Below are 54,769 nucleotides of genomic sequence, written 5' to 3' on the forward strand. Positions count from 1 at the left end.
ATCTTCTGGATCACGTCGTTGTGGGCCTGCGGCCAGTACCAGCTGCGGCGCAGTTGCCAGCCGTCGATGATGTCGCCCACCAGGAACAGGCGCTCGCACTCCACCTGGCGCAGAAAATCCAGCAGCGCCTCGGCCTGGCAGCCCGGTGTGCCCAGATGCAGGTCGGAGATCCAGACCGTGCGGTAATGCAGCGGCCCCTGCTCCTCGGGGGTGTGGTTCAAAGAGTCCATGGCAGCACGCATCAGAAGGGGATCGGGCTTCATGGACCACCAGCATGCGGCCCCGCCATGTCCGCGCCATGGCAGGCGCGTGAAGATTGGGTGACGGCCCGGGCCGGGATAATGCCGCCATGCATCTGATGATTTCCCATGCCAGCGCGCTTGGCGAGGCCTGCGCCCAGGCCCGCCAGACCCTGGCGCTGCCGCGCCTGGCCGCCCTGCTCGCGCTGCTGGCGCCCGAGGCCGGCCATGGCGGCGACGAATACAGCCTCCACACGCCCGAGGAGCAGACCCTGGCCGCGCTGTGGGGCTGGGACGCCCCGGCCCTGCCCTCGACCCTGCCCCTCGCCGCCGCCCGGGCCCAGGCCGACGGCATCGAGGTCGGCGACGCGGCCTGGGCCCTGCTGAGCCCGCTGCACCTGTCGGTCGGTAGCGACCAGATCACCGCGCTGGACCCGCGGGCCCTGCGGCTGGACGAGGCCGAGTCGCGCGCCTTCTTCGCCGCGCTGGCCTGGCTGTTCCCGGCCGAGGAAGGCTGGCGCAGCGCCTGGGGGGCGCCGACGCGCTGGTATGTCGCCCACGACAGCCTGGACGGCCTGGCCGGCGCCAGCCTGGAGCGCGTGATCAACCGCAATGTCGATCCCTGGATGCCCGAGGCGCGCCGCCTGCGCACCCTGCAGAACGAGCTGCAGATGGCGCTGCACGGCCATGCGCTGAACGAGGCGCGCGAGGCGCGCGGCGCGCTGGCGCTGAACTCGGTCTGGATCAGCGGCGCCGGCCGCGCCCGGCCGCGCGCCGCCGTGCCCGGCCTGCGCATCGACACGCGCCTGCGCGAGCCGCTGCTGGGCGAGGACTGGGCCGCCTGGAGCGAGGCCTGGGCCGCGCTCGATGCCGGCCCGCTGGCCGAGCTGCTGGGGCAGGCCCAGGCCGGCGCGGCGGTGACCCTGACCCTGTGCGGCGAGCGGCGCGCGCAAAGCTACCGCCCGCGCAAGGTCGGCGGATTCGGACGGCTGTGGCGCAAGCTCGCCGCGCCCAGGGCCGATGTGGCCAAGGCGCTGGAGGCGCTATGAGCGGCCCGCAAATCCTCACCCGCGACGTGCCGCCGCGCGCCAGCTGGGCGCTGGAACAGGCGGGCATCCCGCCGCTGCTGGCCCGCCTGTTCGCCGCGCGCGGCGTGCGCACGGCCGAGGAGCTGGACGACGGCCTGGCCCGGCTGATCCCGCCCGAGGGCATGAAGGGCATGGGCGCGGCCGCCGCGCTGCTGGCCGATGCGCTGCAGGCCGGCGAGCGCATCTGCATCGTCGCCGACTACGACTGCGACGGCGCCACCGCCTGCAGCGTCGCGCTGCGCGGCCTGCGCCTGCTGGGCGCAAGACCCGGCACCGTCGACTATGTCGTGCCCGACCGCGCCATCCATGGCTACGGCCTGACGCCCGCCATCGTCGAGCTGGCAATGGCTCAGGGTCGGCCGCAGCCGCAGCTGCTGATGACGGTCGACAACGGCATCGCCAGCCTGGCCGGCGTGGCCCATGCCAAGGCGCTGGGCCTGAAGGTGCTGGTGACCGACCATCATCTGCCGGCCTTGGTCGACGGCGCCATCGTCGTGCCCGCGGCCGACGCCCTGGTCAACCCCAACCAACCCGGCTGCGAGTTCGAGAGCAAGCACCTGGCCGGCGTCGGCGTGGCCTTCTACACCCTGCTGGCCCTGCGCGGCGAGCTGCGCCGGCGCGGCGTGTTCGACGCAGCGAGCCAACCCAGGCTCGACGCGCTGCTGGACCTGGTCGCGCTGGGCACGGTGGCCGACGTCGTCAAACTGGACGCCAACAACCGCCGCCTGGTGGCCCAGGGCCTGCGCCGCATGCGCGCCGGCCGCATGCAGCCGGGCATCGCGGCGCTGTTCGCGGCCGCCGGCCGCGATGCCGCGCGCGCCAGCAGCTTCGATCTGGGCTTCGCGCTGGGCCCGCGCATCAATGCGGCCGGGCGCCTGTCGGACATGACCCTGGGCATCGAATGCCTGACGACCGAGGACCCGGCGCGCGCGCTCGAGCTGGCGCGCCAGCTCGACGCGATCAACCGCGAGCGCCGCGAGATCGAGGCCGGCATGCGCGAGCAGGCCGAGCTGAAGCTCGACGAGCTGATGCCCAGCGGGGAAGCCCCGCCCGCCCTGAGCATCTACGAGCCCGAGTTCCACGAGGGCGTGGTGGGCATCGTCGCCTCGCGCCTGAAGGACCGGCTGCACCGCCCGACCTTCGTGTTCGCGCTGGGCGCCGATGGCCAGCTCAAGGGCTCGGGCCGCTCGATCCCCGGCTTCCATCTGCGCGATGCGCTGGACCTGGTGTCCAAGCGCCATCCCGAGCTGCTGAAGAAATTCGGCGGCCATGCGATGGCGGCCGGCTGCACGCTGGCCGACGGCGTCCCCGAAACCGTGTTCCAGGCCTTCGATGCGGCGCTGCGGCAGGTCGCCGCCGAATGGCTGGACGCCGCGGCCCTGACCCGCACCCTGCGCACCGACGGTCCGCTGCCGGCCGAAGCCTTCACGCCGGCGGTGGTGCAGCAGCTGGAGGCCCAGGTCTGGGGCCAGGCCTTCGAGGCCCCGCTGTTTTGCGATCAGGTGCAGATCGTCTCGCAGCGCATCGTCGGCGAGCGGCATCTGAAGCTGCGCCTGCGGCATGGCGGCGCGTCCGGCGCGCTGCGCGACGCGATCTGGTTCGGCCATGTCGAGCCGGTGCCGGACAACGGGCTGCTGGCCTACCGGCTGAGCCTGGACGAATACCAGGGGCAGCAGCGGGTGCAGATGATCGTCGAGGCGATGAGCTAGCGCTCACTGGGGCCGCGGGAAACGGCTGAGCTGCTCGTGGATGAGTCGGAACCGGCCGTCTTCCCGCAGCCGCACGCGCGTCCCCCGGCCCCGGATCGTGAACTCGCGCCCACCCTGCGAACCTTCCCGGTGCTAGGTGTAGCTGGCCGTCGCGCTGGCCCGGTCGCTGCCGAGCACCACGATGTCGGACAGGTGGAAGCGCGTCTTCTTCTTCACGCCGGGCTCGCCGCGCCAGGTCTTCTCGAGCACCGCGCCGGCATCGATCCCGCAAAGAACGGGTTTGTCCCGCATAGACGGCTCATCACCCCGAAGCAGGATTGAGATTGCGCCGGCAAGCGGCCATAGTGCCCTCCCATGCAGGACAAAGACATGCGCCGCCGAGCGGCTCACGCCCCCAAGCCTCGCCGCCCGAACGGCCCGCGGCAAGACCTGGCCCCCGCGCCCGCTCATCCGCAGGAGCTGGAGGACGGCATCCCCGGTCTGGATGTGCAGGACTCGACCTGGGACGAATGGCAGGAGGTCGCGGCCGGCAAGCTCGAGCGCTGAGGATGAGCAAGCCGTTCATGAATAGGGTCGCGGACCCGCGGCGATGCGGTGCCGGCCGATGCCTGCTGGCGGCCTTGCTTGTCCTTGCCATCGCGCCGGCCGGCCGGGCCCAGCCACCCAAGCTCGAGCGGCTCGAGAGCTATCGCGGCCTCTGCGAGGCCTCCGCCGGCGTGGCGCTGGATGCCGAGCATTTCGCCGTGGCCGACGACGAGCGCAATGCGCTGCTGATCTACCGCCGGGGCCGGCCGGAGCCGATCGGCGCGCCGCTCGATCTGTCGGCCTTCCTGTCCACGCCTGCCGACAAGGCCTCCGATCTGGAAGGCGCCGCGCGCCTCGACGACATCGTCTACTGGATCTCGTCGCACAGCCGCACGTCCTCGGGCAAGGAGCAGCCGCGCCGGCAGCGCTTCTTTGCCACGCGCATCGTCGCCGGGGCGCCGCCGCGCCTGCAGCCGGTCGGCCGGCCCTATGCCAGGCTGCTCGATGAGATGACGGATGCCGAAGAACTGAAGGCGCTCAAGCTCGGCCGGGCCGCCAGGCTGGCGCCCGAGGCGCACGGCGGCCTGAACATCGAGGGCCTGGCCGCCGCGGCCGACGGCGCCGGCCTGCTGATCGGTCTGCGCAGCCCCGTGCCGGACGGGCGCGCGCTGCTGATCCCCCTGAAGAACCCCGCCGCGCTGGTCGGCAGGGGCAAGCGCCCGCGGTTCGCCGAACCCATCCGGCTGGATCTCGGCGGCCGCGGCATCCGCAGCATCGAGCGCATCGGCGCGGCAAGCTATCTGATCGTCGCGGGCCCGCCGGGCGACGCGGGCAGCTTCGCGCTCTATGAATGGGATGGCCGGCCCTCGACCCCGCCCGCGCTGCGGCCCGAGCCGGCCCTGGCCGGGCTGAGCCCCGAAGCCCTGTTCGCGGGCCCCGGGCCGGACGAGCTGCGGCTGCTGAGCGACGACGGCGCCCTGCCGATGCCCGAAGGCCGTTGCGACCGGTTGGACCGGCCGCGGCAGCGGTTCAGAAGCCTGCTGATCCCGCCGCGGCCCCGCTAAAGCGCCGCTGGGCCACCGCCGGCCCGCCCTCAGCGCTGCTGCACCAGGCTGCCCCGCCCCTGCTCGAAGCGGACCGTCGCCAGCGCGCCGTTGATCAGCGTGAACTGCGGCGGCCGGTGGCCGATGTCCAGGTCGATCAGCACCGGGCAGCCGAGCTCACCCAGCGCCGAGCGCAGCGCGTCCCGATGGTCCAGGCCATGCGGATCGCTCGCCTCCGGTCCGGCGTTGCGGCCGATCAGCAGGCCTGCCAGGCCGTCGAACCAGCGCTGGCGGCGCAGGCTCCGGAGCGCGCGCGCCACGGTCGGCGGGTTCATCTCGCAGTTCTCCAGATAGAGCAGGCAGCCGTCCGCAGCGCTGGCGCGGATGAAATCCGGCACGGCGCCGTAGCGCGTGCCGGCCAGCCAGGCGATGGTGTCCAGGCAGCCGCCGATGAGCCGGCCGCGCAGCTCCAGTGGCGCCTCGCCGCCGTCCAGCCGGCGCCAGCGCACCGGCTCGCTCAGGCGATAGGCCGCATCGACGCGCTCGGCCCAGTCCTCGCCGGCGACCTGATAGCGCGCAGCCGCCTGCTGGACGAAGGGCGTGGCGAGATCCGCGGCCAGCAGGTCCAGCAGGCCGTCCTGGCCGGGTCGCAGCTCCATCAGATTGCTGCCATGCGCGCTGGCCCAGCCGCTGAGCAGGGCCAGCGGCAGTTGCAGGGTGCTGAGGTCCGAGAAACCGGTGAACCATTTGGGCGGCAGCGCGCGCAAGGCCTCGAAATCGATCCGCTCCAGCAGCTCGGTGGCCAGTTCGCCGCCCCAGGGCGGCATCACGGCCGCCACCTCGGGGTCGGTGAGAAAGCGCATCAGCTCGGCCGCGCGCTCGGACGCCGGCGCGCTGGCGCTCTTTATCTCGGCGCGCAGGCATTGGCCCTCGACGACGCGAAAGCCCCGGGCGCGCAGATGCGCCAGCACCAGGTCCAGCCGCGCATGCAGCCGGGCCGGCACGCCCGACGAGGGTGCGGTGACGGCGATCAGATCGCCGCGCCGCAGCGGCTTGGGAAAGCGGGTGAGCGGTGACATCGGCCCAGTGTAGACAAGGCCCCGCACCAGGGCCAGCAGCGCGTGCAGCGGGTGGTGGAGGCCGCCGCCTGAACGGCGCCGCGGTGCGGGCCAGCCGCGATTGACGCCGGCCCCGGGCTGCGGGTCTACTCGCCCGACCAGGGACGGGAACATGGGCGGAGCATGAGCGAAGCAGGCGGTCGCGACGCGACGAGTACGGCAAGGGCGCGGTTCGGGGTGGGGCTGCTCGGCGATCTCGCCGCCGGCACGGTCTGCGCGCTGGCGGGCCTGAGCTACCTGATGGGCTACGCGGCCCTGGTCTTCAGCGGCCCGCTGACGCCGCTGCTGACCGAGGGCCTCGCCATGCTGCTGCTGGGCGGCGGCGTGGTCGGCGTGGTGGTGTCACTGCGCAGCACGCTGCCCACCGTGATCGCCGGGCCCGACCCCAACAGCGCCGCCATCCTGGCGGTGGCGGTGGCGGGCATCGCCGCCGAGCTAGCCGGCGCGCCGCGCGAGCGGCTGCTGGCCACGGTGCTGATGGCCCTGACCCTGTCCAGCCTGGTGGCCGGCCTGCTCGCCTACACCCTGGGCCGGCTACGCCAGGGTGCGCTGATCCAGCTGATGCCGCATTCGGTGGTGGCCGGTTTCCTGGCGGGCACCGGCCTGCTGGTCAGCATCGGCGCCCTGCTCATGCTGAGCGGCCAGAGCTCCGCCGGCGCGGGCTGGCGGGCGCTGCGTGAAGGCCCCTGGCTGGTGCCGGCCACCGCGCTGGCCATGGCCGCGGCCCTGTTGGCCCTGCCGTGGCTGCGCCGCCACGCGCTGGGCCTGCCGGCCAGCATCGTGCTGGCCAGTGCGCTGTTCTTCGCGCTGGCGGCTTGGCAGGGGCTGAGCCCGGCCGAGCTGCGCCAGCGCGGCCTGCTGTTCGCGCCGCCGCACCTGTCGCTGCATCCGCCCCTGATCCTGTTGGGCAGCGGCCTGGTGGATTGGCCGGCGATCACCGCCCATGCGGCGGAGCTGCTGGCGGCGCCGCTGATCGGCATGCTCACCATCCTGCTGAACAGCGTCGGCCTGGAGCTGGCCTCGCAGCGGCGCATCGACGCCGACAGCGAGCTGCGCGCGGCCGGCGGCGCCAATCTCCTCAGCGGTCTGCTGGGCGGCTTCGTCGGCTACCCCTCCATCAGCCGCAGCCTGCTGAACCAGCGCGCGGGCGCCCACGGCCGCCGCGCCGGCGTCTGGGCGGCCATCTGCAGCCTGCTGATCGTGCTGGCCCTGCCGGACCTGCTGAGCTATCTGCCCAAGCCGGTGCTGGCCGGCCTGCTGCTCTACCTGGGCCTGTCGATGCTGCTGGACTGGGCCTGGGCGACGCGCCGCCAGTTGCCACGCCACGAGTACCTGCTGGTGCTGGCCATCCTCGCGGTGATCGCCTGGCAGGGCTTCGCCCTGGGCGTGCTGCTGGGCCTGCTGGGTGCCTGCGCGCTGTTCGCCTGGAGCTACGGACGCAGCGGCTGCATCGCCGCCAGCTTCAGCCTGCAAGGGCGGCGCTCGCGGGTGCGCCGCAGCCTGGCCGAGGAACAGGCGCTGACCCGGCATGGCGAGGCCCTGTTCGGCCTGAGCCTGCAGGGCTACCTCTACTTCGGCACCGCCAAGGCCATCGTCGCGCGCGTCGAGGCCGCGCTGGCCGCGGCGCCGCGCCAGGGCGTGCTGATCGACATGGCGGCGGTGCAGGGCGTCGACGCCTCGGCGCTGCAGAGCTTCCGCCGCCTGCGCCAATGCTGCGAGGCCGGCCATGCGTCCCTCGCGTTCGCCGGCCTGGGCGATGCCCTGCGCCGCCGCCTGCAGGCGGCCGGCGTGCTGGACGGCGCGGCGACGCAGGACTTCCCCGATCTCGACCACGCGCTGGAATGGAGCGAGGAGCGCCTGTTGCGCGGCCTCGGCCATGCCGGCGGCGAGCTGCCGCTGCGCCGGCTGCTGGCGCCGCATTTCGGCGCGGCCGACCTGGAGCGGCTGCTGGCCAGGCTGCAGCCCTGGCCGCTGATGGCCGGCGAGGCCGTCTACCGCCAGGGCGAGCGCGCCGATTCGATGCTGTTCATCGAGCAGGGGCGGCTGGGCGTCAGCCTGGCGCGCCCGGACGGCGCGCCGGTGCGCCTGGGCAGCTACGGGCCCGGCACCCTGGTCGGCGAACTGGCCCTGTTCACCGACGAGCCGCGCTCGGCCGACGTGGTGGCCGAGGCGCCGACGCGGGCGCTGCGGCTCAGCCGCGCCGACCTGCTGGCGCTGGAGCGCGAGGCTCCGGTGGCCGCGCTGGCGCTGCGCACCCTGGTGATCCGCAGCCTGTCCACGCGCCTGGTGGCCGCCAGCCATGAGCTGACGGTGCTGGCCGCGCGGCCCGGCTGATGCCCCTGCGACAGCGGGCCCGGGGCGGCCCTTCTAAAATGACGGTGTGAACAACCTCAGCCCCCTGATCAACGCCGATCTGCACTGCCACTCCAAGGTCTCGGACGGCACGCTGGAGCCCGAGACCCTGGCCGCGCGCGCCAAGGCCAACGGGGTCGAGCTGTGGGCGCTGACCGACCATGACGAGATCGGCGGCCAGCAGCGCGCGCTGGACGCCGCGCTGGCCCTGGGCCTGCCCTATCTGACCGGCACCGAGATCTCGGTCAGCTTTGCCGGCCGCGTGGTGCACATCGTCGGCCTGGGCTTCGACCACCGCAACGACGCCCTGGGGGCCGGCCTGAAGGCCACGCGCGGCGGCCGCGAGGAACGGGCCCGCGAGATGGCCGCCGGCCTGGCCCGGGTGGGCATCAAGGACGCCTACGAGGGCGCGCTGCGCTATGTGGGCAATCCCGAGCTGATCTCGCGCACCCATTTCGCGCGTTTCCTGGTCGATGCCGGCCATTGTGCCGACGTGCCCGAGGTGTTTCGCCGCTTCCTGACCGAGGGCAAGCCGGGCTATGTCGAGCACCGCTGGGCCAAGCTCGGCGATGCGGTGCGCTGGATCACCGCGGCCGGGGGCGAGGCGGTGATCGCCCATCCGGGCCGCTACCCCTTCACGCCCACCGAGGAATATGCGCTCTTCACCGAGTTCATCGCCCATGGCGGACGCGGCGTCGAGGTCGTGACCGGCAGCCACACCGCGGCCGACGCGGTGAAGTACACCGAGACCGCGCTGGAGTTCGGCCTGCTGGCCTCGCGCGGCTCCGACTTCCACAGCCCCGAGGAAAGCCACACCGACCTGGGCCGCCTGAGCGCCGACCTGTCGGGCCGCCTGACGCCGATCTGGCAGGCGCTGGAGCAGCGCGTCCACCGGCCCGCGGCCGCTTCGTGAGGCAGCACCGCCCCCTGCTGGGCATCGCATTGATCGTGCTGATGGCCACCTGCTTCGCGTCGATGGACAGCACGATCCGCTACCTGGGCGGCTTCCTGCCGGTGCTGCTGATCCTCTGGCTGCGCTACAGCTTCCAGGCCGTGGCGATGCTGGGCTGGCTGGCGATCGCGGCGCTGCGCGGCAAGCCCGATGTGTTCCGCGCCGCCCATCCCAGGTTCCAGGCGGTGCGCGGCATGCTGCTGCTGTTCACCAGCGCGATGAGCTTCTATGGCGTGCAGCACATGCCGGTGGCCGAGTTCACCGCGATCAATATGCTGACGCCGGTGGTCGTCACCCTGCTGGCCGCGATGGTGCTGCAGGAGCCGGTGTCGCGCCTGCGCTGGACCCTGGTGATCGGCGGCTTTGCCGGCGCGCTGATCGTGATCCGCCCCGGCAGCGGCCTGTTCGGCTGGGCCGTGCTGTTCCCGCTGGCCGGCGCGCTGAGCTATGCCAGCTTCCAGGTGCTGACCGCCAAGCTGGCGGCGCTGGAGAGCCCCTACACCACGCATTTCTACACCGGCCTGACCGGCATGCTGGTGCTGAGCCCGCTGATCGCGCTGCTGCCGTCGGATCTGGCGGCCGGCCTGCGCGCGGCCTCGGCCGGGCAGCTGGGCCTGCTGGCCCTGGTGGGGCTGCTGGGCACGGTCGGCCACCTGCTGCTGATCCTGGCGCTGGGCCTGGCGCCCACCGGCACCCTGATGCCCTTCGTCTATGTGCAGATCGCGGTGGCCGCGGCGATCGGCTGGCTGGCCTTCGACCATGCGCCGGACGGCTATGCCTGGCTGGGCATGGGCGTGCTCTCGGCCTGCGGCGCGGCCTCGGCCTGGCTCAATGTCAGGCGTTCGCAACGCCCGCCGCCCTCGGCGGTGGCGCTGGACACCATTGCCGACTAAGAATCGCGCCATGGCCCAGTTCTTCGAAGTGCATCCCGACAACCCGCAGGTCCGCTTTCTCAAGCAGGCCGCGCAAATCCTCGACCAGGGCGGCATCGCGGCGATCCCGACCGACTCCAGCTATGCGCTGGTCTGCCATCTGGACGACAAGGCCGCGGCCGAGAACCTGCGGCGCATCCGCGGGGTCGACGACAAGCATCACCTGACCCTGCTGTGCCGCGACCTCAGCGAGCTGGCCAGCTACGCGCGGGTCGACAACAAGCAGTACCGGCTGCTGAAGGCGGTCACGCCCGGCTCCTTCACCTTCATCCTGGAGGCCACCAAGGAAGTGCCGCGGCGCGTCTCGCATCCCTCGCGGCGCACCATCGGCCTGCGCGTGCCCGACCACAAGGTGACGCAGGAGCTGCTGGCCATCTTCGGCCAGCCCCTGCTGGCGACCACGCTGATTCCGCCCGGCGAGCACGAGCCGCTGAACGATGCCCAGGAGATCTCGGCGCGCTACGACAAGCTGCTGCAGCTGATCATCGACGCCGGCGCCTGCCCGATGCAGCCGACCACCGTGGTCGACATGACGGGCGACGAGCCGGTGCTGGTGCGCCGCGGCTGCGGCGACCCGGCCTGCCTGGGGCTGGACTAGGTGTGACGTTCCAGAAGCTTGTTCACCCGTCGGGAAAGCGCGCCGCCCAGAGCGAGCGCAGCCGCGGCTCGGCGTCGACGCGGCGCACCGCCGGCGCCAGACGCGGCGCCGCGGCATAGAAGCGCTCGCGCCAGGGGCCGAAACGCGAGACCACGGCGACATAGAGGTCCAGCATGCTCAGCCGCTCGCCCAGCAGATAGGGTCCCGGGCTCAGCTGCGCATCGAGTTGCGACCAGCAGAAGGCGATGCGCTCATGCACCGCATCGACCACCGCGTCGCGCAGCTCGGGCGGCGCGCCGATGCGGCCCACGTCCGGCTTGATCCAGTGCAGCGCATAGATCGCCGACGACACATACAGCATCCAGCGCAGGAACTGCGGGCGCAGCGCGGCGTCGTCCGGCGCCGGCGCCAGCCCCGCGGCCGGGTGCGAGTCGGCCAGCCAGATCAGGATGGCCGCGCTCTCGGTCATCACGCGGCCGTCGGGCATCAGCAGCGTCGGGATCTGGCGCAGCGCATTGAGCGGTGCCACCCGTTCGCGCGCCGCCGGCTCGGCCCAGGTGGCGCCGTCGATCAGCGCGTAGGGCAGGTCCAGCAGGGTCAGTGCGGCCTCCACGGCCACGGCGCCGGACCCGGCGGCACCATAGAGCCGCCAGGGCTTGGCGGACAGATCAGCAGCGGTATTCATGGACGGGCATCTCCGATCAGATCCTGATCCAGTGATTGTCCAGCTCCAGTTCGGGCAGGCGCCTGCCCGCCCCGTCCGGCAGCTGCAGCGCCCGCCCGCGGCCACCGGCCCACAGACCCTCGCCCGCGCCTCGCCCCTCGGCCAGCGCGCAGGCCTCGGGCAAGGGGGTCAGCCCTTGCCAGCGCCCCTCGGCATCGAAGCGCGCCACGCCGCCGCTGCGCGGACAGCCGATCGCGAAACCCTCGGCTATGGCGGCGATGTCGCCGCCATAGCCGGCCAGCGCGGGCTGGCCCTCGGCCAGGCGCAGCTCGCGGCCGTCGAACAGCGCGAGGATGGGCGCAGCCTTCCTCCGCTCGGCCTCCTCGTGCTCGGCCTGGATCGCGATGCCCAGCCGGCCGTCGGGCCGCCAGGCCAGGTGGCGCAGACTCAGCCGGCGATCCGGCACGCGCCATTGGCCGCGCAAGGCCCCGGTGCGTGCGTCCAGCCGCACCAGCGAGGAGTCCATCGCCGGCAGGTTCAGCTTCAACCGCCCGGTTTCGGGCTGGGTCTGGATGCCGCCGTTGGCCACCCAGAGGTCGCCGCCCCGGGGCGCGAGTTCGTGCACGTCGACGCCATGGCTGGGCCATTCGGCCAGCTTCGCGAGGCTCCCCGCATCGCGCACGCCGATCAGGCCGGCACCGCTTCCCAGATCGGTCTCGCCGCTGAAGAGATGGCGCCCGTCGGCACTGCGCGCCAGGTGGCCGGTGAAGGCGCGGTCGGGTTCGATCCAGAGCCATTGCAGTTCCCGGCCCTCGCGCGAGAAGCGCAGCAGCCAGTCGCCGGGGCGCCGCGCCACGGCCAGCAGGCTGCCACCGGGCTCCCGCAGCAGGCCATGGGCGCGGGTGGGCACCTCGATACTGGCGCGCAGCGCCAGCGCTTCGCCGGCCAGCGCCAGGCGGCCGACGCGGTAGCTGGGTGCCTCGTCCCGCCAGGCCGCGGCCAGCTCCAGCGGCGCGCCGCGCAAGGCCCAGGCCGGTGCGGCCAGGCCCGTGACCAGGCCCCCGACCAGGGTCAGGACTTGCCTGCGCTTGAGCTCAATCACCATCGGCATCGGAGAAACCCAGCGCCAGATCCAGCGCCGGCGCCACCCGCTCCTGCACCAGGCGCTTCAGCGCCTCCAGCGCCTTCGCCGCGGCCAGTACCGGCTGCGGCCCGGCCGGCGTCAGGCCCTGCAGCCTGGCATCGGCCGCCAGCACGCTGCTGCGCAGCGCATCGGCCACCTGGTTGCGGCCGCGGCCGCGCAGATAGCTCTCCAGCGTCACCAGGCCCGCGCCCGGTGCCGGCGCGCGCCGGCCCGGCCCGCCCTCGAACAGCGCCAGGCCGCGCAGGCTCTGCCACTCGGCGGCCCAGGCCGCGGCGGTGAGGCCGCTGGCGGCGCGCGGCAGCGCCTCCTTGCCGGAACGCAGCGGCTTTTCCATCTGCGCCCAGCGCAGCCTCTCGATGCCGCCGACCCATTGGTTCAAGAGCTCCGCGGTGCCGGCCAGTGCATCCTCCTCGCTCCAGTCCTCCGGGGCGCGCGCGGCCAGCTCGGCGAAGCCGGCCTGCAGGGCCTTGGCCTCGATCAGCAGCTCCTCGGCCAGCAGCTGCGCGTAGCGGCGCTCGGCCTCGCTCATGGCCCCCTTCTGCCACAGCAGCAGTTCCAGCGCCGGCAGGCCCTTGGCGGGCGTGCCGACGCGCTCCAGCGCCGCCACATCGCGGGGCGCGCCCTGGATGGCGCGGGCGATCAGCGCGGGCCGGGTCGGCGCGAAGTCGATCTGGCGCTGCGAACGCCGCGTCAGCACCGGTCCCAGCGCCGGCGTGCCCAGGCGCTCCCAGGCCAGCATGGCCTCGGCCCAGCTCGCGCGGTCCAGGCTCGCGGTCAGGCGCTGCGCGGCGGCCAGCAAGGCCTCGGCGCGCGGCAAGGTCCAGTGCTGGTGCAGCCCCAGCACCAGGTGCAGCGGCGTGTAGGCCGGCACGGCCTGGCGGGCCCAGTCGGTCTGGGCGCGGGCGGCGCCACCAACGGCCAGCCCCGCCAGGAACAGTCGGCGATCCATCATTCGAGTCCTCCACGCCGCGCCGGCGCCACACATGACGCAAGCAGCGCGGGCACTCCCAAGCGACGTCCGGGGACCCGGCTTTGCCGGGCCCCCGGACATGCCCCCTCGAGGGGGCCGACGAAGTCGGTAGGGGGTGGGCTCATCACAGCGACTCCACGAATTTGACGAGCGCATCGCGCTCGGCGCGCGTCATGCCCAAGACCTTGTGCTTCGCCTCCTCGGCCTCGCCGCCATGCCACAGCACGGCCTCCAGCACGCCGCGGGCGCGGCCGTCGTGCAGCAGCCGGGTGTGGCCGTTGACGTCCTTGATCAGGCCGATACCCCACAGCGGCGGGGTCTTCCACTGCCGGCCGCTGGCCTGGAAGTCCGGCCGGCCGTCGGCCAGGCCCTCGCCCATGTCGTGCAGCAGCAGATCGGTATAGGGCCAGATCTGCTGGCCGTTCAGCGCCTTGCTGCTAAGGCTCGGGAACGGCCCTTCGGCCGTGGTGTAGCCGGGGCGGTGGCAGGCCGCACATTGCGCCTGCGCGAACAGGGCCTGGCCGCGCTTGACCTGCTGGTCGTCCACCCGGCGGCGCGCCGGCGGGGCCAAGGTGGCCTGGTAGAAGACCACGTCGGCCAGGGTCCTGTCGTCGATCTCGACGCCTTCTTGCTCCTTGGCGCCGCGCGGCGCGGCGCGGCAGTCGGTCTGGGCCGGCATGCAGGTCTCCTGCGCGAAATGCGTGGAGGTGATGCCCATGTCGCCGAGGAAGGCGCCCGCCGTCTGGTGCGCGATGCTCGCCACATTGGCCTTCCAGCCGAAGCGGCCCAGCATGGGCTTGTCGGCGAAGGCATCCCAGACCCGGTTCGGCCGGCCCTTGATCGGGCCCGGCGCCGCGGCCTGCTCGGCGGCATTGCGCAGGATCTCGGCCTCGGGGATCGCCTCCAGCAGGCCCACGCCGATCAGCTGCGGCGCGATGCGCGGGCTGACCATTACGTCCGCAGCCAGCGGGCCGTAGCCCAGGTCCTTGAAGCCGTAATGGGGCTTCAGCAGGCCGTAGGGCGTGCCGTCCCCGAAGCGGCCCTTGACGGTCTCGTAGCGCAGCGTCACCCGGCCCTCGGGCCTGACGCCGCCGACCGCGGCGTTGTTCAGCTGGTCGCCGTAGACCGGGTCGGGCTTCGGGCCGCCATGCGCGTCCTGCCCCGGCACGGACAGGCGCATCAAGAGCGCCACCGGCTGCTCGTGCATGCCAGCCCCCACGGCGCTGCGCGCCTGCCCCCCGAGGGGGTGTTCGCCCGCCTTGGGGCGGCCCGGCGTCGGGCTCAGCCCCTTCCGGAAATCCGGCGGCGCGCCGCGGCCGTCCTGCACATGGCAGCCGCCGCAGCTGCGCGCGATGAAATGCGGGCCCAGCCCGTCGCGCGCGCCGGTGGAGGCCGGCGCCTCCACCCAGTTGCGGCGGAAGAAGCTGTTGCCGATCGCGAAGCGGGTGCGCTCCTCGTCGTCCAGATTCGCGGCGGGGAAGGAAAAGGCGTTGCGGCCGTCGGCATAGACGGTGGTGTCGCCGCCCGTCCTTTCCTCGTCCGGCCCCGTGCCGGCCACCACGCCCAGCGCCGCCAGGCTTGCGCCGGCGGCCAGCAGCCAGACCCTCATGGCTGGACCAGGGTCAGCTTGGTGATGCCGATCGCCGTGGCCGCCTCCACCAGCAGCTTGCTCTGCGCGGTGAGGCTCGCGATCGTGGCCTGGATGCGTGCGCGCCCCGGGGCATCCTTGCCGCCCAGGATCTCCTGGTCGAATGGCGCCTGGATCTGCTCGGCCGCGGCCACCGAGGCGGCAAGCTGCAGCGTCAGGCGCTCGGCCAGCGCCGCGTCCTTGGCGGCCACCAGCTCGCGCAGCGCCGGGCCTTGCAGGGTGCTGTCGTCGGCGCGCCGGTAGCGGCCCAGCCAGACGTTCTCGATGCCCTTGGCATTGCTCACCGCGTCGCGGTGCGTATTGTCGGAGAAGCAGGAATGCTCGTCCTCCTGGTCCTGGCTGGCCAGCGCCACCTCCAGGCGCTCGCCGGCCAGTTCGCCGCGCGACAGCGAGCCCAGGCCCACCAGCATCTTGCGCAGCGATTCCTGGCCGCCCTTTTCGAAGCGCGCGCGGTAGTTGTTTGCGACGCCGGGCGCCCAGGCCTTGACCAGGAAGCCCAGGTCGTCGATCAGCAGCTCGGTCACGACCACGAGGTACTGGCGGCGGCGGTCGGCATTGGGCGCTTTGCCGTCGACGAAGTCCTCGAAGCCGCGGTTGCCGGGTCCGCTGGAGGACAGGTCTTGCCCCCAGAGCAGGAACTCGATCGCATGCCAGCCGGTGGCGATGTTCTCCTCGCCGCCGCGCTCGTTCTGCGCCGACAGGCCGGCCTTGCTGATCTTGAAGCCGCGCTTGCCGATCAGGCCGCCGCTGCTCTTGCCCTCGATGCGGTCGACATAGCTTTCGTCCATCGGCCAGGCATTGAGGCGCCCCTCGGGGCCCTTGTCATCGTCGATCGGGCCGCCGTAGAAGCGGAAGGCCTCGGTCTGGCCGTAGAACTCGCGCGCGGCCAGCCAGGCCTGGCGCGCCGCGTCCAGCTTGGCCTGCGAGGGCCGGGCGACGAAGGTCTTGACGGCCTGCTGCAGCACCTGGGCGCTCGCCAGCGTGTCGGCATAGTTGGCGGACACCAGGGCGGCGTAGTGACGGGCCACGCCGGCCGGCGTGGCGGCGGCTTCGACCCGCGGAACCTGCTGGGCCGCCACCGGCTGGGCCTGCGAGGCGACCGGCCAGTTGGCGGCAGCGGCCGCCAGGCCCAGGAACAGGACGGCAAGGGATTGCATCGGATAAGGCTCGAACAGATGAGATTAGTTCGCATTCTCTCATCCGTTCGCGGCAGGACTCAAGCCGGCGCTCGCAGGATCGCACGGATGCGCTCGGGGTCGAAGCCCAGCAGCGTGCGGCCGCGCACGACGAAGGTGGGCGTGCCCCGCGCACCGCGCGCCCGGTACTCGGCCAGACAGGCCGGATCGCGCTCGATCAAGCATTCGCGATGCGTCACCCGCTGCTCGACCAGCCAGGCGCTGGCGCGCTTGCAGAACACGCAGCCGACGGACGAGAGCATCACGATATCGCCCGGCCGCGCCAGTTCGCGCAAGGCCTGACCCTGCTGCTCGGCCTGACGGCCGCCGATCCACTGGCTCGCGCCCCAGAACAGCGCGACCAGGCCCAGCAGCACCACGAACTCGCGCGCCGCAATCTTGCTCTTGCCCATGGCGGCGATCCTAAGCCGGAATGCGGTACTGCGCCGGCCCCACCCGAGCCTCGGCGCCCTGCCCCAGGCGCAGCCGCGCCCCGGCATCGGGCAGGCCGATCACGCGGCCCCGGGTCTTGCCGGGCTTGCAGAAATGCGGGATGAAACGCCCCCGGATGCGCGAGATGCGCGAGATGCGCGAGATGCGCGAGATATAGACCGGCGCGTGGCCGTCATCCAGCGGTCCAGCGGGGCGATGATGTCGGGGTCGGCATGCGAGGCCAGGATGGCCGACAGCCGATGCGGCGGCCCTCGCGGCCGGCTTGAGCAGGGTCAAGCCGCACCGCCTGTACAGTGGCGACCATCAAGGAAAGACATCGAAACAGCATGAGCGAACGCAATCCCCGAGGGCCGCGCATCGGGCCCCGCCTGGCGGGCCTGGTCCTGCTGGCCCCGCTGGCCATGGCCGCGCCCGCCGGCGCGCAGCCGCCCCCCGCCGCCGCCGAGGCGGCCTCGGCCATGGTCCGGCCGGCCGAGGCCCGGCAGGAGATGCAGGTGCTGATGCGCTCGCGGCGCCCGGGCGGCGCCTGGAGCGAGCAGTCGGCCACGCTGCTGCTGCACCGCACGCCGACGCCCAGCGAGACCATCCTGCGGCTGCGCCCCGACGCGCTGGACGCCGGCTGGTTCGTCGAGCTCAGCGCCTACCAGTTCGAGGACGGCGAGCTGCGCTACGAGGGCCGGCTGCTGGCCGGCACCGGCGACGACTTCCTCGCGCCGCCGCAGCCCCTGCGGCCGGACGGCCGGCCGGTGCACTTCGAGGGCCGGGCGCCGCGCGGCGCGGGCGAGTTGCGGGTAGAACTGAGCCTGCGCCCGCGCTGAGCACGGGCCGGCAGGCCGCGCCGCGGCTCAGACCGCCGCGGTGACGACGATCTCGATCTTCCACTCCGGGCGGGCCAGATTGGCCTCCACCGTGGCGCGCGGGGGCGCGTTGCCGGCGGCCACCCAGGCGTCCCAGGCGGCGTTCATGCCGGGGAACTCGGCCAGATCCTTGATGAAGACCTGGGCCATCAGGATCTTCGTCTTGTCGGTGCCGGCGCGGGCCAGCAGCTTGTCGATCGCGGCCAGCACCTGGGCGGTCTGGCCGGTGATGTCCTGGGTCGCGTCCTCGGGCACCTGGCCGGCCAGATAGGCCACGCCGTTGTAAACGGCCATTTCGGAGATGCGGGTGCCGACGTCGAAGCGTTGCAGGTTGCTCATTGCTTTTGTTCCTTGCTTGATTTGGGATGGCGATGCGAATGGCCAGGGGCCTTGGGGCCCCGGCCATGCGGGTGTTTCTTGCTGCTGCCCGCCGGGGCTGCGGCGGGGGTGGCGGTGGCAGCCTTCTGGCCGAGCTTGCTCTCGGTGCCGTTCAGCAGCTTCCTGATATTGGCCTCGTGGCGCCAGATCAGCAGCAGGCCCATCAGCGCCGCGGTCAGCACGATCGGACCCATGCCCCAGATCAGCATCTGGTAGAAGGGCGCGAACAGCGAGGCCACGATGGCGGCCAGCGAGGAGTAGCGGCTGAAGTAGGCAATGATCAGCCAGGTGGCCAGGGTCGCTAGCCCGAGCAGCGGGTTCAGCGCCAGCAGCACGCCGGCCGCCGTGGCCACGCCCTTGCCGCCCTGGAAGCGGAAGAACACCGGCCACAGATGACCCAGGAAGGCCGCCAGGCCGACCAGCGCCGCCGTGCCCTCGCCCAGGCCGAGCGGCGTGCCGAACAGCAGGACCAGCAGCACCGGCACATAGCCCTTCAGCGCGTCGAACGCCAGGGTCAGGATGGCGGCGGTCCTGTTGCCGGAGCGCAGCACATTGGTGGCGCCGGGATTGCCCGAGCCGTAGCTGCGCGGGTCCGACAGGCCCATCGCGCGGCTGATGATCACCGCGAAGGACAGGGAGCCGATCAGGTAGCCGGCCAGCGCGGCCAGCAGGGGGAAGAGGGTTGCTTGCATGGGACGCTATTTTGCCTCGGGGTCCAGCGCGCATTCGACGCTGCGCGCCTGCAGCAGCTCCGGCAGAACCCGGGGGTCGATGCCGACCAGATAGCCGCGCCGCCCGCCGTTGATGCAGATGCGCGGCAGCGCCAGCACCGTTTTCTCGACATACACCGGCATGGCCTTGCGGGTGCCGAAGGGCGAGGTGCCGCCGACCATGTAGCCGCTGTGGCGCTGGGCCACGTCCGGCTTGCAGGGCTCGACCTTCTTGCAGGGGATCTGGCGTGCCAGCTCCTTCAGGCTGACCTGGCGGTCGCCGTGCATCAGCACGATCAGCGGCAGGGCCCTCTCGTCCTGCATCACCAGGGTCTTGACCACCTCATGCTCGGGCACGCCCAGCTGCTTCGAGCTTTCGGCCGTGCCGCCATGCTCCACATAGTCGTAGACATGCTCGCTGAACGGCACCTTGTGCCGGCGCAGGAACTGGGTGGCCGGGGTTTCGCTGACATGGGCCGAAGACTTCTTGCTCATGGCGCGATTGTCGGCCCGCCTGACGCCGGCGACTTGCACCGGATTGCTGCCGGCGCGAGTCGGGCCGCGCGGGTACCGATACCGGCCGGAGCAAAGCCCCGTGGCCGGGCCGCGCCAGGACGCAGGGGCTTGAACTCGGGCCTTCGCTTGACTTCGCTTAACGTGCGCTCGCTTGCGCCGCCTTGCGGATCAGCGCGGCGACGGCCTCGGGCTGCGAGACGTAGACGGCGTGGCTGCCCGGCACCTCGACGACCGTTGCGCCCGCCCGCTGCGACATCGCACGCTGCGCCGGCGGCGGGATCATCTTGTCGTCCTTGGCCACCAGGTACCAGCTCGGCTTGTTCTTCCACGAGGCCTGCGACACCGCGCCCGTCAGGGCCCCAAGGCCCCAGGGCACTTGCGACGCCGCCATGAAGGCGGCCTTCTCGTCGCCGACGTCGGCGGCGAACGAGGCCGCGAACTTGCCCTGGTCCAGTAGCAGGAAGCCATCCTTGGGCGGCAGGATCGGCGGCACCGGGGCGCCGGGCACCGGGTTCTTGATGAGCGACTCGACCGACTCGCCCTGGTCGGGGGCGAAGGCGGCGATATAGACCAGGCCCTTGACCTTGGGGTCATTGCCCGCCTCGGTGGTGATGACGCCGCCGTAGGAATGGCCGACCAGCAGGACCGGGCCCTTCTGCTCGGCAACCAGGCGACGGACATAGGCCACGTCGTCGGCCAGGGACGTCGTCGGATGCTGGGCGATGCTGACCGAGTAGCCCTCCTTCTTCAGGATGCTGTACACGGGTTCCCAGCCGGAGCCGTCTACAAAGCCGCCGTGGATCAGGATGATGCTCAGTGCCAGAGTGTTCATGGTGTGCTCGCTTTCGGTGATGGTTGATTGAGGTGCATGGGTGAAGGGCTGGCCAATGCCATGGATCACCGCGCATGCAGCAGCCTCACCAGGCCGAGGTCCGAGACCTTCATCTCGGCTTGCGGGCCTCGCGGGACCATGCGTTTGCGGCTGCAGCCGAGTCGTCACCCGACGGACTCGACCGCGAAGAACCGGGGCGCTCAGTGCAGGTGGAGCACCGGCGGGAAAGAGTTCAGGTGAGGGGCATGCCGGCCTGCGCGATCACGCAGGCGCAGACCGTGCTGACAGCAATCTGGGCCGCAGTGGCGGCGAGGGCCAGGTCAGGCTTCTTGATGCGCAGCACCGCGAGGCCGGCCCTGCGCGCAGGGCGAGAAGCCGGGCGCGCCCCTACGCGACCTGTGCCCGCTTGCTCGATGTAGACGATCTTCATGGGCCACTCCTTGGAGGACTGCTTTAGATGTCAACTACTTGTGCGGCAAATCTAGGCGCAATTGTTTTAGGTGTCAAGTAATTTTATTGTCCGCCGGAAGGCGCTCTTTCGAGCGGCATTGCCCTGAGCGCCCCGAACGCCTGAACGCCCAATGGATCGGCCGCTGCGGGTTGACCGCGTGGCTGCCGAGCATCTCGGCGCTCGCGGCACGGCGTTCCCTGCGGCGTGACGGGGATCCGGCGGCGCTACTCCTCCGCGTGGAAGCGGGCCGCCGCTGTCCGAGTGCCTCGGGCGAGGGGCAATAGAGGTAATAGAGCGAGGTCCAGGAGGAGGATCGGGCGCCGCCTGCATCAGCAAACGGCGCGGCATTCGCCACGACGGCGACAGGCGCTCCTCCCGCCCACAAGCCGCCATCAACGCCGCCAGGCGGCGTGCTGCTTCCTGAGCATGGCGGCGCCCGCGGGCGTCAGCGCGCCAGCTGCGCCTGCAGCCAGCGCTGCAGATCGGCGCCACCCATCGCGCCGGCCTGGCGCGCGATCTCGCGGCCGCCCTGGAACAGGATCACGGTGGGAATGCTGCGGATGTTGTAGGCCGCGGCTGTCTGGCGGCTCGCCTCGGTGTCGAGCTTGGCGAAGCGGATCAGCGGCTGTTGCGCCGCCGCCTGCGCGAAATGCAGCGCCATCATCTTGCAGGGGCCGCACCAGTCGGCCCAGAAATCCACCAGCACCGGCAGCTCGGTCTTGGCAACGAAGGCGGCGAAACTGGCGTCGGTCAGCTCGACGGGCCGGGTCGCCATCAGCTCGGCGCCGCAGCGGCCGCAGACCGGCTGATCCTGCAGCTTGGCCTCGGGCACGCGGTTGGTGGCGGAACAGGCGGGGCAGACGAGGTGCATGGCGGGTCTCCTCGGCTCATTGTGCCGGGTCGCGGATCTCCCAGCGCACCCGGTCGATCTCGGCCAGCAGCTCGGGCGACAGGGTCGTGCCCCAGGCATCGAGGTTTTCGTCCAGCTGGGCCAGGCTGGTCACGCCGACGAGGGTGGACGCGGTCTGCCAGCGCCCGTAGCACCAGGCCAAGGCCATGGTCGCGGGCGTGAGGCCATGGGCGCGCGCCAGCGCGCTGTAGCGGCGCGCGGCGGCCAGGGTCTCGGGGCGGGCCCAGCGCTGCTTCGCCATGCCCTCGAAGAGCGCCAGGCGGCCGGGCTTGGCCGGGCCCTGGAAACCCTGCGCGTCGTACTTGCCGCTCAGGCTGCCGAAGCCCAGCGGCGAATAGGCCAGCAGGCTCACCTGGTGGCGGTACAGCGCCTCGTCCAGGCCGTTCTCCACCACGCGGTTGACCAGCGCATAGGCGTTCTGCACGCTGGCGATGCGCGGCAGGCCATGCGCCTCGGCCAGCCGCACGAACTCGCCGACGCCATAGGGCGTCTCGTTGGACAGGCCGATGGCGCGCACCTTGCCGGCCTGCACCAGGCGCTGCAGCGCCTCCAACTGTTCGTGGATCGAGGTCACCGGCCGGTCCTTGGCCGGATCGAAGTAGAGGCCGCCGAACATCGGCACATGGCGATTCGGCCAGTGGATCTGGTAGAGATCGATGGTGTCGATCTGCAGGCGCTTCAGGCTGTCCTCGCAGGCCGCGACGATGTCGGCCGCACGCAGGTCCCGGCTGCCGTTGCGGATCCAGTCATAGCCGCGCGAGGGCCCGCTGACCTTGGTGGCGATCACCAGCCGCTCGCGCAGGCCCGGCCTGCTGCTCAGCCAGCGGCCGATCAGGCGCTCGGTGTCGGCAAAGGTGGCGGCGCGCGCCGGCACCGGGTACATCTCGGCGCTGTCGATGAAGTTGACGCCGCGCGCGACCGCATGGTCCAGGATGGCCCGGCTGCCGGCCTCGTCGACCTGCTCGCCGAAGGTCATCGTGCCCAGGCAGATGCGGCTGACTCGCAGGTCCGAACGACCCAGGGTGGTGAATTCCATGATGCAACGACTCCCTCTGACAACGGCGGCGTGATGAACGAGGCCGGCAGTGTGCCGCAAGACGAGGGGCCCCGACAGCGGGTGGTTTGTTCGGCTCCTTGCGCAGGGATCACTGGCGCCCGAAAACACATTGCGCCGAACGAGCGGATCAGGCCGACCGGGTGCTCTGTTCCACTCATGTCCCCCGCCGCCGCATGGGCGGCGTCTCCTCCTTTACTTCGTTCCACAGAACACCCAGCCGACCTGATCTAGCGGCACCGGTCTTGTCGCCGGACGCCCGCCCTGCCCAGGCCTGTCGTCGCAGGCTCAGCCTGCATCGGCAAACAGCATGCAAAGAACTTTTGTTTTCTTATTTACATATAAATTTTATTGTTTTACAGTAATTTCATGGAAGCAAGCACATGGCCGCCCGTCGACACCCCGCGCCGCATCCGCCGCCTGGCCAACAGCGTGCGCCTGCTCAGCGTCGCCGGCGCGCTGACGGTGCTGGTCCTGCTGCAGCTGTTCTGGTCCCAGCCGGACTGGGTGGAGCGGCTGGCCAGGGACGACTGGGGACTCAAGGCCGTGCAGCTGGACCCGGGCTCGCGGCTGCTGGGCTGCGCGGCCTCGCTGCTGCCCGCCGGCGTCGCCCTGCTGGCGCTGTGGCAGCTCTGGTCGCTGTTCGGCTGCTATGCGCGCGGCGAGCTGCTGACACCGCGCCCGGCCGGCCATCTGCGCCGCCTCGGCCTGGCCCTGATCGGCCTGGCCGCCGCGCTGCCGCTGGGCCACACGCTGACGGTGCTGGCCCTGACCTGGGGCAACCCGCCGGGCCAGCGCGTGCTGTGGTTCGGGCTGTCCTCCCAGCATTACCTGAGCCTGCTGTTCGGGCTGGTGCTGCTGGCCCTGGCCACGGTGCTGGCCGAGGCCGCCCGAGTGGCGCGCGAGCACGCCGAGTTCGTGTAGACGGAGGCCGGCGCGCCATGCCCATCATCGTCACGCTGGACCTGATGCTGGCCAGGCGCAAGATGCGCTCGCGCGAGCTGGCCGAGCGCATCGGCATCACCGAGGCCAACCTGTCGCTGCTGAAGTCCGGCAAGGTGCGCGGCGTGCGCTTCGAGACCCTGGCGCGCATCTGCGCGGTGCTGGACTGCCAGCCGGGCGAACTGCTCGGCTACACGCCCGGGCCGGAACCGGATGAGCCGGGACCGGACGCATGACCGGCCGGCGTGCCTGGGTGCTGGCCCTGGTGTTGCTGCTCCACGGCCTGGCCGCGCTGCTGCTGAGCCCGAGCCGCCCGGAGCAGCCCCCGCCCGCCAAGCGCGGCAGCGCGATCCCGCTGCGCCTGATCGCGCAAGCCCGGCCGCCGGCGCAAGCGCCAACACTTCGGCGCGCCGCGGCAAGACCCGACCCCGCGAGGCCGCGCGGCCGGGCCGTCCCGGCACCGTCGCCCCAAGCTCCCTCCCCCGCCCTGCCGGTCCAGTCCGAGCCGGTGGCCACGGCCGCCGCGGCTGCCCCGGCCGGGGCAGCCGCCTCCGGTCCCTCGCTGCTGGACAGCGAGGCCACGCGCCGCGCGGTCCGCGAGGCCGTGGGCGCGGCCCCGCTGACCGCCGCCGCGCCGGCCGAGACCGCCCAGCAGCGCCTGGGCCGCGGGATCGCCCAGGGCGCCCATGGCGACTGCATGAAGGGCGAATACGCCGGCGGCGGCCTGGGCCTGCTGAGCGCCCCGTTCTGGCTGCTGGCCGAGGCCCGCGGCAAATGTCGACGTTGAAGAGAAAGAAGAAGGAACTATGAAGCACTATCTGCAGCTGATCGCCCTGCTCACCCTGCCGGCGCTGCCTGCGCTGGCGGACGAACCACCCGTCCGGCAGCTCGAGGCCGTGCAGGTCGAGATGGTCAAGGACCCAGCCGCCATGCCCTATGCGCGCATGAACGGCTTTCTGCAGGACATGAAAAAGCATGGCCAGGGCCTGTTCACGATAGACTTCCGGCTGGTGCGCAAGGACGGCCAGCCCACCGACAAGGTGAAGCTGGCGCTGGCGCATGACGAGGCCTACCTGCCGATCCAGCACGATGCCGAGGGCCGCTTCGAGCTGCCGCTGCTGCCGCCCGAGCAGGCCAAGAATGCCGAACTGGCCGCCACGCTGCCGCGCGGCCAGGCGCAGCTGCAGGGCCGCTTGCGCCTGACGCTGAAACCCGAGCAGCTGACGATGGCCCAGGTGCGCCGCGTGATGGAGGTGGCCCGCACCCTGCGCAGCGAGATGCTGCCCTGGTACCTGCGCTGGCTGTTCCCGCAGATCGGTGGCGTGCGCGTCTGCAGCGCGCAGCCGGCCTGGGAACTGGAATGGCGCGACGAGAAGGGCCAGTTGCTGGGCCTGCCGCTGAGCGCCGAGCCCAGGGATCGCGATCCGGAGACGCCGCGCGGCGGCACCAGCAAGCCCTGCACCACCCTGACCGGCAATGAGCCCTGGCCCGATGCCGCGCGCCTGCTGGCGCCGGCGGATGCCTCACTCAGTGTGCGTCTGGCCGGCGGTCCCGCTCAGTAGCGGCGGTGGCCGCCGCGGCCTTCGCGCGCTCCCGCTCCAGCTCGCGCAGCACGCGGCGCTGCAGCTTGCCGGTGGTCGTCATCGGCAGGGCCTCGATGAACTCGATCTCCTTCGGGTACTCGTAGGGCGCCAGCCGCCCCTTCACATGGGCCTGCAGCTCGGCCACCAGGACGGCCGTGCCGGCGAAGCCCGGCGCCAGCACGACGAAGGCCTTGACCAGGGCGCCGCGCTCGGGGTCGGGCTTCGGGACCACGGCGGCATTCGCCACCGCCGCATGCTTGACCAGGCAGTTCTCGATCTCGCTGGGACCGATGCGGTAGCCGGCGGCCTTGAACACATCGTCGCTGCGGCCCTGGTACCAGAGGTAGCCCTGCTCGTCCTGCACCGCCATGTCGCCGGTGCGGCACCAGCTGTCGGCCGGATCGCCGGTGAACTTGGCGCGGGTGGCGGCCTCGTTGTTCCAGTAGCCCAGGAAGAAGACCGGATCGGCGTCGCCATGCAGGTCGCGCCGGTGCACCGCCACGTCGCCGGCCACGCCCGGAGGACAGGTCTTGCCCTCATCGTCGATCACCGCGACGCGGTGGCCCGGGTAGGCGCGGCCCATGCTGCCGGGCCTGGCCGGCCAGAGCCGGCTGCAGTTGCCCACCACATAGTTGATCTCGGTCTGGCCGAACATCTCGTTGACCGTCACGCCCAGCTGCCGCTCGCAGTAGGCGAACACCGCATCGCCGACCGCCTCGCCGGCGCTCATGATGGCCTCCAGCTTCAGCCCCGCGTAGCGCTCGCGCGGCCTGGGCACCGCCTTCATCATCGCCTTCAGCGCCGTCGGGAACAGGAAGGTGTGCGTGACCCCATGGCCCGCCATCAGCTCGAAGGCCTTGTCGGGCGCGAAGCGGCCCTGGTAGGCCAGGATCGGGCGGCCGAAATACAGCGTCGGCAGCAGTGCATCCATCAGCCCGCCGGTCCAGGCCCAGTCGGCCGGGCTCCAGAAGACGGCCGTCGACGGATGGGCCGGGTCCAGCGGATCGAAACCGAACCAGTTCTGGCTGGCGATGAAGCCGCTCAGATTGCCGATCAGCGCGCGCTGCGGAATCAGCGCGCCCTTGGGCGGCCCGGTGGTGCCGCTGGTGTAGATCAGCACCGCGGCCGCATCGGCCTTCATGCTCTCGGCCGTGAAGCGCGCGTCCTCGGCCTGCAGCGCATTCATCCAGCCGATCTCGTCGCCGCTCGGCGCGCATTCGCCGACGACGATCAGGTGCTGCAGCGCCGGGCAGCTGCCGCGCACGCTGCGCAGCGCCTCCAGCGCCGCGCATTCGACCAGGGCCAGCACCGCGCCGCTGTCCTGCAGCCGGTATTCCAGGGCCTCGGGGCCGAACAGCATCGACAGCGGCATCGCCACCGCGCCGAGCTGGTTGATCGCGATATGGGCCACCGCGGTCTCGAAGCGCTGCGGCAGCACGATGGCGACCCGGTCGCCGCGTGCCACGCCCAGGCGCCTCAAGGCATTCGACAGGCGGTTGGCGGCGCGCTGCAGCTGGCCGTAGCTGTACTGCGCCCGACAGCCGCCATCGCTCTCGAACAGGATGGCGGTGGCCTCCGGCGTCTCGCGTGCCCAGCGCCCGCAGCAGGCCTCGGCCAGGCTGAAATGCTCGGGCACCCGCCAGCGGAAGCTGGTGTGCAGGGCCTGGTAGGCATCCTCGGTTCTTATCCTCATGCGCTTGGCACTTCCAACGAAGGAAACGCGGAGCGTACTGAGGGGCATCCGGCCGCGGGTCTATCGCTTACCCTAGCGCCATGAGCATTCGCATTTTTCACAATCCCCGCTGCTCCAAGTCGCGCGAGGCCCTGGCCCTGCTGGCGGCTCAAGGCCTGCCCCCGGCCGAGGTGCAGGTGCTGCATTACCTGGACACGCCGCCCGACCCGGCCCAGCTGCGCGCGCTGCTGGGCCTGCTGAAGCTGCCGGCGCGCGAGCTGCTGCGCAGCGGCGAGCCCGAGTATCGGGCGCTGGGTCTGGACAATCCCGCGCTGGGCGAGGAGGAATTGCTGGCCGCGATCGCGGCACATCCCCGGCTGCTGCAACGTCCGATCGTGGTGCGCGGCGAGCGCGCGCTGATCGCCCGCCCGCCGGAGCTGCTCTTGCAGCTGTTCGAGTGATCAGAGCCAGGCCCACAGACTCTGCAGCCAGCGCGGCAGGCGCAGGGCGGGAGCGGGCTGGTAGGTCTGACGGTAGACGGATCGCATGGCAGGCACCTCGAATACTGTTGTTGCATACAGCATATCAAAGCCGTCCGCGGCTTGCCAAGAGGGCCGTCCCCTTTTCGACACGATGGCAGAGCGATGGCGCCCTGCTCGCCTTGGAGGGCATAAATACTGTATTTATAATCAGTATTCATTTGCCTGATCGCTCATGCCCGCGCCAATGTCAGCCGCTCCCCTGACCCGCCTCCATCGTTCGCGCCTGCTGCAGGTCTGGCGCTCGGCGGGCTGGCCCTGCAAGGACGGCATCGAGATCGACCTGCTGGCCGCCGGCCTGCTGCGCCAGCAGGCCGAGGATGGCCGCGAAACCCTCAAGCTCACCGAGGCCGGCATCGCGCTGCTGGCCGAGTCGCGCCAGCGCGGCGTGCGCGCCGCCAGCGCGCATGACCGGCTGGCGCAGCGCTTCGCCTGGCAGCTGCTGGACATGGGACGCATCGTCTGGCGCGAGCTGTCGCTGCGCGCCCTGGTGGAGGACGGCACGCAGCCCGAGCTGCCGCCCGCGCCGCTGGGTCCGGCGCTGTGGACCGAGGAGACGCCGCAGCAGGCCGCGGCCCGCAATGTCTGGCGCATGGCCCGGCCCGACCTGTTCTCGGTGCGCAACACCTCGGTGGAAAGCTATCTGCAGCCGATGGTGCACGAGATCAAGTTCAGCCGCGCCGACCTGCTCTCCGACCTGCGCCATGCCGCCAAGCGCCAGGCTTACCAATGGCTGGCCAGCGAGGTCTATTACGTCTTTCCGGCCGGCGTGGCCAAGCCCAACGAGATCCCCGCGCAGTTCGGTGTCTGGGTGCTGAACGGCGATCTTGACGAGGGCCAGTTCGAGCTGCTGCGGCCGGCCCAGCATGCGCAATGCCGTCTGCCCTTCCCGGTCTGGCTGGCGCTGGCCAAGGCCACGCCGCTGCAGGACGAGCGCGACGCCACGCAGGCGGCCCTGGGCCCGCAGGTCGACGACGGCCCGTCGCAGGACCGCCCGCATTGAGCAGCGCCCGGCCCTACGCGGTGGCGGTGCGCGAGCTGTGCGAGTTCACCGCCAAGAGCGGCGACCTGGACCTGCGCTTCACGCCCGCGCCCAGCGCCCAGGAGGGCATCGCCGGCCATGCCGAGGTGGCCGCCGGCCGCCTGGCACGCGATGCGGGCTACCGATCCGAGCTGGCACTGGAGGGTGACTACCGCGGCCTGCTGCGCGTGCGCGGCCGCGCCGACGGCTACCAGCCAGCCGGGCCGCGCCTGGAAGAGATCAAGACCTACAAGGGGCGCCTCGACGCCCAGCCCGAGTCGCACCGCCGCCTGCACTGGGCCCAGGCCAAGATCTACGGCTGGCTGCTGTGCCAGCAGCTGGGCCTGGCCGAGCTGGAGCTGGCCCTGGTCTATTTCAACGTCGGCAACCAGCGCGAGACGGTGTTCGTCGAGACCTGCAGCGCCAGCGCGCTGCGGGCCCATTTCGAGCTGCATTGCGAGCGCTTCCTGGCCTGGGCCCAGGCGCAGCAGGCGCACCGCGCGGCGCGCGACGCGGCGCTGGCGGCGCTGGCCTTTCCCTTCGGCGAGTTCCGCAGCGGCCAGCGCGCGTTGGCCGAGGGCGTGTTCAAGACCGCGCGCGCCGGCCGCTGCCTGCTGGCCCAGGCGCCCACCGGCATCGGCAAGACTCTGGGCACGCTGTTTCCGCTGCTGAAGGCCGCGCCCGGCGGCACGCTCGACAAGATCTTCTTCCTGGCCGCCAAGACCTCGGGCCGGCGGCTGGCGCTGGACGGGCTGGACAAACTGCCCAAAGCGCTGCCGCTGCGCGTGCTGGAGCTGGTGGCGCGCGACAAGGCCTGCGAACATCCCGACAAGGCCTGCCACGGCGAATCCTGCCCGCTGGCCGCGGGCTTCTACGACCGGCTGCCGGCCGCGCGCGCCGCGGCTTGCGCGCAAGACCTGGCCCTCGACGGACTGCTCGATCAGGCCCAGGTGCGCGAGATCGCCCGCGCCCACGCGGTCTGCCCCTATTACCTGAGCCAGGAACTGGTGCGCTGGGCCGATGTGGTGGTCGGCGACTACAACTACTACTTCGACGTCGGCGCGCTGCTGCACGGCATGACCCAGGCCAATGGCTGGCAGGTCGGCCTCTTGGTGGACGAGGCGCACAACCTGGTGGAGCGCGGCCGCAAGATGTACACGGCCGAGCTGGAGAGCGAAAGCCTGGAGGCCGCACGCCACGGTCCCAGCGCGCTCGTGCATGCGCCGGTGAAGAAGACGCTGGACAAGCTGAGGCGCGCCTGGGCTCAGCTGGACAAGGCCGATCCCGAGAAACGCTACCGCGTCTTCGAGACCTTTCCCGAGGCGCTGCTGCAGGCCCTGCAGCAATGCGGCAGCGCGCTGACCGATCATTTCACCGAACATCCGGCCGAACCGGACCCGGCGCTGCAGGCCTTCTACTTCGAGGCCCTGCATATGGTGCGCCTGGCCGAAATGCTGGACACGCATTCGATCGTCGACGCCACCCGTCCCGAGCCGCGCGCCCGCACGAAGCCGGGCCTGTCCACCATCACGCTGCGCAATCTCGTGCCCGCGCCCTTCCTGAAGCCGCGGCTGGAGGCGGCCCATACCAGCACGCTGTTCTCCGCGACCCTGCAGCCGATGGACTATTACGCCAAGCTGCTGGGCCTGCCACCGGATCTGCTGCGTCTGGCAGTGGACTCGCCCTTCGAGGCCGCGCAGCTGCAGATGCGGATCGCCGGGCGCATCTCGACCCGCTATCCGGACCGCCAGGCCTCGCTCGCGCCCATCGTCGCGCTGATGGCCCGGCAGTACGCCGAGCGCCCAGGCAACTACCTGGCCTTCTTCAGCAGCTATGACTACCTGCAGCAGGCCTTCGCGCTGCTGCAGGCCGAGCATCCCGACCTGCCCTGCTGGCCGCAGTCGCGCCGCATGGGCGAGGCCGAGCAGCGCGAGTTCCTGGCCCGCTTCAGCGACACCGGCCAGGGCATCGGCTTCGCGGTGCTGGGCGGCGCCTTCGCCGAAGGCATCGACCTGCCGGGCCGGCGCCTGATCGGCGCCTTCGTGGCGACCCTGGGCCTGCCCCAGCTGAACCCGGTCAACGAACAGATCCGCGCCCGCATGCAGCAGCTGTTCGGGAATCGTCCGAGCAGCGGCTACGACTACGCCTATCTCTATCCGGGACTGCAGAAGGTGGTGCAGGCCGCGGGCCGCGTGATCCGCACGACCGAGGACCGCGGCATCGTGCACCTGATCGACGACCGCTACGCGCGCCGCGAGGTGCGCGCGCTGCTGCCGGACTGGTGGCAGCCAACGCTCTAGGGATATGGCGAACGCGCAAGGTCTGACCCCGAGGTCTACACTCGGCCGACCGTCCGCCCGGACATCGCTTCGGATCGGCTCGGATCGAGCTCGGACAAAGGCTTGAACATCGCAGAGGAGACTTCGATGAACCTGTTGCATTCGCGCGCGGCCGGCCTGCGCTTCACCCTCTTGTGCGCCGGCGCGCTGCAGGCCTTCCTGCCGCCCGCCCAGGCCGCCTCGGTCGCCCCGGTGGCGGCCGAGAACGGCATGGTGGTGACGGCCCAGCACCTGGCCACCAAGGTCGGCGTCGACGTGCTGAAGGACGGCGGCAACGCGGTCGATGCCGCGGTGGCGGTGGGCTACGCGCTGGCCGTGGTCTATCCGGCCGCCGGCAACCTCGGCGGCGGCGGCTTCATGACGATCCAGCTGGCCGACGGCCGCAAGACCTTCCTGGACTTCCGCGAGAAGGCGCCGCTGGCCGCGACCGCGAACATGTACCTCGACAAGGAAGGCAATGTCGTCAAGGGCCTGAGCACCCGCGGCCATCTGGCAGTGGGCGTGCCCGGCAGCGTCTCCGGCCTGGAGTTCGCGCGCGAGAAGTACGGCACGATGAAGCGCCCCACCCTGCTGGCGCCGGCCGTCGCGCTGGCCGACAAGGGCTTCGCGCTGGACCAGGGCGACATCGACATGTTCCGCACCGCCACCGAGGACTTCCGCAAGGACCCGGCCTCGGCCGCGATCTTCCTGAAGAAGGACGGCGCGCCCTTCGAGGTCGGCGACAAGCTGGTGCAGAAGGACCTGGCCCGCACCCTGAAGGCGATCAGCGAGCAGGGCCAGGCCGGCTTCTACAAGGGCAAGGTCGCCGCGGCGCTGGTCAAGTCCAGCCAGGGCGGCGGCGGCATCATCACCCAGGCCGACCTGGACCAGTACGCGACGCGTGAGCTGGCGCCGATCGAATGCGACTACCGCGGCTACCGCGTGGTCTCGGCCCCGCCGCCGAGTTCCGGCGGCGTGATCATCTGCGAGATGCTCAACATCCTGGAGGGCTACCCGCTGAAGGACTGGGGCTTCCGCTCCGCCCAGGCCGTGCACCACCAGATCGAGGCGATGCGCCATGCCTATGTGGACCGCAACAGCTATCTGGGCGACCCCGACTTCGTCAAGAACCCGATCGCGCGCCTGACCGACAAGGCCTATGCCGCGCAGGTCCGCGCGGTGATATCTCCCGACAAGGCCGGCGTCTCCAAGGACATCAAGCCCGGCGTCGCGCCGCACGAGGGCAGCAACACCACGCATTACTCGATCGCCGACCGCTGGGGCAATGCGGTCTCGGTGACCTACACCTTGAACGACTGGTTCGGCGCCAAGGTCACGGCCGCGGACACCGGCGTGCTCTTGAACAACGAGATGGACGACTTCACCGTCAAGATCGGCGTGCCCAATATCTACGGCCTGGTCCAGGGCGAGGCGAATGCGATCGCCCCGGGCAAGCGCCCGCTATCCTCGATGAGCCCCACCATCGTCAGCAAGGACGGCCAGCCGGTGATGGTGGTCGGCACGCCCGGCGGCAGCCGCATCATCACGGCCGTGCTGCACACGGTGCTGAACGTGATCGACTACGGCATGAATGTGCAGGAGGCGGTCGACGCGCCGCGCTTCCACCAGCAATGGCTGCCCGACCTGACCAATGTCGAGACCTTCGCGCTCTCGCCCGACACGCGCGCGCTGCTGGAGGCCAAGGGCCACAAGCTCGGCGCGCCGCAGCCGGCCAACCATATGGCGGCGATCCTGGTCGGCGCGCCTTCGCTCGCCGGCAAGCCGGTCGGCAAGAACCGCTTCTACGGCGCCAACGACCCGCGCCGCAACAGCGGTTTGGCACTGGGCTACTGAGCCGGCGCGAGATCCCGCTGCCCGGCCGGGCCGAGGCGGCGGGCAGCGGCCCCGGCCTGCTGCGCGTTAGACCGGAATCTCCGTGGTCGACAGCACCTGCTTGAGCACCATGAAGCTGCGGATCTGCCGCACGCCGGGCAGGTAGAGCAGCTGCTCGGCGTGCAGGCGGTTGAAGCTCTCGTTGTCCCGGGTGCGCAGGCTCATCATGTAGTCGAACTCACCGGTCACGACATGGCATTCCATGCAGCCGGAGATCTTCACCGCCGCCTTCTCGAAGTCGGCGAAGGATTGCGGCGTCGAGCGGTCCAGCACCACGCCGATGATCACCAGCATGCCCGCGTCCAGCAGCGGTGCGTCGAGCAGGGCCACCGTGGCCCGGATCAGCCCGGCGCGCCTGAGCCGCTCGACCCGGCGCAGGCAGGCCGGCGGGCTCAGATGCACCTTTTCGGCCAGCGCCACATTCGAGATCGAGGCGTCGCGCTGCAGCGCCCGCAGCAGGGTCTTGTCGGTACGGTCCAGCTCGACGGACGGCGGCGCGGCCAGCCTCTCCTGGCCACGAACTTTTATTGTGCTCAATCAAGACTCCAAGCAATCAGAAGCGACAAGAACAGGGAATTAGCGTCATCGGAATTGCCAATAGCAAAATATTTGCAACCCCGTTAACCGGCATTCTTCCTAGTATTCATGGCGAAGCCAAGCCCTTTATCCCCGCAGGAGTCATCGCATGAATCTGAGTCGCTACCCCCGCTATCCGCTCACCTTCGGTCCCTCGCCCATCCAGCCGCTGAAGCGCCTGAGTGCCGCACTGGGCGGCGAGGTCGAGCTCTATGCCAAGCGCGAGGACTGCAACAGCGGCCTGGCCTTCGGCGGCAACAAGACCCGCAAGCTGGAATACCTGATCCCCGAGGCCATCGCCGGCGGCTACGACACCCTGGTGTCGATCGGCGGCATCCAGTCCAACCAGACCCGCCAGGTCGCTGCCGTCGCCGCCCATCTGGGCATGAAATGCGTGCTGGTGCAGGAGAACTGGGTCAACTACTCGGACGCCGTCTACGACCGGGTCGGCAATATCGAGATGTCGCGCATCATGGGCGCCGATGTGCGCCTGGACTCGGCCGGCTTCGACATCGGCATCCGCCCCAGCTGGCAGCAGGCGATGGACGACGTCAAGGCGCGCGGCGGCAAGCCCTTCCCGATTCCCGCCGGCTGCTCCGAGCACCCCTACGGCGGCCTGGGCTTCGTCGGCTTCGCCGAGGAGGTGCGCCAGCAGGAAGCCGAACTGGGCTTCAAGTTCGACTACATCGTCGTCTGCTCGGTGACCGGCAGCACCCAGGCCGGCATGGTGGTGGGCTTCGCGGCCGACGGCCGCGCCGACAAGGTGATCGGCATCGACGCCTCGGCCAAGCCTGCGCAGACCCACGCGCAGATCCTGCGCATCGCCCAGCACACGGCCGAACTGGTCGAGCTGGGCCGGCCGATCACCGCCGCCGACGTGGTGCTGGACACCCGCTACGGCGGCCCCGAGTACGGCCTGCCCAACGAAGGGACCCTGGAGGCGATCCGCCTGTGCGCGCGCCAGGAAGGCATGCTGACCGACCCGGTCTACGAGGGCAAGTCGATGCACGGCATGATCAACATGGTGCGCAAGGGCGAATTCCCGGCCGGCTCGCGCGTGCTCTACGCGCACCTGGGCGGCGTGCCGGCGCTGAACGCCTACAGCTTCCTGTTCCGCAACGGCTGAAGCCCCGGAGAGCCCCATGCCCGCCATCGACCGCCCGGACGACATGCAGGACGCCGAAGAACTGCAGGAATGGTGTGCCGCGCTGGACGGTCTGCTGGCGGCCTGGGGCCCGCAGCAGGGCCCCGAGCGCGCCGCCCTCCTGCTCGACGCCCTGCTGGCCCACGCGCGCCGCCAGCAGCTGCCCTGGCGGCCGGCGGCGGTCACGCCCTATCTGAACAGCGTGCCGCTGGCCGAGCAGCCGCCCTACCCCGGCGACCTGGCGCTGGAGCAGCGCCTCTCGGCCCTGCTGCGCTGGAACGCGCTGGCCATGGTGGTGCGCGCCAATGCCGCGCATGGCGAGCTGGGCGGCCATATCGCCAGCTACGCCTCGGCGGCCGATCTGTTCGAGGTCGGATTCCAGCATTTCTTCCGGGGGCCCGCAGCGCCGCAGGGCGCCGACCTGGTCTACTTCCAGCCGCATTCGGCGCCGGGCGTCTATGCCCGTGCCTTTCTCGAAGGCCGGCTCGGCGAGGACTCGCTGCGCCACTACCGCCAGGAACTCAGCGCCCAGAAGCAAGGCCTGCAGGGGCTCAGCTCCTATCCCCATCCCTACCTGATGCCGGAGTTCTGGCAGTTCCCGACCGGCTCGATGGGTATCGGCCCGATCAATGCGATCTACCAGGCGCGCTTCATGCGCTATCTGGCCGACCGCGGCCTGCTGGCCACCGAGCAGCGCAAGGTCTGGGGCTTCTTCGGCGACGGCGAGATGGACGAGCCCGAGTCGATCGCCGCGCTGACCCTGGCCGCGCGCGAGGGCCTGGACAACTGCATCTTCGTGATCAACTGCAATCTGCAGCGCCTGGACGGCCCGGTGCGCGGCAACGGCCGCATCGTCGACGAGCTGGAGGCGCTGTTCAGCGGCGCCGGCTGGAACGTTGTCAAATGCCTGTGGGGCTCGGAATGGGACGCGCTGCTGGCGCGCGACGAGACCCATGCGATCGCGCGCGCCTTCGCGCGCACGGTGGACGGCGAGTTCCAGACCCTCAGCGCCAATGACGGCGCCTTCAACCGCCGCGCCTTCTTCGGCCAGACGCCCGAGCTGCAGGCCCTGGTCGCCCACCTGGCCGACGCGGACATCGAGCGCCTGCGCCGCGGCGGCCACGACCCGGTCAAGATCCATGCCGCCTTCGCGCGCGCCCGCGCCCATCGCGGCCAGCCCACCGTGGTGCTGGCCAAGACCATGAAGGGCTATGGCATGGGCACGGCCGGCCAGGGCCGCATGACCTCGCACCAGCAGAAGAAGCTGGGCAGCGACGATCTGCTGGCCTTCCGCGAGCGCTTCCAGCTGCCGCTCAGCGATGCCCAGGTGGCCGAGGCCGCCTTCTACAAGCCGGCCGAGGACAGCGCCGAGATGCGCTATCTGCAGGCCCGCCGCGCCGCCTTGGGCGGCCATCTGCCGGCCCGCATGACCTTGGCGCCGCCGCTGCGGGTGCCGGGCCTGGCCGAAACGGCCGGCTTCGCGCTGCAGGCCGACGGCAAGAGCATGAGCACGACAATGGCCTTTGTGCGCCAGCTCGCCGCCCTGATCAAGGACGAACCGCTGGGCCCGCGCATCGTGCCCATCGTCGCCGACGAGGCGCGCACCTTCGGCATGGCCAGCCTGTTCCGTCAGGTCGGCATCTACGCGCCCTTCGGCCAGCTCTACCGGCCCGAGGACGCCGGCTCGATGCTGGCCTACCGCGAGGACAGGAGCGGCCAGATCCTGGAGGAAGGCATCAGCGAGGCCGGCGCGCTGTCGTCCTGGACCGCGGCCGCCACCAGCTACTCGACCCACGGCCTGGCGATGCTGCCCTTCTACATCTTCTACAGCATGTTCGGCTTCCAGCGCGTCGGCGACCTGATCTGGGCCGCGGCCGACCAGCGCGCCCGCGGCTTCCTGATCGGCGCCACCGCCGGCCGCACGACCCTGGGCGGCGAGGGCCTGCAGCATCAGGACGGCAGCAGCCCGCTGCTGGCCTCCACCGTGCCCAACTGCCGCGTCTACGACCCGGCCTTCGCCGGCGAGCTGGCCGTCATCCTCGACCACGGCATGCGCCGCATGGGCGAGCAGCAGATCGACGAGTTCTACTACCTGACCGTCACCAACGAGAACGTCGTCAACCCCAGCCTGGCCGCGGCGGACCACGAGGGCGTGCTGCGCGGCATCTACCGCCTGCGCAGCGGTCCGGCCGCGCTGCCGCGGCGCGTGCAGCTGTTCGGCAGCGGCGCCGTCATGGGCGAGGTGCTGAAGGCGGCGGCCCTGCTGGAAGAGCAGCATGGCATCGCCGCCGATGTCTGGAGCGTGACCAGCTATATCGAGCTGGCGCGCGATGGCGCCGCGCAGGAGCGCCTGTGGCGCCAGGGTTTGCGGCCGGCGGTCGACAGCGCGCTGGAGCTGCAGCTGCGCGCCAGCGGCGGTCCCATCATCGCCGCCAGCGACTATGTGCGCGCGCTGCCCGAGCTGGTGCGCGCCTACCTGCCGCCGGGGCGGCGCTACCTGACCTTGGGCACCGACGGCTTCGGCCGCAGCGACTCGCGCGCCGAACTGCGCGAGCATTTCGAGGTCGATGCGGCGGCCATCGTGCAGGCCAGCCTGCGTGCGGTCGGCGAGGCCAGCAGCGTCGAGACCGCCTGCGAGCAGAGCCGGCTGGCGGCGCTGGTGTCGATGGCCCCGACCTAGCCCTTGCTCGCGAAGCTGGTCAGCGCCTCGCCGGTCATCCGGCAGATGCGCCACTCGGGCAGCACGCTGGCGCCCATCTTCTCGTAGAAGCGGATCGCGTCCTCGTTCCAGTCCAGCACGGTCCATTCGAAGCGGCCGTAGTCGCGCTCCACCGCGATCTGCGCCAGGCGATTCAGCAGCGCCTTGCCCAGGCCGCTGCGGCGGTGCGCGGGCCGCACATAGAGGTCTTCCAGATAGAGGCCGGGCTTGGCCAGGAAGGTGCTGAAGTTGGTGAAGAAGAGCGCGAAGCCGACCGGCTCGCCGCCGATCTCGCCGACCAGGGCCTCGACCACCGGCCGGGCGCCGAACAGGTGCGGATGCAGCTTCTCGGGCGTGATCTGCAGCAGATGGGTCAGGCTCTCGAACTCGGCCAGTTCCTGGATCAGGCCGACGATGGCCGGCACGTCGCGCGGCTCGGCGGGGCGGATGGTGTAGGCGGTGCTCATGGCCCCATTCTGCACGCGCGGCGCGCTGTCGCGGCCCCGACAGCGGCGCCGGCGCGCATCGCCTAGAGTCGCCGCATGGACACCCTGCCCGCTTATCTTCCGCGCCGCCCCCACTCGAGCCGCTTTCTCGAGGTGCGCGGCCTGCGCTACCACCTGCTGAGCTGGGGCGACGCCGCGCTGGCCTCGCCCGAACGCCCCAGCCTCGTGATGCTGCACGGCTGGATGGACATGGGCGCCTCCTTCCAGTTCGTCGTCGACGCGCTGCGCGAGCCGCGCCATGTGATGGCGATCGACTGGCGCGGCTTCGGCCTGAGCGACAGCAGCGGCACCGACAGCTACTGGTTCCCCGACTACCTGGGCGACCTGGACGCGGTGCTCGATGCCGTCGCGCCGGATCGGCACATCGACCTGCTGGGCCACAGCATGGGCGGCAATGTGGCGATGAGCTATGCCGGCGTGCGCCCCGCCCGCATCCGCCGCCTGGTGAACCTGGAGGGCTTCGGCCTGCCCGACACTCTCCCCGAACTGGCGCCGGCGCGCCTGGCCGAATGGCTGGACGAGCTGAAGACGCCGCAGTCGCTGAAGCATTACGACAGCCTGGCCGGCGTGGCCGAGCGGCTGCGCAAGACCAACCCGCGGCTGAGCCCCGACAAGGCCGCCTGGCTGGCGCCGCACTGGTCGCGCACGCAGGACGGCCCCGAGGGCAAGACCTGGCACATCCTGGGTGACCCGGCGCACAAGCGCGTCAACCCGGTGCTCTACCGCAAGGCCGAGGCCCTGGCCTGCTGGCGCCGCATCGCCGCGCCCACGCTGTGGGTGGAAGGCAGCGAGACCGACATGAGCCAGTGGTGGGGCAAGCGCTACCCGCGCGCGGACTTCGAGGCCCGGCTGGCCGAGGTGCCGCTGCTGGAGCGCGTGCGGCTGGAAGGCGCCGGCCATATGCTGCACCACGACCGGCCCGAGGCCCTGGCGGCCGCGCTGGAGCGCTTCCTGGCCTGATCGAGGCCTGATCCTCGCTTATCCTGCCCCTCACAACACAAAAACCCGGGGAGGGTTTGATGAGGAACATCATGCGCCCGTGGTGGCGCTGCCACGCCGCATGCTGGGCCATCGCCTGGGGCCTGCTGGGCGCCGCCCAAGCCCAGAACCCGCCGTCGGCGCCCGAGCCGGCACCCGAACCGGTGGCATTGGAGCGCTTCTTCCAACGCCCGGCGATGCTCGATGCCAAGCTCTCGCCCTCCGGGCACCGCATCGCGCTCACCACCTCGCGCGGCGGCAAACGCATCGGCCTGGTGGTGCTGGACCTGCGGCCCACCCCGCAGGTGCGCCGGGTGGCCTCCTTTGCCGACGCCGACGTAGTGCGTTTCGACTGGGTGAGCGAGGACCGATCCCTTTCTCTACCTGAGCGGCTCCTGGTGGGTGGACGACGACATCAGTACCGAGGGGCGCCGCCACATGCTGCCCGAGCTGGTCGGCGACGCGGAGCGGGACGCGGCGATGCTGAGCGCCGTCTCGCCGCTGGCGCAGGCGGCGCGCATCCGGGCGCCGCTGCTGCTGGGCTTCGGCGAGAGCGACCGGCGCGTGCCGCTGTCCCATGGCGAGCGCCTGCGCGACGCGCTCAGGGACGCCGGCCGCCCGCCCGAATGGGTCAGCTATGCCAACGAGGGCCACAGCTGGCGGTTGGTGGCGACCCATGTCGATTTCGCCCGGCGCATGGAGCGATTCCTGGCGCAGCATCTGCAGGCCGCGGCCGCCATGACCTCCGGGACGGGGCCGCCGGGCCGGGATGCGGCACGATGAGGGCCATGCCGATCATGCCTATGCCCCTCCCCGCCCTGGCGCTCGCCGCCGCCTGCCTGGCCGCACCGGCCCTGGCCCCCGCGCAGGCGCCGGCCTCGGTGGCGCTGCCGGCGGAGCTGGAGCGCGTGCTGCGCGACTACGAGACGGCCTGGACGGCGGGCCGGCCGGCCGAGCTGGCGCGGCTGTTCACCCCCGATGGCTTCGCCCTGCCCAACGGCCAGCCGCCGCGCCGCGGCGCGGCGGAGATCCGCGCCGGCTACGCCGACGGCGGCACGCTGCCACTGGCGCTGCGCGCGCTCGACTACAGCATCTCGGGCGATCTGGCCTATGTGGTGGGCGCCTTCGGCCCCGCCGCGGGCCAACCCGACGCCGGCAAGTTCGTGCTGCTGCTCAAGCGCAGCGCGGATGGCCGCTGGCTGATCGCGGCCGATATCGACAATATGAACCGGCCACCGGCGCGCGCGCCGGCCGTGCTCGCCAGGCCCTGAGGCGCGCGGCGCATAGAATCCCGCCCCTCGCGCCGCCTCCGGCGCGGCCGAACCTGCGGATTCCTGTGCCCCCATGAACATCACCGTCCTCGATGAACTGCGCGCTTATATCGACCCGCTGACCCCCGACGAATATGCCGCGCTGGAGCGCAGCATCCTGGCCGAGGGCTGCCGCGACGCGCTGGTGCTGTGGGGCGACATCCTGGTCGACGGCCACAACCGCCACAGCATCTGCAGCAAGCATGGCCTGCCCTTCCAGACCGTGCAGAACGGCCGCTTCATGTCGATGGAGGACGTGCACCTGTGGATGATCGACCAGCACCTGGGCCGGCGCAGCGTGTCGGATTTCCAGCGCGGCGTGCTGGCACTGCGCAAGAAGGAGATCCTGAGCAGCCGGCCCAAGCCCCTGCCGACGCCCCAGGCCCCGGCGGCCGAAGGCGAGGCCGCCCCGCCGCCGCCCGAGCCGCGCCTGGCCAGCCGCGAGGCCATCGCCAAGGTGGCGCGCATCAGCAGCGCCACCGTGGCCCAGATCGAGAAGATCCAGAAGGCCGCCGCGCCCGAACTGGTGGAGGCGGTCAAGACCGGCACGGTCTCGATCAGCGCCGCGGCCACGATCGCCGCCCTGCCGGCCCAGGAGCAGCAAGCCGCGGTGGCCGGCGGCAAGAAGGAGCTGCGCGAGGCGGCCAAGCGGGTGCGCGAGTCCAAGGGCGGCGCCAGGAAGGCCGGCGCCGACGACACCCCGGCCAATACACTGGCCGATACGCTGGCCGATACGCTGGCCGATACACCCGGCCCCGGCGCGGCGGTCGATCTGTCCGACCCGGCGCTGCTGCTGCAGCGCCAGGTCGAGGTGCTGCAGGAGGAGAACGCGCGGCTGAAGGCGCGCGTGGCCGAGCTGGAAGCGCGGCTGGCCGGCGCCTGAGCCCGGCTCGGCCGTTCGACCCTCAGCCCAGCCAGCGCCGCTGCGTCCCGATGCGCTGCAGCGCGGCCGCACTGGCCTCGCCGCGCGCCACCAGCGTCGGCCACAGGCGCTGCAGCAGCTCGGCGGTGGCCAGCGCGTCGGCGCCGGCCTGGTGGCGCTGCAGGCAGGCGATGCCATGCCGGCTCAGCGCCTCGTCCAGGCTCGGCGGCCGCCCGGCGGCGTCCAGGGCCTGCACCACCGGCGCCAGGTCCACCCAGGGGTTCGCCAGCGCGCGGCCGAGATGGGCGCGCAGCGCGCGCTGGATCACGGCCGCGTCGAAGCCGACATGAAAGCCCAGCAGCGGCGTGGCCGCGTCGCTGCCCAGCCAGTCGACGAAGGCCCGCAAGCCCTCGGCCCTCGGCACGCCCCGGCGGCGCGCGTCCAGGCCGATGCCGTGCAGCAGCACGTTGCGCTTGTAGTCGCCGGCCCGGGGCGCGGCGCTGTGCAGCAGCAGCTCGAAGCTGTCGCCCAGCGCGATGCGCGGCGACCGCGCCGGCTGCGCGGGATCGAGGTGCAGCGCCAGCGCGGCGATCGCCAGCAGTTCGTCGCGGGCCGGGTCCAGGCCCGTGGTCTCGACATCCAGCACCACCCAGCGCCGCGCCGGGTCGGCGGTGCCGCCGCGCAGGCGCTGCCACCAGGCGCTCAGCGCAGCCAATCCAGCTCCAGGCGCTGCTGCAGCCGCCGCGCCACGCGCAGGCTCTCCTTCAGCACGCGGCGATCGATATCGTTGAGCTGCTCCGGCGCGACACGGTTGGGCGCCTCCTGCGGGCTCTCCATCTGGCGGCGCAGGCGCTGCAGCTGCAGGAACTCGAAGGCGCCGACCCAGCCCTCGCGCTCCTGCGCCGAGGCCTGCAGCAGCGCGCCGAAGGCCTCGAAGCGCGCGCAGGTGCCGGTGGCCGCCACGCCATGCGCCAGCGCGTAGAGCCGCGCCACGTCGACGAAGATCGCCGAGCCGTTGAGCTTGAGATCCAGCCGCCCGTCCTCCCCGGCCTCCACCGCGCCCAGCCAGTTCAACGGCGCGCGCTGGCGCAGCGCGTTCTCGGCCAGCTGGCGCAGGAAGCGCGGCTGGCGCGCCGCCGGGCCGGTCAGCAGCCGCTGCAGCGGCAGGGCCAGGGCCGCGTTGCCCCAGAGCGGCCGCAGGTCGAAGAAGATGCTGGCCTTCAGCAGGTCCTCGGGCGAGCCATGCTCGATCCAGGCGCTGAAGGCCTCCAGCCATTCCTGCTGGCTGAGGCAGCAGCCGGGCCGGCCGGCCATGATGCCGCCCCGGCACAGCGGATAGCCGCAGTCGTCCAGCGCCGCGTTGACCGCCGCGCCCAGGGCCAGCCAGCGCGGCCGCTCGGCCGGCGGGCCGTCGAAGACGATGCCGTTGTCCTGGTCGGTGGCGAGGGTCTGTTCGCCGCGCCCCTCGGAGCCGAAGGCCAGCCAGGCGAAGCGCCGCGGATCCAGCTTCTGCGCCTCGGCCAGCAGCTGCACCAGGCGCTGCGTCAGCAGGTCGTTGAGATGCGAGATCAGCTCGGTGAGCTGGCGCGCGGCCACGCCCTGGGCCAGCAGGTTGCGCGCGAAGCGGCGGATGTCCTCGCCGACGATGCGCAGGGTGTCCACGTCCCGGGTCGCGCGGATCGCGGTGCTGAGCTGCTTCAGCGAGAGGCGCTGCAGCGCGAACAGGTCGCGCTCCGACACCAGCCCCACCAGGCGCCCCGCCTCCAGTACCGGCACATGGCGCAGGGCGTGGCGCGACATCAGCAGGGCCGCGTCCTGCGCCGTGTCGGCCACGCCCAGGGCATGCACCGGCCGGCTCATCACCTGCCCGATCGGCGTGGCGAGCGGCAGCTGCGGCAGGGTGATGCGCGCCAGCACGTCGTGGCGGGTCAGGATGCCCAGCGGCGCGCCGTCGGCGTCGGCCACCAGCATCGAGCCGATGTGCCGCTCGTGCATCAGGGTCAGGGCCTGGCGCAGCGGCGTCGCCGGGCTCACGCAGACCGGCGCGGATTTCTTGCGCACCAGCTCGCCCAGCGGGGTCTCGAGCGACTGCTCGGCCAGGGTCTGCGCGGCGTAGGCCACCTGCAGGGCGCGCCTGGAGAGGGCCAGGAACTGGGCCACGCGGCGGTTCAGGAAATCGGCAAAGGGCGCGCTGAGCCGGGCCAGGGCCTGCACCTGGGCGGCCGGCAGCCGCAGGCAGAAGGTGTCGGCCCCGGCGCTGTAGCGGGCCGTCACCGCGCGCTGGCCCAGCAGGGCGCCGATGGGAAAGCACTCGCCGGCCTCGTAGTGCAGGCCGCCGGCGGATTCGGCGACGCCGCCGAGGCTGCGTTGGGCGCTGACCGCGCCCTGGCGGATGTAGAACAGCGCCTGCACCGGCCCCAGTTCGGGCGCCAGCAGCAGCTCGCCCGGCGCGTAGTAGACCTGCTCGGCCTGGGCCAGGAACTGCCGCACATGCTCCGCCCGCATCTGCGCGAACGGCGCATGGTGCTGCAGCTCGGCCTGCAGATGGCCCAGCAGCTGGACGGCGGGGGTGGCGGGCTTCATCGGCGACGGGTGGGCGACGGGGGTTGGCGTGAGGAAGTAAAAAAAAGGCCCCGCGGCATCGTGCCGCGGGGCCCGCTTCGGCACAAGACCGGGTCAGGCCTTGCCGAGGTTCAGGTCGGGGTAGCGCACGTGCTCGACCAGTTCCTGCGTGTCCTTGCGGGGCGCCGGCGTCAGCAGGCTGACGATGATGATCACGGCGAAGCCCAGCGGCACGCCGAACAGGCCGGCCGAGATCGGCAGGATGCCCCACCACAGCTCCACCGGCGAGGTGACGCCGAACACGCCGCGCAGCCAGGGCTGGGTCATCACCATGTAGTAAAAGGTGATGCCCAGGCCGGAAGCGATGCCCAGGGAGGCGCCCCATTTGTTGGCACGCTTCCAGAACACCCCCAGCACCAAGGCCGGGAAGAAGGCGGCGGCCGCGAACGAGAAGGCGGCGGAGACCAGGAACAGGATGTCGGCCGGTTTCTGCGCCGCCACATAGGCCGCACACAGGGCCACCACCATCAGCAGCACCTTGGAGATGGTGACGCGGCGGGCGGTCGAGGCGTTCGGGTCGATCATCTTGTAGTAGACATCGTGGCTCAGCGCGTTGGCGATGGTCAGCAGCAGGCCGTCGGCGGTGGACAGCGCCGCGGCCAGGCCGCCGGCCGCCACCATGCCCGAGATCACGTACGGCAGGCCGCCGATCTCGGGTGTGGCCAGCACGATGATGTCCCCGCCTATCTTCATCTCGCCGAGCTGGAAGATGCCGTCCTTGTTGACGTCGGCCACCGCCAGCAGGGCCGGGTCGACCCTGGCCCAGTTGTTGATCCAGGCCGGCAACTGATCAAACGGCGTGCCCACCAGCACGGTGAAGACCTCGTACTTGACCAGCACGGCCAGGGCCGGGGCGGTGAAGTAGAGCAGGAAGATGAAGAACAGGCTCCAGGTCACCGACTCGCGCGCCTCCTTTACCGAGGGCGTGGTGTAGTAGCGCATCAGGATGTGCGGCAGCGCGGCCGTGCCCACCATCAGGCAGAACACCAGGGCCAGGAAGTTGCGGCGCGATTCGTCGAAGGTCTTCCTGGCTTTCTCGTCGCCGTTCGGGTCGCCGGTGAACTGTTGGCCATGGGTCGGCATGCCGGCCAGGGGCTTGGCGCGGTCGGCATTGGCTTTTTGCGCGGCGGCCCAGGCCTTCTTGGCATCGGCCTCGCTGGCAGGCAGCGCGGCCAGCGCCTTCTGCGCGGCCTCGACATCGCCCGCCGGGGCGTTGGCGGCCTTCAGCTCGGCCAGCTTGGTCTCGGTCTTGGCCCTGTCGGCGGCCATGGCGGCCGGCACGTCCTTCAGCTTGGCCTCGAACTCGGCCGCGCGCGCCTTGAAGATCTCGATGACCTCCTGCTCCTTGGGATCGGCCTTGATCTTCTTCTCGGCCGCGCTGACCTTCTCCAGCTGATAGCCGTAGATGGCCTGCGGCACCGGCACGCTGGTCTGCTTCACCGACAGCCAGACCACCGGCACCAGGTAGGCAATGATCAGGATGATGTACTGGGCCACCTGGGTCCAGGTGACCGCGCGCATGCCGCCCAGGACGGAACAGACCAGGATGCCCGCCAGACCGACGAAGACCCCGATCTCGAAGGCCAGGCCCGACAGCCGCGCGGTGATCAGGCCCACGCCGTAGATCTGCGCCACCACATAGGTGAAGGAGCAGAGGATGGCGGCAATCACGCCCAGGATGCGCGGCAGATTGCCTTCATAGCGCGCGCCCAGGAAGTCGGGAATCGTGAACTGGCCGAACTTGCGCAGATAGGGCGCCAGGAACAGCGCCACCAGGCAGTAGCCGCCGGTCCAGCCCATGATGAAGGCCAGGCCGCCGTAGCCGGTCAGGTAGAGCGTGCCGGCCATGCCGATGAAGGAAGCGGCCGACATCCAGTCGGCGCCGGTGGCCATGCCGTTGTAGACCGCCGGCACGCGCCGACCGGCCACGTAGTACTCGCTGGCGTCCGAGGTGCGGCTCATGAAGCCGATGCCGGCATACAGCAGCACGGTGGCGATCAGGAAGATGAAGCCGATGTACTGCCGCGGCAGGCCCATCTGCTCCAGGAAGGCCAGCGCGATGATGAAGGCGATGAAGCCGCCCGTGTACCAGGTATAGACCTTGTTGAGCTGCTTCTTGAAGGCCGCGTTGGACGAGGCACTGAAGGTGCCGCCCGCGGTAGAGGGAGTTGCGCCTGCCATGTCATTCCTCCTCGGCCACGCCGTGTTCCTGGTCCAGCCGGTTCATGGTCCGCGCGTAGTACCAGATGATCAGGCAGTAGACGATCAGCGCGCCCTGGGATGCGACCCAGAAGCTGAACGGCCAGCCAAAAAAAGTGAAGTTCAGTTCGCGGGCGTAGTAGCCCACGACGAAGGTCACCACGAACCAGATCGCCAGCAGAACCGCTGTGATGCGCAGGTTCTTCCGCCAGTACTGGTGGTGTCTTTCGGTCAACTGCATGCTGTCGTCTCCTTCACGTCGAAAGGCCGGCAGGCTTCAAGGCATGCCGATCACCGCGGGCCCGCCCCTGCGCCAACAGCGCGCAGACCGCGTGGACGGGAACGTCAGACGAGCAGTCCGGTTTCGCGCTCCAGCTGGGCCGCGACCTTGGGCTCGAAACCCTTGAGATGGGCGATGATGCGCCGCGTCTCCTCGGGCTCCTGACGATCCATGTGCACCCGGGCCAGCTGGTACCAGCCATAGGGGCTCATGGGTTGCAGTTCGGTGTTGCGCTTGAGCGCGGCGACGGCTTCGTCGAAGCGCCGCAGGCGGATCAGGCTCAGCCCCAAGCCGTACCAGGCCCGGTCCAGCCGGGGATCCAGGGTGACGGCGCGGCGAAAGGCATCCTCGGCCTCGGCGGGGCGGCCCTGCTGGTCCAGCAGGAAGGCCAGGTTGAACCAGTCGCCCGCACTGCGCTCGGGCGCGGCCGCGACCAGGGCACGCAGATCCTCGATCGCCGCCGCGGGGCGGCCGGCCATGGCACGCAGATGGGCCCGGCTGGCCAGCGCATAGGTATCGACGGGCCAGCGCGCCAGCATCGCATCGAAGCGGCGCTCGGCCTGCTCGCGCCGGTTCAGCACCAGGCAGACCAGCGCGCGCAGCTTGGCCAGCAGATAGGGCGGTCCGCGCTTCACCGGCATTGCTGCACCCCGATCTGCAGGCAGAGATTGATCTTCACCACCGTGACCACGAGCCACAGGCTCAGCAGCAAGAGGAAGGCGGCCAGCGGCACATGGCGGTCCAGCACCACCCGGGGGCTGATCAGCCGGGTCAGCTTGACGAAGGGCCGGGTCAGCACCTGCAACAGCTTGTAGAAGAAATTGTGCTCGCGCCGGGCGCCGGCCAGCAGGCCGAGCAGCCATTGGCCCGCCATGGCCAGCAAGGCGATCTCGGCGATCAACTTTAAGGATGATGTCAGCAAAATCATGTTGGAATCCGCGCGCCAATCGCACTGTGCTGCCGTTGTGCTTACATATTTCTGACAATTGCGCCCCACCCTGGGGCCACCCCACTATCGCTAACCCTTGGATGCCCCGCCCTGGGGCGCGGGCGTCCATGTAAAAATAGCGCTGTTGGCGCCGCGTCCTGCGGCCGCCCTTCAAGCAGAACATCATGGACATCGAACGCATCAACGCGATCGGTACGACCCTCGCCGATCTGACAGCGCGTACCGACGCGCTAAGGGGGTATCTTTGACTACGATCGCAAAGCACTGCGACTGAACGAGGTCAATGCCGCGCTGGAGAACCCCAGCGTCTGGAACGACCCCAAGCGCGCCCAGGAGCTGGGCAAGGAAAAGCGCACGCTGGAAACCGTGGTCGAGACCATCAACCACTTGACCAGCAATCTGGCCGACAACACCGAGCTGTTCGACATGAGCAAGGCCGACGAGGATCTCGCCGGCCTGGAAGCCATCGAGGCCGATGCCGCCAAGCTGCAGGGAACCGTCGAGCAGCTCGAGTTCCGCCGCATGTTCAACAACCCGGCCGATCCGCTGAACTGCTTCGTCGACATCCAGGCCGGCGCCGGCGGCACCGAGGCCTGCGACTGGGCCGGCATGCTGCTGCGCCAGTACCTGAAGTACGCCGAGCGCAAGGGCTTCAAGGCGACCTTGGAAGACGAGACCCCGGGCGACGTGGCCGGCATCAAGAGCGCGACCATTAAGGTCGAGGGCGAGTACGCCTTCGGCCTGCTGCGCACCGAGACCGGCGTGCACCGCCTGGTGCGCAAGAGCCCGTTCGACAGCTCGGGCGGCCGTCACACCAGCTTCGCCTCGCTGTTCGTCTACCCCGAGGTCGACGACTCGATCGAGATCGAGATCAACCCGGCCGATGTGCGCACCGACACCTTCCGCGCCAGCGGCGCCGGCGGTCAGCACATCAACAAGACCGACTCCGCGGTGCGCCTCACCCACATCCCGACCGGCATCGTCGTGCAATGCCAGGATGGCCGCAGCCAGCACAGCAACCGCGACGTGGCCTGGAAGCGCCTGCGCTCGCGCCTGTATGACCACGAGATGCGCAAGCGCATGGAGGAGCAGCAGAAGCTGGAGGACACCAAGACCGACGTCGGCTGGGGCCACCAGATCCGTTCCTATGTGCTGGACCAGAGCCGCATCAAGGACCTGCGCACCAATTACGAGACCTCGGCCACGCAAAAGGTGCTGGACGGCGATCTCGATCCCTTCATCACCGCCAGCCTGAAGCAGGGCGTCTGATGATCGCCCCTCCCCCTACCGGCTTCGCCGGCCCCCCTCAAGGGGCGGCGCCGTCCGCCCGGCAAAGCCGGATCGGCGGCGCCCGCTGGGGAATACATTCTTCGCTGCGCCGCACCGCGCAGCGACTCCGTTGACATGAGACACCCCGGGGCCACGAGCCCTGGGCGACAACAACAAACCCGAGGATGCCCGCCATGATGCGTGAAGGCACTGCCCCCCTGATCCGCCGTGAGGACTACATGGCGCCCGCGTTCTGGATCCGCAAGGTCGACCTGACATTCGACCTCGACCCCGTCAAGACGCTCGTCACCAGCAAGATGCAGATCGAACGCAACGGCGCGGTGGCCCATGGCCCGCTGGTGCTGCATGGCGAGGAGCTGAACCTGCTGCGCGTGCTGATCAATGGCGAGAGCGTGTCCTTCCGCCAGGAAGGCAACCTGCTGGTGATCGAGGGCGCGCCGGACGCCGATTTCGCGCTGGAGATCCGCAACACCTGCGCGCCGGAGAAGAACACCACGCTGTCGGGCCTCTACACCTCGGGCGGCGGCTTCTTCACGCAGTGCGAGGCCGAGGGCTTCCGCCGCATCACCTATTTCCTGGACCGCCCCGATGTGATGGCGGTCTACTCGGTGCTGCTGCGCGCCGACAAGAGCAAGTACCCGGTGCTGCTGTCCAACGGCAACCTGCTGGAAACCGGCGAGCTGACCGGCGGCAAGCATTTCGCCAAGTGGCACGACCCCTTCCCCAAGCCCAGCTATCTGTTCGCCCTGGTGGCGGCCGACCTGGTGGCGCGCGAGCAGCGCGTGCGCACGCGCGCCGGCAAGGATCATCTGCTGCAGGTCTATGTGCGCCGCGGCGATCTGGAGAAGACCGAGCACGCGATGAACTCGCTGATCGCCTCCCTGGTCTGGGACGAGGCGCGCTTCGGCCTGCCGCTGGACCTGGAGCGCTTCATGGTGGTCGGCGTCTCCGACTTCAATATGGGCGCGATGGAGAACAAGGGCCTCAACATCTTCAACACGAGCGCCCTGCTCGCCTCGCCGGCCACCGCCACGGATGCGGACTTCGCCCGCATCGAGTCGATCGTCGCGCACGAGTACTTCCACAACTGGACCGGCAACCGCGTCACCTGCCGCGACTGGTTCCAGCTCTCGCTGAAGGAAGGCCTGACCGTGTTCCGCGATCAGGAATTCTCGATGGACATGGCCGGCACGCCGAGCGCCCGCGCGGTCTGCCGCATCCAGGACGTGCGCGGGCTGCGCGCCATGCAGTTCCCCGAGGATGGCGGCGCGATGGCCCATCCGGTGCGCCCGGACAGCTACGTCGAGATCAACAACTTCTACACCGCAACGGTCTACGAGAAGGGCTCCGAGCTGGTGCGCATGTACCAGACCCTGGTGGGCCGAGACGGCTTCGAGGCCGGCATGAAGCTCTACTTCGAACGCCATGACGGCCAGGCCGTGACCTGCGACGATTTCGCCCAGGCCATCGCCGACGCCAACCCCGGCTCGGCGCTGAGCACGCGGCTGGATGCCTTCAAGCGCTGGTACAGCCAGGCCGGCACGCCGCGCCTGCGCGCCCGCGGTGCCCACGACGCCGAGGCCAGGACCTACACGCTGAGCCTGCAGCAGAGCAACCCGCCCTCCCCGGGCCAGGAGAGCAAGCTGCCCCAGGTGATCCCGGTGGCACTGGGTCTGTTGTCGCGCGAGGGCCAGGCCTTGCCCTTGCAACTGCAAGGCGAGGACGGCGCGGTCGGCACTGAGCGCGTGATCGTGCTGGACCAGGCCGAACAGACCTTCGTCTTCGTCAATGTGGCCGGCGAGCCCGTGCCCTCGCTGCTGCGCGGCTTCTCGGCGCCGGTGCTGCTGGACGACGGTCTGTCGGATGCCGACCTGCTGGTGCTGCTGCAGCATGACTCCGACGCCTTCAACCGCTGGGAAGCCGGCCAGCGCCTGGCGCTGAACCGCATCCTGGCCGCGCTGCGCGGCGGCTCGCCGCTGGTGCTGGACGCCGCCTATCTGGACGCGATGCGCAGCGTGCTGCGCCATCCCGAGCTGGACGCCGCCTTCAAGGAACTGGCCCTGACCCTGCCCGGCGAGGCCTATATCGCCGAGCAGCTGGAGGTGGTCGATCCGCAGGCCGTCCATGTCGCCGTCGAGGCCGCCCAGACCCAGCTGGCTGCGGCGCTGCGCGAGGACTGGATCGCCGCCTTCGAGGGCCATCAGGTGCAGGGCGGCTACCAGCCGGACCCGGTGTCCTCGGGCAAGCGCGCCTTGGCCAACCTGGCCCTGGCCATGCTGGTGCTGGATGCGCGCAGCAGCGGCGACACCGTCTGGCCCGGCCGTGCCTACCAGCGCTTCAAGGACGCCACCAACATGACCGACCGCCAGGGCGCCCTGGCCGCGCTGGTCAACGCCCATGCCGAGCTGGCCGAGGCGGCGCTGGCGCGCTTTCACGCCCAGTTCAAGGGCGAGGCCCTGGTGATCGACAAGTGGTTCGCGCTGCAGGCCCGGGCGCCGGAACGCGAAGGCAAGAGCTTCGCCAGGATCAAGCAACTGCTCAAGCATGCCGACTTCAGCCTGAAGAACCCGAACCGCGCGCGCAGCCTGATCTTCTCGCTGTGCCTGTTCAACCCGGCCGCCTTCCACCGCGCCGATGCGGCGGGCTATGTGTTCTGGGCCGAGCAGGTGCTGGCGCTCGACGGCAGCAACCCGCAGGTGGCGGGCCGCCTGGCACGCGCGCTGGACCACTGGACCACGCTGGCCGAGCCCTACCGCGGCGCGGCCCGCGAGGCCATCGCCCGCGTGGCGGCCAAGGCCGACCTCAGCAACGATGTGCGCGAGATCGTCGAGCGCCAGCTGGCCTCGGGCCACTGAGCAAGCCGCAAGAAGTAACTCAACTCCAGGAGAGCCGTCCATGGCACATCGCATCAGCCTGACCCAGTACCTCGTCGAACAGCAGCGTCAGCATGGCCATATCCCGCAGCAGCTGCGTCTGCTGATCGAGGTGGTGGCCCGCGCCTGCAAGCGCATCGCCATCAACGTCAACAAGGGCGCGCTGGGCGATGTGCTGGGCAGCGCCGGCTCGGAAAACGTGCAGGGCGAGGTGCAGAAGAAGCTGGACATCATCGCCAACGAGGTGCTGATCGAGGCCAACGAGTGGGGCGGGCATCTCGCGGCCATGGCCAGCGAGGAGATGGAAGGCATCTACCTGGTGCCCAACCGCTATCCCCAGGGCGAATACCTGCTGATGTTCGACCCGCTGGATGGCTCGTCCAATATCGACGTCAACGTCTCGATCGGCACCATCTTCTCGGTGCTGAAGAAGCCCGAGGGCAGCCAGGGGGTCAGCGAGCAGGATTTCCTGCAGCCCGGCTCGACCCAGGCCGCCGCCGGCTACTGCGTCTACGGCCCGCAGACCACCCTGGTGCTGACGGTGGGCGACGGCGTCGCGATGTTCACGCTGGACCGCGAGCAGGGCTCCTGGGTGCTGACCGCCGACGACGTGAAGATCCCCGAGGACACCAAGGAGTTCGCGATCAATATGTCGAACATGCGCCATTGGGACGCGCCGGTGAAGCGCTATATCGACGAATGCCTGGCCGGCGAGGAGGGTCCGCGCGGCAAGAACTTCAATATGCGCTGGGTCGCCTCGATGGTGGCCGACGTGCACCGCATCCTGACGCGCGGCGGCATCTTCATGTACCCCTGGGACAAGCGCGAGCCCAACAAGGCCGGCAAGCTGCGCCTGATGTACGAGGCCAATCCGATGGCCTTCCTGGTCGAGCAGGCCGGTGGCGCCGCCACCAACGCACGCCAGCGCATCATGGACATCAATCCCGGCAAGCTGCATGAGCGCGTCTCGGTGGTGCTGGGCTCGAAGAACGAGGTCGAGCGCGTCACCGCCTATCATCTTGACGCCAAGCCGTAAAACCTGGCTATAATGGCGGGCTTACGCCGGTGTAGCTCAGTTGGTAGAGCAGCGCATTCGTAATGCGAAGGTCGGGAGTTCGACTCTTCTCACCGGCACCAATCCAACGGCAAGGCCGCATTTCCTCCCGGGGGAATGCGGCTTTTGTCTTTTCTACGCCTGCGTAGAACCACCCAAGTAGCTGAGCGAAATTCTGTCCGCCGGGGGCGGCGCGTCCTCGCGAGTTACCTCACGAAATGCGAGGCTCCGCCTTGCGCAGATTCCATGCCGGCGCGGGACGAGCTCGATCCCACATCAGATGCCGGATATACGACTGCAGGTGCTTCTTCCGTCGTACCTCTATCGATCAGGTCTTTGCAGTTGTGGGGGAGTCCATATACGCAGGGTTAGGCTTCATCGCCCCCCTGCCACTGAAAATATTCAGGTCGGATTTTGGCGCTGATGAACTCGTGCACTCCATCTTTAAGGACCCGGTTCCATTCAAAGAGGTCAAGCTCCTTGATATGTTCAAAGGCAGGTGGTATTGAGCTCAGCAGCGGGTTAATCAAGTCGGGAGATATGACACCCCAGAATTCTCTGACCTCTTGCCAATTGATGTTACCTCTGTGTGCACCTACCTCGTTGCGAACTCTGGTAATGTTTTTTTCCACCTTCGATTTAGCCCGTGAGTACTCTTTGAGCAAGGGCACCAACTTCTCTCGTTCTTCGTGAGTTATCTCTCGCCATCCTTGGCGTTCCGAAGGATCAAATACCGGAGCCTTCATAGCAAGTGACGCTAAGCGATCAAAGACGTCGATAAGAGATCTGACTTCAATGACGACGTACTTCAGGATGAGCTGTTTCTTGTATTCTTCAGTTTGTGAGACATGGACTCCTTTTAGGTGAGAGATGTCTTCCCAGATGTGACTTACTTGAATCAATAGAGCAGCCGCCTCATTCCCGGGAAACCATGCATCAGAGCCGTGCTCATGCACGGGGTGGAATGTCTTTGACTCGAGATCCGCACCTTCAATTAATTCGTCAATTTCGCGCATGGCTTCTCCGTGAAACCCGACTTGTTATATGTGGATCGCTAACGATTCCTGCCCAACATTTGAGCACCTGCAGGAGTCGCCCTGCAACCCGCACTGAGGGCCATGCGCGTACGGTGCGGCGGGTCGGTGTCCCAAGGCATCGCGCCAGCTGCCCTACTGCCCCACCCTCTTCTGCTGCTCGCGCTCGTCGAGAAGATTCATCACCTTCGCAGCCTTCTGCGACGCAAGCTCCGACGCTTGGTGAATGTAGATCTGGCTCGTCGCGATGTTCGCATGCCCGGCAATCGCCTGGATGTCCTGTGCGGCTAAACCAGCACGGGCGAGCTTGGTGAACGTGCTGTGGCGGATCGTGTGGATTGACGCATCCTCGATCCCGGCGCGCTTGAACGCACTGTTGAACGCACGAGGGTTGTACTTCTTCGGGCCGCCGTCCTTCGACTCAAAGACGTACTTCGCACCGAGCTTGCGCTTCATCACCCTGCGCTGCAGCACCTTGAAAGCACGGGCAGGTAGGAACAGCACCGACTCGTTCTGAACCTTCGGGCGGTACAGGTGGATCGACAGCTGACAACATCGATTTCAAGATGGGGCGACCTACATCGATTTCACTTGCACCGGACACTGTTCAGCATGGGTAATTCCACCCAACCCTAATTCCCCGTCCAGGCGTGAATTGGTGGTTTTCCACCATTTCCTGCGATACAGGATGACGTTCCTACATCGTAGGAACGCACATGGGTGTTTCCACCCACATGGCAAAAATGGTCAAAATCGTCGAAGTCCAGTTCTCCCTAAATAGTGCAGGACTATTCACGTGAGTGCTCAAACAAGGACGCACCTCACGACAACGCGAACACTATGGAGAACCGCATAAACAGTGAATCGCCCCAGGTTCAGTAGATACCTTCGAGCCTCAAACTGAGGCCCAATCGGAGGTGCCATGCAGAGCAAGCAACCCTACCCAGAAGAATTCAGGATCGAGGCGGTCAAGCAGCTCACGGAGCGAGGCCACAAGGTGGCCGACGTGTCAGCCCGGATCGGCGTCAGCCAACACAGCCTGTACAAGTGGATCAAGGCGTACTCGACGCCGGCTGCCGAGCGGCAAGCGCAGGTGTCGCAGGCCGAAGAACTGCGGCGGCTGAAGGCCGAACTGCGGCGCGTGACCGAGGAGCGCGACATCCTAAAAAAGGCCGCCGCGTACTTTGCCAAGCAGTCCGGGTGAGGTACGCGTTCATCAAGGCGCACGAGGCCCAGCACAGCGTGCGGCGCATGTGCAAGGTGATGCAGGTGCACCCCAGCGGCTACTACGCGTGGAAGGCCGAGCCGCAGAGCCAACGGGCCAAAGACGACCAGCGGCTGACCGGCTTGCTCAAGCAGGCGTGGCTGGAGAGCGGCGGTGTCTATGGGTACCGCAAGCTGACGCTGGACATGCGCGACCTCGGCGAGCGCTGCGGCAAGCACCGCGTGGCGCGACTGCTCAAGCTCGAAGGGCTGCACTCACAGACGGGGTACCGCCGTCGTCCGGGCGTGCGGGGTGGCAAGCCTGCCGTGGTGGCGCCGAACCATCTGCAGCGCCAGTTCACGGTGGCCGAGCCCAATCAGTCCTGGGTGACCGACATCACCTACATCCGCACGCACGAGGGCTGGCTGTACCTGGCGATCGTCGTCGAGCTGTTCTCTCGTCAGGTGGTGGGCTGGTCGATGGGCAGTCGCATCGACACCGGCCTGGTACTCGATGCGCTGCTGATGGCGCTGTGGCGCCGTCAGCCTCAGGGGGCCGTAACGGTGCATTCCGATCAGGGCTGCCAGTTCACTGGGCACGAGTGGCAGACATTCCTGCGCACCTGGTCAGCAGCATGAGCCGACGCGGCAACTGCCATGACAACGCCGTGGCCGAGAGCTTCTTCCAACTGCTCAAGCGCGAGCGCATACGTCGGCAGGTCTACGCCACACGCAACGACGCCCGTGCCGACGTCTTCAACTACATCGAGATGTTCTACAACCCCAAGCGGCGTCACGGCACCGCCGGCGATACTTCGCCGGTCGAGTTCGAACGACGCCATTCCCAACGGCTCACGGGTGTCTAGGAAACCCGGGGCGATTCAACTCTTCTCACCGGCACCAAA

The 54,769-nt window shown here is 70.1% G+C and carries 53 protein-coding genes, 1 tRNA gene and 2 pseudogenes (1 of these 56 cut by a window edge); 28 read left to right on the forward strand and 28 right to left on the reverse strand.

The genetic code is table 11. From position 1 onward, the window contains the following. On the reverse strand, positions 1 to 242 hold the 5' portion of the coding sequence (locus AC07OQ_RS06200; protein ID WP_495052394.1) for a UDP-2,3-diacylglucosamine diphosphatase. Its footprint begins 619 nt before the window's first position; the window shows 242 of its 861 coding nt (coding positions 1-242); it begins with the start codon at positions 240 to 242; its stop codon lies off the left edge, out of view. Positions 243 to 349: 107 nt separating this feature from the next. Between AC07OQ_RS06200 and AC07OQ_RS06205 the strand changes: the two genes are divergently transcribed. Both AC07OQ_RS06205 and recJ read left to right on the forward strand, forming a co-directional pair. Next, the gene (locus AC07OQ_RS06205) at positions 350 to 1,288 is read left to right on the forward strand and encodes a hypothetical protein (RefSeq protein ID WP_495052229.1); all 939 of its coding nucleotides are present in this window, start codon (positions 350 to 352) and stop codon (positions 1,286 to 1,288) included. Next, positions 1,285 to 3,036, forward strand: a complete 1,752-nt coding sequence (gene recJ / locus AC07OQ_RS06210; protein WP_495052230.1) for a single-stranded-DNA-specific exonuclease RecJ — start codon at positions 1,285 to 1,287, stop codon at positions 3,034 to 3,036. Before AC07OQ_RS06205 ends, recJ begins: the two co-directional genes overlap by 4 nt. Before the next feature lie 132 nt (positions 3,037 to 3,168). Here the strand turns inward: recJ and AC07OQ_RS06215 are convergent, their stop codons facing one another. After that, complete coding sequence (locus AC07OQ_RS06215) at positions 3,169 to 3,327, reverse strand: hypothetical protein (RefSeq protein ID WP_495052231.1); 159 nt, start codon at positions 3,325 to 3,327, stop codon at positions 3,169 to 3,171. A gap of 63 nt (positions 3,328 to 3,390) precedes the next feature. Between AC07OQ_RS06215 and AC07OQ_RS06220 the strand changes: the two genes are divergently transcribed. Together AC07OQ_RS06220 and AC07OQ_RS06225 are read left to right on the forward strand one after the other, a co-directional pair. Then, positions 3,391 to 3,582, forward strand: coding sequence for a hypothetical protein (locus AC07OQ_RS06220; RefSeq protein WP_495052232.1), 192 nt, complete (start codon positions 3,391 to 3,393; stop codon positions 3,580 to 3,582). A gap of 74 nt (positions 3,583 to 3,656) precedes the next feature. Then, a complete protein-coding gene (locus tag AC07OQ_RS06225) occupies positions 3,657 to 4,625 on the forward strand; it encodes a DUF3616 domain-containing protein (protein WP_495052233.1) in 969 nt (322 codons plus the stop codon). A 29-nt stretch (positions 4,626 to 4,654) separates the two neighbouring features. Here AC07OQ_RS06225 and AC07OQ_RS06230 read toward each other — a convergent pair whose 3' ends face one another. Further along, positions 4,655 to 5,683: a S66 family peptidase gene (locus tag AC07OQ_RS06230; RefSeq protein WP_495052234.1), complete on the reverse strand. Its 1,029-nt coding sequence runs from the start codon at positions 5,681 to 5,683 to the stop codon at positions 4,655 to 4,657. 162 nt (positions 5,684 to 5,845) lie between these two features. On the opposite strand from AC07OQ_RS06230, the gene AC07OQ_RS06235 reads away from it, so the two are divergent. Genes AC07OQ_RS06235 through AC07OQ_RS06250 form a run of 4 tightly spaced genes read left to right on the forward strand, consistent with a single transcriptional unit; the run spans position 5,846 to position 10,556 of the window. Further along, entirely contained in the window at positions 5,846 to 8,056 is a 2,211-nt protein-coding gene (locus AC07OQ_RS06235; RefSeq protein ID WP_495052235.1) for an SLC26A/SulP transporter family protein, read from the forward strand. Between the two features lie 46 nt (positions 8,057 to 8,102). Then, on the forward strand, positions 8,103 to 8,987 hold the full coding sequence (locus tag AC07OQ_RS06240; protein WP_495052236.1) for a 3',5'-nucleoside bisphosphate phosphatase: 885 nt from the start codon (positions 8,103 to 8,105) through the stop codon (positions 8,985 to 8,987). Further along, on the forward strand, positions 8,984 to 9,919 hold the full coding sequence (locus AC07OQ_RS06245) for a DMT family transporter (RefSeq protein ID WP_495052237.1): 936 nt from the start codon (positions 8,984 to 8,986) through the stop codon (positions 9,917 to 9,919). The genes AC07OQ_RS06240 and AC07OQ_RS06245 overlap by 4 nt, the downstream gene beginning before the upstream one ends. Positions 9,920 to 9,929: 10 nt before the next feature. Further along, the gene (locus AC07OQ_RS06250) at positions 9,930 to 10,556 is read left to right on the forward strand and encodes an L-threonylcarbamoyladenylate synthase (protein WP_495052238.1); all 627 of its coding nucleotides are present in this window, start codon (positions 9,930 to 9,932) and stop codon (positions 10,554 to 10,556) included. Between the two features lie 22 nt (positions 10,557 to 10,578). Here AC07OQ_RS06250 and AC07OQ_RS06255 read toward each other — a convergent pair whose 3' ends face one another. The 7 genes and pseudogenes from AC07OQ_RS06255 to AC07OQ_RS06285 form a co-directional block, all read right to left on the reverse strand. After that, positions 10,579 to 11,241, reverse strand: a complete 663-nt coding sequence (locus tag AC07OQ_RS06255; RefSeq protein ID WP_495052239.1) for a glutathione S-transferase family protein — start codon at positions 11,239 to 11,241, stop codon at positions 10,579 to 10,581. Between the two features lie 16 nt (positions 11,242 to 11,257). Then, positions 11,258 to 12,325 carry a DUF1513 domain-containing protein gene (locus AC07OQ_RS06260; protein ID WP_495052240.1) on the reverse strand — a complete coding sequence of 356 codons (1,068 nt, stop codon included), beginning with the start codon at positions 12,323 to 12,325 and terminating at the stop codon, positions 11,258 to 11,260. After that, positions 12,315 to 13,316 carry an imelysin family protein gene (locus AC07OQ_RS06265; RefSeq protein WP_495052241.1) on the reverse strand — a complete coding sequence of 334 codons (1,002 nt, stop codon included), beginning with the start codon at positions 13,314 to 13,316 and terminating at the stop codon, positions 12,315 to 12,317. Before AC07OQ_RS06265 ends, AC07OQ_RS06260 begins: the two co-directional genes overlap by 11 nt. A gap of 142 nt (positions 13,317 to 13,458) precedes the next feature. Continuing rightward, entirely contained in the window at positions 13,459 to 14,943 is a 1,485-nt protein-coding gene (locus AC07OQ_RS06270; RefSeq protein ID WP_495052242.1) for a di-heme oxidoreductase family protein, read from the reverse strand. Beyond that, positions 14,940 to 16,139, reverse strand: coding sequence for an imelysin family protein (locus tag AC07OQ_RS06275; protein ID WP_495052243.1), 1,200 nt, complete (start codon positions 16,137 to 16,139; stop codon positions 14,940 to 14,942). The genes AC07OQ_RS06270 and AC07OQ_RS06275 overlap by 4 nt, the downstream gene beginning before the upstream one ends. 59 nt (positions 16,140 to 16,198) lie before the next feature. Then, a complete protein-coding gene (locus AC07OQ_RS06280; RefSeq protein WP_495052244.1) occupies positions 16,199 to 16,570 on the reverse strand; it encodes a glutaredoxin family protein in 372 nt (123 codons plus the stop codon). A gap of 58 nt (positions 16,571 to 16,628) precedes the next feature. Then, positions 16,629 to 16,855: pseudogene (locus AC07OQ_RS06285) on the reverse strand (oxygen-binding di-iron domain-containing protein); the annotation flags it as partial. 81 nt (positions 16,856 to 16,936) lie between these two features. Here AC07OQ_RS06285 and AC07OQ_RS06290 point away from each other — a divergent pair. Further along, a complete protein-coding gene (locus AC07OQ_RS06290; RefSeq protein ID WP_495052245.1) occupies positions 16,937 to 17,428 on the forward strand; it encodes a hypothetical protein in 492 nt (163 codons plus the stop codon). A gap of 27 nt (positions 17,429 to 17,455) precedes the next feature. Here the strand turns inward: AC07OQ_RS06290 and AC07OQ_RS06295 are convergent, their stop codons facing one another. The 7 genes from AC07OQ_RS06295 to AC07OQ_RS06325 form a co-directional block, all read right to left on the reverse strand. After that, positions 17,456 to 17,806 (reverse strand): RidA family protein, encoded by a 351-nt coding sequence (locus tag AC07OQ_RS06295; RefSeq protein ID WP_495052246.1) that lies wholly within the window; start codon positions 17,804 to 17,806, stop codon positions 17,456 to 17,458. Then, positions 17,803 to 18,537 (reverse strand): glycerol-3-phosphate 1-O-acyltransferase PlsY, encoded by a 735-nt coding sequence (gene plsY, locus AC07OQ_RS06300; RefSeq protein WP_495052247.1) that lies wholly within the window; start codon positions 18,535 to 18,537, stop codon positions 17,803 to 17,805. Before plsY ends, AC07OQ_RS06295 begins: the two co-directional genes overlap by 4 nt. A gap of 6 nt (positions 18,538 to 18,543) precedes the next feature. Next, complete coding sequence (locus AC07OQ_RS06305) at positions 18,544 to 19,050, reverse strand: aminoacyl-tRNA deacylase (protein WP_495052248.1); 507 nt, start codon at positions 19,048 to 19,050, stop codon at positions 18,544 to 18,546. A 157-nt stretch (positions 19,051 to 19,207) separates the two neighbouring features. Further along, positions 19,208 to 19,903: an alpha/beta fold hydrolase gene (locus tag AC07OQ_RS06310; protein ID WP_495052249.1), complete on the reverse strand. Its 696-nt coding sequence runs from the start codon at positions 19,901 to 19,903 to the stop codon at positions 19,208 to 19,210. Positions 19,904 to 20,135: 232 nt separating this feature from the next. Next, entirely contained in the window at positions 20,136 to 20,333 is a 198-nt protein-coding gene (locus AC07OQ_RS06315) for a hypothetical protein (RefSeq protein ID WP_495052250.1), read from the reverse strand. A gap of 466 nt (positions 20,334 to 20,799) precedes the next feature. Next, positions 20,800 to 21,225, reverse strand: a complete 426-nt coding sequence (trxC, locus tag AC07OQ_RS06320; RefSeq protein WP_495052251.1) for a thioredoxin TrxC — start codon at positions 21,223 to 21,225, stop codon at positions 20,800 to 20,802. A gap of 16 nt (positions 21,226 to 21,241) precedes the next feature. Next, a complete protein-coding gene (locus AC07OQ_RS06325) occupies positions 21,242 to 22,300 on the reverse strand; it encodes an aldo/keto reductase (protein ID WP_495052252.1) in 1,059 nt (352 codons plus the stop codon). 387 nt (positions 22,301 to 22,687) lie between these two features. Between AC07OQ_RS06325 and AC07OQ_RS06330 the strand changes: the two genes are divergently transcribed. Genes AC07OQ_RS06330 through AC07OQ_RS06345 form a run of 4 tightly spaced genes read left to right on the forward strand, consistent with a single transcriptional unit; the run spans position 22,688 to position 24,822 of the window. Next, positions 22,688 to 23,242, forward strand: a complete 555-nt coding sequence (locus AC07OQ_RS06330; protein ID WP_495052253.1) for a DUF2975 domain-containing protein — start codon at positions 22,688 to 22,690, stop codon at positions 23,240 to 23,242. Between the two features lie 17 nt (positions 23,243 to 23,259). Beyond that, positions 23,260 to 23,496 carry a helix-turn-helix domain-containing protein gene (locus AC07OQ_RS06335; RefSeq protein ID WP_495052254.1) on the forward strand — a complete coding sequence of 79 codons (237 nt, stop codon included), beginning with the start codon at positions 23,260 to 23,262 and terminating at the stop codon, positions 23,494 to 23,496. Then, on the forward strand, positions 23,493 to 24,047 hold the full coding sequence (locus AC07OQ_RS06340; RefSeq protein WP_495052255.1) for a hypothetical protein: 555 nt from the start codon (positions 23,493 to 23,495) through the stop codon (positions 24,045 to 24,047). The genes AC07OQ_RS06335 and AC07OQ_RS06340 overlap by 4 nt, the downstream gene beginning before the upstream one ends. A 19-nt stretch (positions 24,048 to 24,066) precedes the next feature. Continuing rightward, positions 24,067 to 24,822, forward strand: a complete 756-nt coding sequence (locus AC07OQ_RS06345) for a hypothetical protein (RefSeq protein ID WP_495052256.1) — start codon at positions 24,067 to 24,069, stop codon at positions 24,820 to 24,822. On the opposite strand, the gene AC07OQ_RS06350 is transcribed toward AC07OQ_RS06345, so the two are convergent. Beyond that, positions 24,788 to 26,536, reverse strand: a complete 1,749-nt coding sequence (locus tag AC07OQ_RS06350) for an acetate--CoA ligase (protein ID WP_495052257.1) — start codon at positions 26,534 to 26,536, stop codon at positions 24,788 to 24,790. The two genes, AC07OQ_RS06345 and AC07OQ_RS06350, sit on opposite strands and share 35 nt — an antisense overlap. An 80-nt stretch (positions 26,537 to 26,616) precedes the next feature. On the opposite strand from AC07OQ_RS06350, the gene arsC reads away from it, so the two are divergent. The 4 genes from arsC to ggt all read left to right on the forward strand — a co-directional run bounded on the left by arsC (position 26,617) and on the right by ggt (position 32,247). Further along, positions 26,617 to 26,976, forward strand: a complete 360-nt coding sequence (gene arsC / locus AC07OQ_RS06355) for an arsenate reductase (glutaredoxin) (protein ID WP_495052258.1) — start codon at positions 26,617 to 26,619, stop codon at positions 26,974 to 26,976. A gap of 265 nt (positions 26,977 to 27,241) precedes the next feature. Next, positions 27,242 to 28,057: a hypothetical protein gene (locus tag AC07OQ_RS06360; RefSeq protein ID WP_495052259.1), complete on the forward strand. Its 816-nt coding sequence runs from the start codon at positions 27,242 to 27,244 to the stop codon at positions 28,055 to 28,057. Continuing rightward, complete coding sequence (locus tag AC07OQ_RS06365) at positions 28,054 to 30,375, forward strand: ATP-dependent DNA helicase (protein WP_495052260.1); 2,322 nt, start codon at positions 28,054 to 28,056, stop codon at positions 30,373 to 30,375. Before AC07OQ_RS06360 ends, AC07OQ_RS06365 begins: the two co-directional genes overlap by 4 nt. A 249-nt stretch (positions 30,376 to 30,624) precedes the next feature. Beyond that, positions 30,625 to 32,247, forward strand: a complete 1,623-nt coding sequence (ggt, locus tag AC07OQ_RS06370) for a gamma-glutamyltransferase (RefSeq protein ID WP_495052395.1) — start codon at positions 30,625 to 30,627, stop codon at positions 32,245 to 32,247. Between the two features lie 66 nt (positions 32,248 to 32,313). Here the strand turns inward: ggt and AC07OQ_RS06375 are convergent, their stop codons facing one another. Further along, positions 32,314 to 32,823: an Lrp/AsnC family transcriptional regulator gene (locus AC07OQ_RS06375; protein ID WP_495052261.1), complete on the reverse strand. Its 510-nt coding sequence runs from the start codon at positions 32,821 to 32,823 to the stop codon at positions 32,314 to 32,316. Between the two features lie 148 nt (positions 32,824 to 32,971). On the opposite strand from AC07OQ_RS06375, the gene AC07OQ_RS06380 reads away from it, so the two are divergent. After that, on the forward strand, positions 32,972 to 33,988 hold the full coding sequence (locus AC07OQ_RS06380) for a 1-aminocyclopropane-1-carboxylate deaminase (RefSeq protein WP_495052262.1): 1,017 nt from the start codon (positions 32,972 to 32,974) through the stop codon (positions 33,986 to 33,988). Between the two features lie 16 nt (positions 33,989 to 34,004). Then, the gene (gene mdeB, locus AC07OQ_RS06385; RefSeq protein ID WP_495052263.1) at positions 34,005 to 36,686 is read left to right on the forward strand and encodes an alpha-ketoglutarate dehydrogenase; all 2,682 of its coding nucleotides are present in this window, start codon (positions 34,005 to 34,007) and stop codon (positions 36,684 to 36,686) included. Here mdeB and AC07OQ_RS06390 read toward each other — a convergent pair. After that, a complete protein-coding gene (locus AC07OQ_RS06390) occupies positions 36,683 to 37,171 on the reverse strand; it encodes a GNAT family N-acetyltransferase (protein ID WP_495052264.1) in 489 nt (162 codons plus the stop codon). The two genes, mdeB and AC07OQ_RS06390, sit on opposite strands and share 4 nt — an antisense overlap. A 75-nt stretch (positions 37,172 to 37,246) precedes the next feature. Here AC07OQ_RS06390 and AC07OQ_RS06395 point away from each other — a divergent pair, with 75 nt between their 5' ends. From AC07OQ_RS06395 to AC07OQ_RS06410, 4 genes are all read left to right on the forward strand, one after another. Next, positions 37,247 to 38,170, forward strand: a complete 924-nt coding sequence (locus AC07OQ_RS06395) for an alpha/beta fold hydrolase (RefSeq protein ID WP_495052265.1) — start codon at positions 37,247 to 37,249, stop codon at positions 38,168 to 38,170. 420 nt (positions 38,171 to 38,590) lie between these two features. Continuing rightward, positions 38,591 to 38,971 (forward strand): alpha/beta hydrolase family protein, encoded by a 381-nt coding sequence (locus tag AC07OQ_RS06400; RefSeq protein ID WP_495052266.1) that lies wholly within the window; start codon positions 38,591 to 38,593, stop codon positions 38,969 to 38,971. 20 nt (positions 38,972 to 38,991) lie between these two features. Continuing rightward, positions 38,992 to 39,459, forward strand: coding sequence for a YybH family protein (locus tag AC07OQ_RS06405; RefSeq protein WP_495052267.1), 468 nt, complete (start codon positions 38,992 to 38,994; stop codon positions 39,457 to 39,459). A gap of 73 nt (positions 39,460 to 39,532) precedes the next feature. Then, positions 39,533 to 40,381 carry a ParB N-terminal domain-containing protein gene (locus AC07OQ_RS06410; RefSeq protein ID WP_495052268.1) on the forward strand — a complete coding sequence of 283 codons (849 nt, stop codon included), beginning with the start codon at positions 39,533 to 39,535 and terminating at the stop codon, positions 40,379 to 40,381. 22 nt (positions 40,382 to 40,403) lie between these two features. On the opposite strand, the gene AC07OQ_RS06415 is transcribed toward AC07OQ_RS06410, so the two are convergent. The 6 genes from AC07OQ_RS06415 to AC07OQ_RS06440 form a co-directional block, all read right to left on the reverse strand. Next, on the reverse strand, positions 40,404 to 41,075 hold the full coding sequence (locus AC07OQ_RS06415; RefSeq protein WP_495052269.1) for a 3'-5' exonuclease: 672 nt from the start codon (positions 41,073 to 41,075) through the stop codon (positions 40,404 to 40,406). After that, complete coding sequence (locus AC07OQ_RS06420; protein WP_495052270.1) at positions 41,063 to 42,943, reverse strand: DUF294 nucleotidyltransferase-like domain-containing protein; 1,881 nt, start codon at positions 42,941 to 42,943, stop codon at positions 41,063 to 41,065. Before AC07OQ_RS06420 ends, AC07OQ_RS06415 begins: the two co-directional genes overlap by 13 nt. 93 nt (positions 42,944 to 43,036) lie before the next feature. Beyond that, on the reverse strand, positions 43,037 to 45,163 hold the full coding sequence (locus AC07OQ_RS06425) for a sodium:solute symporter family protein (RefSeq protein ID WP_495052271.1): 2,127 nt from the start codon (positions 45,161 to 45,163) through the stop codon (positions 43,037 to 43,039). A 1-nt stretch (position 45,164) separates the two neighbouring features. Continuing rightward, on the reverse strand, positions 45,165 to 45,422 hold the full coding sequence (locus AC07OQ_RS06430) for a DUF4212 domain-containing protein (RefSeq protein WP_495052272.1): 258 nt from the start codon (positions 45,420 to 45,422) through the stop codon (positions 45,165 to 45,167). A 104-nt stretch (positions 45,423 to 45,526) separates the two neighbouring features. Then, entirely contained in the window at positions 45,527 to 46,096 is a 570-nt protein-coding gene (locus tag AC07OQ_RS06435; protein ID WP_495052273.1) for a tetratricopeptide repeat protein, read from the reverse strand. Further along, a complete protein-coding gene (locus AC07OQ_RS06440; RefSeq protein WP_495052274.1) occupies positions 46,093 to 46,362 on the reverse strand; it encodes a hypothetical protein in 270 nt (89 codons plus the stop codon). The genes AC07OQ_RS06435 and AC07OQ_RS06440 overlap by 4 nt, the downstream gene beginning before the upstream one ends. 212 nt (positions 46,363 to 46,574) lie before the next feature. Between AC07OQ_RS06440 and prfB the strand changes: the two genes are divergently transcribed. The 4 genes from prfB to AC07OQ_RS06460 all read left to right on the forward strand — a co-directional run bounded on the left by prfB (position 46,575) and on the right by AC07OQ_RS06460 (position 51,710). After that, positions 46,575 to 47,679, forward strand: a protein-coding gene (gene prfB / locus AC07OQ_RS06445) for a peptide chain release factor 2 (RefSeq protein ID WP_495052275.1) whose coding sequence is annotated in 2 segments (ribosomal slippage) — positions 46,575 to 46,655 and positions 46,657 to 47,679 — 1,104 coding nt in all. Because the reading frame shifts where the segments join, the coding sequence is not laid out codon by codon here. A gap of 197 nt (positions 47,680 to 47,876) precedes the next feature. Continuing rightward, positions 47,877 to 50,555: an aminopeptidase N gene (gene pepN / locus AC07OQ_RS06450; protein WP_495052396.1), complete on the forward strand. Its 2,679-nt coding sequence runs from the start codon at positions 47,877 to 47,879 to the stop codon at positions 50,553 to 50,555. Between the two features lie 40 nt (positions 50,556 to 50,595). Continuing rightward, positions 50,596 to 51,609 carry a class 1 fructose-bisphosphatase gene (locus tag AC07OQ_RS06455; RefSeq protein ID WP_495052276.1) on the forward strand — a complete coding sequence of 338 codons (1,014 nt, stop codon included), beginning with the start codon at positions 50,596 to 50,598 and terminating at the stop codon, positions 51,607 to 51,609. Between the two features lie 25 nt (positions 51,610 to 51,634). Next, positions 51,635 to 51,710 (forward strand) — tRNA-Thr (locus tag AC07OQ_RS06460). A 285-nt stretch (positions 51,711 to 51,995) separates the two neighbouring features. On the opposite strand, the gene AC07OQ_RS06465 is transcribed toward AC07OQ_RS06460, so the two are convergent. Both AC07OQ_RS06465 and AC07OQ_RS06470 read right to left on the reverse strand, forming a co-directional pair. Then, positions 51,996 to 52,643: a hypothetical protein gene (locus AC07OQ_RS06465; protein WP_495052277.1), complete on the reverse strand. Its 648-nt coding sequence runs from the start codon at positions 52,641 to 52,643 to the stop codon at positions 51,996 to 51,998. A gap of 153 nt (positions 52,644 to 52,796) precedes the next feature. Next, entirely contained in the window at positions 52,797 to 53,207 is a 411-nt protein-coding gene (locus tag AC07OQ_RS06470; RefSeq protein ID WP_495052397.1) for a tyrosine-type recombinase/integrase, read from the reverse strand. A 376-nt stretch (positions 53,208 to 53,583) separates the two neighbouring features. On the opposite strand from AC07OQ_RS06470, the pseudogene AC07OQ_RS06475 reads away from it, so the two are divergent. After that, positions 53,584 to 54,730, forward strand: a pseudogene (locus AC07OQ_RS06475) (IS3 family transposase). The last annotated feature ends 39 nt before the right edge of the window (positions 54,731 to 54,769 follow it).

The organism is Roseateles sp. GW821-FHT09B06 (assembly GCF_059418245.1).

Excerpts from the sequence above, each read along its gene's own strand:
- AC07OQ_RS06350 (WP_495052257.1), bottom strand. The coding sequence starts at position 26,536 with ATGAGGATAAGAACCGAGGATGCCTACCAGGCCCTGCACACCAGCTTC.
- AC07OQ_RS06335 (WP_495052254.1), top strand. The coding sequence starts at position 23,260 with ATGCCCATCATCGTCACGCTGGACCTGATGCTGGCCAGGCGCAAGATG.
- AC07OQ_RS06405 (WP_495052267.1), top strand. The coding sequence starts at position 38,992 with ATGCCCCTCCCCGCCCTGGCGCTCGCCGCCGCCTGCCTGGCCGCACCG.
- AC07OQ_RS06360 (WP_495052259.1), top strand. The coding sequence starts at position 27,242 with ATGTCAGCCGCTCCCCTGACCCGCCTCCATCGTTCGCGCCTGCTGCAG.
- recJ (WP_495052230.1), top strand. The coding sequence starts at position 1,285 with ATGAGCGGCCCGCAAATCCTCACCCGCGACGTGCCGCCGCGCGCCAGC.
- trxC (WP_495052251.1), bottom strand. The coding sequence starts at position 21,225 with ATGCACCTCGTCTGCCCCGCCTGTTCCGCCACCAACCGCGTGCCCGAG.
- AC07OQ_RS06305 (WP_495052248.1), bottom strand. The coding sequence starts at position 19,050 with ATGAGCAAGAAGTCTTCGGCCCATGTCAGCGAAACCCCGGCCACCCAG.
- arsC (WP_495052258.1), top strand. The coding sequence starts at position 26,617 with ATGAGCATTCGCATTTTTCACAATCCCCGCTGCTCCAAGTCGCGCGAG.
- AC07OQ_RS06280 (WP_495052244.1), bottom strand. The coding sequence starts at position 16,570 with ATGGGCAAGAGCAAGATTGCGGCGCGCGAGTTCGTGGTGCTGCTGGGC.
- AC07OQ_RS06465 (WP_495052277.1), bottom strand. The coding sequence starts at position 52,643 with ATGCGCGAAATTGACGAATTAATTGAAGGTGCGGATCTCGAGTCAAAG.
- AC07OQ_RS06430 (WP_495052272.1), bottom strand. The coding sequence starts at position 45,422 with ATGCAGTTGACCGAAAGACACCACCAGTACTGGCGGAAGAACCTGCGC.
- AC07OQ_RS06275 (WP_495052243.1), bottom strand. The coding sequence starts at position 16,139 with ATGCAATCCCTTGCCGTCCTGTTCCTGGGCCTGGCGGCCGCTGCCGCC.
- AC07OQ_RS06420 (WP_495052270.1), bottom strand. The coding sequence starts at position 42,943 with ATGAAGCCCGCCACCCCCGCCGTCCAGCTGCTGGGCCATCTGCAGGCC.
- AC07OQ_RS06230 (WP_495052234.1), bottom strand. The coding sequence starts at position 5,683 with ATGTCACCGCTCACCCGCTTTCCCAAGCCGCTGCGGCGCGGCGATCTG.
- AC07OQ_RS06295 (WP_495052246.1), bottom strand. The coding sequence starts at position 17,806 with ATGAGCAACCTGCAACGCTTCGACGTCGGCACCCGCATCTCCGAAATG.
- AC07OQ_RS06325 (WP_495052252.1), bottom strand. The coding sequence starts at position 22,300 with ATGGAATTCACCACCCTGGGTCGTTCGGACCTGCGAGTCAGCCGCATC.
- AC07OQ_RS06390 (WP_495052264.1), bottom strand. The coding sequence starts at position 37,171 with ATGAGCACCGCCTACACCATCCGCCCCGCCGAGCCGCGCGACGTGCCG.
- pepN (WP_495052396.1), top strand. The coding sequence starts at position 47,877 with ATGCGTGAAGGCACTGCCCCCCTGATCCGCCGTGAGGACTACATGGCG.
- AC07OQ_RS06310 (WP_495052249.1), bottom strand. The coding sequence starts at position 19,903 with ATGAACACTCTGGCACTGAGCATCATCCTGATCCACGGCGGCTTTGTA.
- AC07OQ_RS06455 (WP_495052276.1), top strand. The coding sequence starts at position 50,596 with ATGGCACATCGCATCAGCCTGACCCAGTACCTCGTCGAACAGCAGCGT.
- AC07OQ_RS06290 (WP_495052245.1), top strand. The coding sequence starts at position 16,937 with ATGAGCGAACGCAATCCCCGAGGGCCGCGCATCGGGCCCCGCCTGGCG.
- AC07OQ_RS06410 (WP_495052268.1), top strand. The coding sequence starts at position 39,533 with ATGAACATCACCGTCCTCGATGAACTGCGCGCTTATATCGACCCGCTG.
- AC07OQ_RS06380 (WP_495052262.1), top strand. The coding sequence starts at position 32,972 with ATGAATCTGAGTCGCTACCCCCGCTATCCGCTCACCTTCGGTCCCTCG.
- AC07OQ_RS06215 (WP_495052231.1), bottom strand. The coding sequence starts at position 3,327 with ATGCGGGACAAACCCGTTCTTTGCGGGATCGATGCCGGCGCGGTGCTC.
- AC07OQ_RS06220 (WP_495052232.1), top strand. The coding sequence starts at position 3,391 with ATGCAGGACAAAGACATGCGCCGCCGAGCGGCTCACGCCCCCAAGCCT.
- AC07OQ_RS06425 (WP_495052271.1), bottom strand. The coding sequence starts at position 45,163 with ATGGCAGGCGCAACTCCCTCTACCGCGGGCGGCACCTTCAGTGCCTCG.
- plsY (WP_495052247.1), bottom strand. The coding sequence starts at position 18,537 with ATGCAAGCAACCCTCTTCCCCCTGCTGGCCGCGCTGGCCGGCTACCTG.
- ggt (WP_495052395.1), top strand. The coding sequence starts at position 30,625 with ATGGTGGTGACGGCCCAGCACCTGGCCACCAAGGTCGGCGTCGACGTG.
- AC07OQ_RS06265 (WP_495052241.1), bottom strand. The coding sequence starts at position 13,316 with ATGATGGATCGCCGACTGTTCCTGGCGGGGCTGGCCGTTGGTGGCGCC.
- AC07OQ_RS06260 (WP_495052240.1), bottom strand. The coding sequence starts at position 12,325 with ATGGTGATTGAGCTCAAGCGCAGGCAAGTCCTGACCCTGGTCGGGGGC.
- AC07OQ_RS06270 (WP_495052242.1), bottom strand. The coding sequence starts at position 14,943 with ATGAGGGTCTGGCTGCTGGCCGCCGGCGCAAGCCTGGCGGCGCTGGGC.
- AC07OQ_RS06345 (WP_495052256.1), top strand. The coding sequence starts at position 24,067 with ATGAAGCACTATCTGCAGCTGATCGCCCTGCTCACCCTGCCGGCGCTG.
- AC07OQ_RS06315 (WP_495052250.1), bottom strand. The coding sequence starts at position 20,333 with ATGAAGATCGTCTACATCGAGCAAGCGGGCACAGGTCGCGTAGGGGCG.
- mdeB (WP_495052263.1), top strand. The coding sequence starts at position 34,005 with ATGCCCGCCATCGACCGCCCGGACGACATGCAGGACGCCGAAGAACTG.
- AC07OQ_RS06250 (WP_495052238.1), top strand. The coding sequence starts at position 9,930 with ATGGCCCAGTTCTTCGAAGTGCATCCCGACAACCCGCAGGTCCGCTTT.
- AC07OQ_RS06235 (WP_495052235.1), top strand. The coding sequence starts at position 5,846 with ATGAGCGAAGCAGGCGGTCGCGACGCGACGAGTACGGCAAGGGCGCGG.
- AC07OQ_RS06395 (WP_495052265.1), top strand. The coding sequence starts at position 37,247 with ATGGACACCCTGCCCGCTTATCTTCCGCGCCGCCCCCACTCGAGCCGC.
- AC07OQ_RS06205 (WP_495052229.1), top strand. The coding sequence starts at position 350 with ATGCATCTGATGATTTCCCATGCCAGCGCGCTTGGCGAGGCCTGCGCC.
- AC07OQ_RS06340 (WP_495052255.1), top strand. The coding sequence starts at position 23,493 with ATGACCGGCCGGCGTGCCTGGGTGCTGGCCCTGGTGTTGCTGCTCCAC.
- AC07OQ_RS06330 (WP_495052253.1), top strand. The coding sequence starts at position 22,688 with ATGGAAGCAAGCACATGGCCGCCCGTCGACACCCCGCGCCGCATCCGC.
- AC07OQ_RS06255 (WP_495052239.1), bottom strand. The coding sequence starts at position 11,241 with ATGAATACCGCTGCTGATCTGTCCGCCAAGCCCTGGCGGCTCTATGGT.